Raw genomic sequence first — 42,815 nt, 5'->3', positions numbered from 1 at the left:
CCGAGATTGCATCGATCGCCGGATGGGACTTTATATTAGAGGCATTATCTGTAGCAAACATTTAAGGATTTGATATTATAGTACTTTTTCAATTTGAGGACGCTCAGAGTTCGCTTTGATACGATATTGCAAAATTAGTAGAGTACTGTCGATACCTTCATGAATATCTACAGCCTTAAACTGAGCTTCATCTAAACGCGAGAAATTCCGCAGCGACAGCACAATTTTCTGAATGCGATCGGTCCCAAGTTGCATCGAGTCTAGTATTTTAGGTAAATCTTCCTGGACAAATTCGAGATCGATTTCTTGAGCTTCAGCTTGAATTTCAGCCGACGGATTGGGATAATACTTTTGGTAAAGTTGCATCATGTCGAGCAAATTGTGAGTGTACTCTTGTAGATGTGTGAGATTGCTGTAAATGAAACTTACTGGATTGTTAATTTCGTGCGCGACTCCTGCAACTAATAGCCCCAAACTTGACATTTTTTCAGCTTGAACCAGTTGCGATTGGGTTTTTGTGAGACGATGTAGGGATTCCTGTAATTCTTGGGTACGTTCTTTCACCTTTTCTTCTAGCGTGTCACGGGCAAGTTCCAAATCCTTGATTAAGGTGTTAAACTGTCGATCAATCGGCTGGGAAATTCTCCGGCTTAACATCCACGCTAAGCCATCAATACTGGGCAAATTATTTTCACTTAATTGGTAACTATAGCTATTTAATCGATTGACTGCTAGTACTCCAAGTATGATAGTGAGCAAAGTGATCGAGGTGGGGGTTAGAAAAGCTAAAAACAGCCTGGTTTGTAAATTTATTCTTTTTAAGAAACGAATTCTCTTTAACATTGTACTGCACTCAAGCAAGGGGAACAGAGATAACGATGCGCTCAAGTCAACTTCGCATTAGGGATTTTAGCGGTGAAGCGATAGTCTGTATATAGTCTATGCTCTATATTAAGAATACATTTGCTCTATTTTAATCGGCCAGGCTGCCAAACCGATAACCTTTGCCATAAACGGTATGAATTAAGGAGGGTTCTCCAGGTAATTCGATTTTTCGGCGTAGCAAACGCACTTGAGCGGCTAAAACATTACTATTAGGTGATTCCTCGGTGCTCCAGGTAGCTCGATAAATTTGGTTATGGGTAAGGAGTTGACCGGGATGTTGCATAAAATAGGCGAGCAGATGACATTCTTTTTGGGATAATGGGATTAAGCGTCCCTGGCGATCGCCCATTTGATTATCGAGATCTAATCGTAAGTCTTCCACCTGCAACACTGAAGGGTGAGGAGTCGAAAAACGGCGCAATAATGCCCGTACCCTAGCCAAGAATTCCCGCAACTCAAAGGGCTTAATCATATAATCATCTGCCCCACTATCGAGTCCCATCACGCGATCGTCTAAGGTATCTTTCGCGGTTAGAAATAGAACTGGGGTAGCCAATTTGCCATTTCGCAGCGATCGGCAAATCTCCAACCCCGATCGATGGGGTAACATCCAATCGAGAATGAGCAAATTATAGTCTCCAGTGGTCGCTAACTGTTCTCCCTGCTTTCCATTCGTGGCGATATCGACTTCATATCCTTCTCGCCTAAGGACTTGACTGAGGGACTCGGTTAAGGCAACTTCATCATCAACTAACAGAATTTTCATCTCAATTAAAAATGGGTAATAGGTAATGGGTAATGGGTAATCTCCATTTTCCCATCTTCCCCACTTCCCCATTCCCTTATCTATAAATCCGGCACAAGACCCACTAAACTAGATCCAGCCATCAACTCAGTTTAGGAGGGGAACCCGTGACTGAAGAAACAACAACCTCCCTGCCCTCTCGTCGTGAGTTACGAGAATTGGTGCGCCAACAACTGCAAGCCCTCCTGGAAACAGAAGATTATAAGGGTGCTAAAGCGATTTTAGTGCCTGTGCGGCCGGCTGATATCGCAGAAGCCATTGAAGGGTTACCAGAGGGAATGCAGGCGATCGCTTTTCGGTTACTCTCGAAAGCAGAGGCGATCGATGTTTACGAAAATCTCGACTCTTCAGTGCAACAGTCCCTCTTAGAAAAATTTCAGCGCCAAGAAGTGATCGATATTGTCGATAAAATGTCTCCTGATGACCGAGCGAGGCTGTTTGACGAACTCCCTGCCAAAATTGTCAGACGGGTACTCGATCATATGAGTCCCTCAGAACGGGCGACAACGAATTTACTTCTGGGGTATGAACCGGATACTGCGGGTCGGATCATGACCCCAGAATATATCTCATTGAAGGAAGAGTATACGGTTAGCCAGAGCATTGAACGCATTCGGAATTTATCCCATGTGAGTGAAACGGTCTTTTATTTGTATGTCACCGATAGTGCCCGTCGTCTGACTGGAATTGTCTCCCTACGAGATTTAATCATCACCCAACCCGATCAGAAAATTGGTGAAGTGATGACCAGCGATACCGTTTTTGTACACACCAATACGGATCAGGAAGAAGTCGCTCGACTCATTCAGCGCTATGATTTTTTGGCTGTTCCTGTGGTAGACCGGGAAGAACGATTGGTAGGAATTATCACCGTTGATGATGTAATTGATATTATTGAACGGGAGGCCACGGAAGATATTTATGCCTTTGGGGGGGTTCAGTCAGATGGTGATAATTATTTCCAGATGAGCTTATGGCGGGTAGCTCAACGACGGGTGATGTGGCTGCTGATTTTATTGGGAACTAATGCTGTCACTGGGTTTATTATTCGATCGCAGGAAGAATTAATTGTTCGATATGCTGTCCTTTCGGCCTTTATTCCCCTATTGACGGGAACTGGGGGGAATGTGGGATCGCAGTCCTCAACAGTGGTCATTCGGGGGCTGAATACGGACGAAATTCGGTCTCTAGGTATGCCTCAAGTGGTGATCCGGGAGGGATTAGCCGGATCGATTTTAGGGGTAACCTTGGGCATTTTAGCCACCCTAGGAGCGCTATTTTTGCTCAAGGTCAACTTCGCCATTGCGATCGCTGTGGGAATGTCTCTGTTAGGGATTTCGATTTTAGCGTCTGTAGCCGGTTCCGGATTACCCTTTATCTTCCGCTCTCTAGGTCTTGATCCAGCCCTGATGTCTGCACCGTTTATTACTACGGCGGTTGACGTTTTGGGGGTCTTAATCTATTTCAATATTGCCCGGTTTATCTTAAATTTAGGGTCTTCGGGGGTGCTTTGAGGGGGGCATAGGAAATAGGGAATAGGTAAATTAGGTCTATTACCCATTACCTATTACCAGCGCGTAGCGCTTAAAACTCCCGAACTGAGGGTTGACCGTCCTTAACTTCTCCAACTAGGATCACATCAGCCACACCAACAAACAGCCCATTTTCTAGGACTCCAGGAATATTATTAATCGTTTTTTCCAGTTCAGTCGGGTTATCAATCGAGTCAAACTTGACATCAATGACCATATTACCTTGGTCAGTGATCACTGGCCCTGCTTTTTTCACTCCCATCCGCAGTTGGGGTTTACCGCCGAGTTTGGCTAAGGCTTTCATCACAGTTGTCATAGCCATGGGCATCACTTCAACGGGTAGGAGGAAGGTAGAGCCAAGGCGATCGACGAGCTTACCAGAATCTACTACTACAATAAATTGGTCGGCCAAGGTATCGACAATTTTTTCGCGGGTGTGGGCAGCGCCTCCGCCTTTAATCAAGTTTTTGTTAGGATCAACTTCATCAGCGCCATCAATGGCAAGATCCATGCGATCGATTACATCGAGGGTAGTTAAGGGGATACCATATTGTCTAGCCAGAACTTCCGCTTGAAAGGAGGTGGGAATACCAAGAATATTTTCAATTTCGCCCGATTTTAGGCGATCGCCGATATATTCAATGGCATAAGCAGTGGTTGATCCGGTTCCTAGGCCAACAATCATCCCTGATTTTACCTTGGATGCTGCGGCTTTACCCACCTCTTGTTTCATCAACTTTACTGGATCGGTTGTGGTCATAGGTTCAAGTGTGCTTCTGAATTAGAGTTTTGTACAACGACCTGTGGCTCTACAATGGGGTCAAGCCTAGGTACTGTTTAGTCTACTATCTGGGGGTTACCCTGCGAGCATCAGATTATCGAGAGATGGACAAACCGGAGGCTTTCCTGAAGATATGCCGGAGCCAATCCCCTAAATTGGTCTCTATATCCTAAGACTAGCTTAGTCTACTTACAGGCACTTCTGGCACCGGTTCAATCCTTACACTTTAGTTTATTATTGAACTTCCCTTATTTATTTAAACGTATGAATTCTCAGCCCTTTTCATCTCCTAAAGCCGATATTTTAGTCGTTGATGATACTCCGGAAAATCTCAGACTTCTGGTGAAAATTCTGCGTGAAAACTCCTATAAAGTCCGACCAGTACCCAGTGGGAATTTAGCCCTTTCTGCCATTGAAGCAAGTCCTCCTGATTTAATTCTTCTCGATATCATGATGCCGGAGATCAGTGGTTATGAAGTCTGTCAACGGCTCAAAAATAATCCCAAAACCCAATCGATACCCATCATTTTCATCAGCGCCATGAATGAAGTCTTCGATAAAGTCAAAGGATTTCATTTGGGAGCCGTTGATTATATTACCAAGCCCTTTGAAATTGATGAAGTTTTAGTGCGAGTAAAAACCCATTTAGACAACATCTTTTTGCAAAATCAACTCCAGCAGAAAAATCAAGAACTAGAACTAACCCTAGAACAACTGAAATTAACCCAGTCCCAGTTAATTCAATCCGAGAAAATGGCCGCCCTAGGACAACTCATTGCTGGAGTTGCCCATGAAATCAATACTCCCCTAGGCGCAATTCGGGCATCTGTAGATAACCTAACTCAATTTTTTGATCGCACTCTCGAAGAGTTACCTTATTTTTTTGAAACCATGACAGTTGATCGAAAAAAATTCTTCTATCAACTTAGCAATCAAATAGACCAATCTAACGATCATATATCGAGTAGAGAAAAACGAAAAAATCGAAAGGGATTAGTTCGCCAGCTTGAAGCTTATCACATTCCTGAAGCTGACGCGATCGCTGACACCTTAGTCGATATAGGAATTTATGACAAAATCACCGATATTATTCCTGAACTGGCAAAACCAGAGAACGATAAAGTCCTCAATATGGTCTATCAAATTTCTAGTATTCAGAAAAGCGTAAAAACAGTCTCTACGGCTACCGATCAAGCGGCAAAAGTTGTTTTCGCCCTTAAATGTTATGCCCGACATGACTTACATAATAGTAAAGAACTCGCCCAAATTAATTCAGGAATAGAAACGGTGCTGACTTTATATCAAAATAAGCTTAAAAAAGGAATTGATGTGGTTAAAAATTACAAAGATACTCCACCAATTTGGTGTTATCCAGATGAACTACATCAGGTTTGGACTAACTTGATCCATAATGCTCTGCAAGCCATGAACTATCAAGGAACTCTTTTCATTGATGTTTTCCCAGAGCAACAGTATGTTCATGTCAAAATCACCGATACAGGCCCAGGGATATCATCGGAAAATATGCCCCGAATATTTGATGCTTTTTTTACAACGAAGTCCCCGGGAGAAGGAAGTGGATTAGGATTGGATATCGTCAAAAAAATTATTCATAAGCATCAAGGTAAAATAGAAGTGAACTCAGTTCCTGGGAATACTCAATTTATCGTTTCCTTACCCTTATCCACTCAGGAGGTGAATTCCCATGCCTAAGCCCATTATTTTATGTGTTGATGATGAAAGTGTCGTTCTTAATAGTCTGAAAATTCAACTTAAAAATGCTTTCTTAGATAACTATATTTATGAACTAGCAGAAAGTGCCGATGAAGCGTGGGAGATTATTGAAGAACTCCAAGAAACGGATAATCATTTAATTGTCATTGTCTCCGATTGGCTTATGCCTGGTGTAAAAGGGGATGAATTTTTAATTCATGTTCATCAAAAATTTCCGAAAGTGATTAAGGTGATGTTAACGGGACAAGCCGATCAGTCAGCTATTGAACGAGCGCAAAAACATGCCAACCTTTATCAACATATAGCTAAACCTTGGAAGCAGGATAAACTAATCGAAACCATCAAATCAGGACTCCAGAAAGTTCAGATGTATGGGCAAGATTAAGTTTTATCTTATTCCTAAAAGTAAACTGATTTTACTTGATTTTTTCTGACTCAAATTCGTTATGAATAAACCGGTAATTTTATGTGTCGATGACGAGCATTTTATTTTAGATAGTCTCAAGAGAATGTTGAGACGAGAATTTGGTAAATCTTATCAAGTAGAGTTGGCAGAAAATGGGAGTGGTGCTTTAGAAGTTATCCACAAATGTTTAGCAGAAAATAGTGAAGTAGTTCTGGTCATCTCTGATTATATGATGCCCAGAATGAAAGGGGATGAACTGCTGAAAAAAATTCATGAGATTTGCCCTAAAACAATTAAAATCATGCTGACTGGGCAAGCCGATATTGAAGGGATTCGTAATGTAGTTAATTATGCGAACTTATATCGATATTTGACCAAACCTTGGCAAATTGAAGATTTGCGATTAACCATTCGGGAAGCGCTGAATAGCTATTCCCAAGAACAAATGTTAATTGAGACTAATATTCAGTTACAAAAAGCAAATTCGGATCTAGAAAAACTCAATCAAGAACAAGCTCATTTAATTGAATCTTTAAAGCAAGCAGAAGATAAATATCGTAGAATTTTTGAAAGTGCTTTAGAAGGAGTGTTTCAAGCGACTCCTGATGGAAAGTATATTAGTGCTAATCCAGCTTTAGCCAGAATTTATGGTTATGACTCTCCCGAAGATCTCATTAATGGGATTGTCAATATAGAAGAACAACTCTATGTCGATCGAGGACAGCGACAAAACTTTCTGGAATTAATGGATAAAAATCATGAAGTTTCAGGATTTGAGTCTGAAGTTTATCGAAAAGATGGGACAGTAATTTGGATTTCTGAAAATGCCCGTAGTGTCTACGATCAAGAAGGGAATTTTCTCTATTATCAAGGTTTTATTGAGGAAATTACTGAGCGCAAATCAGCAGAAGCCGAGCGACAACAGTTTATTGAAGATATGTTTGAGGTCAATACTAATTTAGAAATTGCCTTAAGTGACTTAGAAAATGCCTTAAACTTAGAGGTGGAACTCAAAAATTCTTACGGTCGATTTGTTCCTCAAGAATTCATTCAGCTTTTGCATAAAGAGAGTATCTTAGATGTAGATATCGGTAATCATGTTCAGCAGGAAATGTCAATTGTATTTTCTGATATCCGAGACTTCACCAGTTTATCAGAAGCCATGAGTCCTGAAGATAATTTTAAGTTTATTAATGCTTATTTGTCCCGGATGGAGACTCCAATTGTTGAGAATAATGGATTTATTGATAAGTATATTGGAGATGCCATTATGGCCATCTTTCATGGGAGTGCAGATAATGCCCTGCAAGCAGCAATTGCGATGCTCAATGAACTCAATAGCTATAATGAAACACGCGGTCGTCCAGGACGACCTAAACTCAAAATTGGGATTGGCATTAATACAGGTTTAATGATGATTGGAACTGTAGGGGGTAAAAACCGTATGGATAGTACAGTCATTAGTGATGCCGTTAATTTAGCTTCCCGACTAGAAGGACTGACCAAAAATTATCAGGTTCCTTTACTCATTTCTGAACATACTTTTTTACGCCTTCAACATGACTCTAACTATCAAATCAGAATTATTGATAAAGTCAGAGTGAAAGGCAAATCGGAACGGGTTTCTGTGTTTGAAGTCTTTAATGCCGACCCGGTGTCTACCCGAAGGGCAAAAATGCAAACAAAAACGGTATTTGAACAAGGATTAACCTATTACTATTTGCAGCAATTTCATCAATCTGCTGAATATTTTGAAGAATGTTTACGACTTTGTCCAGAAGACAAGGTGGCGGAAATTTACTTTAACCAAGTGATTGAATATCTTTATGGAAAGGAATAAGAATGCGTCTACTGCAATTTAGTACCTCTCATTACTGTCGCAAAGCCCGCTTAATTCTAGGCTATAAGAAAATTACTTATGACGTAGAAAACCTAACTCCTGGGGTTCACATTCTGCGCGTCAAACCCCTAACGGGAGGGCAAACTGTACCAGTACTGTTATCAGAGAACCAAGCCATTGGAGATTCGACTGAAATTTGGCACTATCTGGAGAAAGAGCATCCCGATCGCACTCTAATTTTAGGCGATCGCCGCCAACAGCAGCAAGCCGAACTTCTCGAAGACTGGCTCGACGAAAGTCTAGGCGTTGCCACCCGCTTCATTTACTATCACTATCGCTCTGGAGAGGGAAAATCCATTGATCCCTCCTGGTTTAGCCAAGCCGTCATTCAAATTGTCAAAAAACAATATAACATCGGCCCCCGTGCCGTTGCCCTCGCCAGCCAACGCTTAGAATTAGGCCTGAAAATCCTGGGCGACTCCTGGCAAAATCAACCCTATCTTGTTAGCCAACAGATTAGTATTGCTGATATTGCAGCCGCGGCTCTCCTCAGTCCCCTAGCCCTGATTCCCCACTACAGAACCCAATATCCCTGGTTATTTCAAAGAATAGAGGAAATCCATCAACTTTGTGGGGAAGCCTTACCCCCAGGGTTAGGGAGCTAGGGGAATAGGGGAATGGGAGGAATGGGCGATTAACCCTTACTCATTCCCCCTTCACCTGATTCCCAAAGCCAACCTTTAAAGGTAATGTGATACAGTCCCCAGGGTTATCCCCCAATCCCCAAATTCTTCCCTATTGGTATAGGATTTATGGTCAAATATAAAGAAAATGTAATCATCCCGACCCAGTTGGGGACACCCACCAAACCCAATCAAATTTCTTAAACTTAAGGAAGGATAATTAAATGTCAATGACCATTGCCACCGACCAAATTGATCGCATTGTATGGAACCAACATCATGACCCCTTTGAAGTTCTTGGCCCCCACAAAATAGAAAATAACGGTAAATCAACCTGGGTCGTGCGAGCCTATCAACCCAACGCCGAATCTGTATCCGTGGTACTGCCGGAAAAACGCCAAGAATACCCCATGCAGTCGGTACATAATCCCCACTTCTTCGAGTGCAACATTGACATCCCCGAACTAAGTAACTACCAACTGCGAATCAAAGAAGGCGAACACGAGCGCATCATCTACGACCCCTACGCCTTCAAATCTCCCAAACTCACCGAATTTGATATTCACCTGTTTGCCGAAGGAAACCATCACCGCATCTACGAAAAACTCGGCGCTCACCTCATGACTGTTGATGGTGTAAAAGGAGTTTACTTTGCCGTTTGGGCCCCCAACGCCAGAAACGTCTCCGTTCTTGGAACCTTCAACAACTGGGATGGCCGTCAGCACCAAATGCGACGCACGGGTAACGGAGTCTGGGAACTTTTCATTCCTGACCTGGGTGTAAACACCCTCTACAAATACGAAATCAAAAACCCTCACGGACACATCTACGAAAAATCAGACCCCTATGGGTTCCAACAAGAAGTCCGGCCCAAAACCAGCTCCATCGTTACTGACCTAGATGACTACACCTGGGGGGATAGCGACTGGATGGAAGAGAGACGGAATACTGACCCCTTAAACAAACCGGTTTCTGTCTACGAACTCCATTTAGGGTCATGGCTCCATGCCTCTTCAGAAGAACCCGCTAAACTACCCAATGGTGAAACTGAACCGGTTGTCATCACTTCAGAACTTAATCCTGGTGGTCGCTTCCTCACCTATCGCGAACTGGCTCATACACTAATTCCCTACGTTAAAGAACTGGGTTTTACCCATATTGAACTACTTCCCGTCGCCGAACACCCCTTTGATGGTAGTTGGGGTTACCAAGTCACGGGTTATTATGCCGCTACCTCTCGGTTTGGAACGCCCCAAGATTTCATGTACTTTGTCGATCAATGTCACCAAAATGGCATCGGGGTATTGGTAGACTGGGTTCCCGGACACTTCCCCAAAGATGGTCATGGTCTGGCGTTCTTTGATGGCACCCATCTCTATGAACATGCTGACCCTCGGAAAGGGGAACATAAGGAATGGGGAACCTTAGTGTTTAATTATGGCCGCAATGAAGTCCGCAACTTTTTAGTGGCCAACGCCCTCTTCTGGTTTGATAAATTCCACATTGATGGGATGCGAGTCGATGCAGTTGCGTCCATGCTCTATCTGAATTATCTGCGTAAAGATGGGGAATGGGTTGCGAATCAATATGGCGGTCATGAACATATTGAAGCGGCTGATTTTCTGCGCCAAGTTAACCATTGCGTATTTAGTTATTTCCCTGGAACGATTTCGGTGGCGGAAGAATCGACTTCTTGGCCGATGGTTTCTTGGCCGACCTACGTTGGTGGTTTAGGCTTCAATTTGAAGTGGAACATGGGCTGGATGCATGATATGTTGGACTACTTCAGTCTTGACCCCTGGTTCCGGCAGTTCCATCAAAATAATGTCACCTTTAGCATTATGTATCACTATAGTGAGAACTTTATGCTGGCGCTCTCCCATGATGAGGTGGTGCATTGTAAGAGTAGCATTATTGGTAAGATGCCTGGGCCAACCGATGACCCGAACCATTGGCAAAAATTTGCTAGTGTCCGCGCTCTGTTTAGTTATATGTATGCTCACCCTGGCAAGAAAACGTTGTTTATGGGCATGGAGTTTGGCCAGTGGAATGAGTGGAATGTGTGGAGCGATTTAGAGTGGCAGTTGTTGCAGTATGAAGAGCATCAAAAACTGAAGAAGTTTATGAGTGAGGTTAATGCTCTATATCGTAGCGAGCCAGCTCTTTATACTCAGGATTTTAATCAAGAAGGGTTCTCTTGGATTGATTGTAATGATAATAATCATAGTGTGGTTTCTTTTATCCGTCGGGATAAGGAATCCGATGACTTTTTAGTGATTGTTTGTAACTTTACGCCTCAACCCCATTCCCACTACCGAATTGGAGTTCCTGAGCCAGGATTCTATACGGAGTTGTTTAATAGTGATTCCTATGAGTTTGGCGGTAGCAATATGGGGAATTTGGGGGGTAAATGGACTGATGAGTGGTGGTTCCATAATTATCCCTATTCGGTTGAGTTGTGCTTACCTCCGTTAGGGGTGTTGTATTTGAAGTTAGATCGGGAAAAAACTCAGGCTGCGTTTCAGGTAGATGCGGTTGAGGTCCAAGAGGCTGAAGCGGTGTAAAGGCTCATGTCTTCTATAATCCACGGGTAAAAAATTACCGAGGTTCAAGGCTCGGTTCTCTAAATGACGGGAACTGAGTTTTTTCTTGGGGTTCGGGCACAGACAAGGAGGGGCATTTATTGCGATATCATAAAATCTAGACTATAAGTAACAGTCGGTTCCATGCCTGCTAAGGATCTCTACCATAATCTTGTTGTCCAACTTTTGATCGATGAAGGTTAGACAATTACGGATGATCCACTCTATTTATCTTATGGAGGTCGGGATTTATTCGTCGATCTGGGCGCAGAACGAAGTGCGATCGCCGCACAAAAGGGAAATCGTAAAATAGCTGTTGAAATTAAAAGTTTCCTCAAGTCTTCTCCAGTAACCGATCTGGGAGATGCACTGGGACAGTATGGAATATATCAAAGCATCCTAGCAGAACTGCAACCGGAACGAATGCTCTATCTTGCAGTTCCCAAACGAACGTATGAAACGATTTTGACGGAAAAGTTAGGTCAGCTTATTTTAAGAAATTGGGATATCAAACTGATGATTTTTGATGAAGTCGCAAGGAGATTGATCCAATGGATACCCTAGAGAACTATCGCGAACTGGTTCGTAATCTGATCCTCAAATATGGGCAATACAAACCGTCTAATGGGGAGATTGAACCGGAAGTGATCCTTGATTTGGAGCGAGATCGCTATGAACTGATGAATGTAGGTTGGGATAACCAACGGCGCGTCCATGGTTCGGTGATTCATATTGATATTATTGACGGCAAAATCTGGATTCAACATGACGCAACCAATATTTGTGTAGCTGAAGAGTTGGTAGAGCTAGGGGTTCCCCCACAGGATATCATTTTAGGCTTCCATCCTCCCCATGTGCGTCAATACACAGATTTTGGTGTGGCTTGAACATGCGATCGCTCAACGGAAAAAGCCCCAGGCGATCGCGCTAGGGGCTTTTGAAATTAATTTTTCATCGCGGTTTGAGTTTTAGATGCCATCCAGAGGTGGAAGAGAAAGAATTCCGTACGATCGCCTAATTCAACTAAGAAGATTCCTTCTTCTGCTTCAGGATTAGACGTTAACCACGTGCCTCGCAAGCTGACTTCCCTGTAATCGCAATCTACCCGATCTAACGTAATCCGGTCATCAACCTGACGGCGTACCTGGGTTTCTAATAAGCGCATTTCTGGTAAATCCGCAGGCAGTAGGAAAGAGGCTGTTGTCTTTTCTAGGGAGATTGGCTCACCCACGCGCAACAGAAAGGTTAAGCGAGCGGTGACCCAATCTTCCAGGGATGTGGCAAAGCGCTCTAGATGAAAATCATTATCTAAATAGGTTAACTTCAACATATTTCCTAGCCTCCATACGCATCCAGGTCTCTTTGATGTTCTCTCCAGAACTGTTCCGCAAACGCCACGGCCGGGTGGATTGGTGCTTTCGGTTGAGTTCGTAGTTTAAGGCCGGATTGTTCTGGGGTGCGATCGCCCTTGCGAGAATTACAAGATTGACAGGCAATCACCACATTATCCCAACTGTGTTGACCTCCTTTTGACCGAGGGATCACATGATCGATCGTCAAATTCTTCTTACTGCCACAGTATTGGCACATCTGTTTATCTCGCCGTAACAGTTCTTTTCGGTTAACGGGCGGTGTTTTCCAAATGCCCTCTGTCCCCGCAAAAGTCAATCGGATATGTTCAGGAACCATCAGTACTAAATTAGGAGAGCGAACCATCCATTCTTGTCCTTTGACTAAATCTAAAGGTTCGGCTTTTCCAGTTACCAAAAGGGCGATCGCTCGTTTAAGATCGATCCGACTGACGGGTAAGTAGTTCTTAGAAAATACGACTACCGATTGACTTAAAACATGGGTTGCACTGGTCACGACTAAGTTCCTCATAAAATTACCCCCGCTTCGGGTTAGGAACGAAGCGGGGGTAAACACAACAGGAGAATGCTTTGAGTTTTACCCAGGTACACTCTCTAATTTGTACCTTTGGCTTCGCTGATCAGTTCGGATGTTTGCCTGTAGCACATCCGGGATTATGGTATCCCAGGGTTCAGAATGATTTCTAAAACCGCAAGATATCTCGATGGTTCCTATATTCTTACTTCGATCGCCCATTTCTCCATAGAGACTTAGGCCACATAAGCCGTATTGATCGCGGCTATGGTTAGAGTTGGTCGATCGGGCAAAATCAGGAATCACGGGAATTTTTGGCTCTAAGGTGTAAGGATTGACTTTTAAATACTACACTGATATTACAGAGTTGTCCACCCATTGAGGAAAAAAATCATGTACACCCTCCCAAGAACATCAACAACCGATATGGAAGTTACGAGCATCCGCTTAGAAAAAGAACTCAAACAACAGCTCAAGAAACTGGCTGGCAATCAGGGCTATCAAGCTATGGTGCGAGATATTCTGTGGAATTATGTGCAACAGCGATCGGATGACTATCAGTGTCAATATTATCCGGAAGACATTCGCTCTACTATAGAGGCGATCGCTCATCAAGAAGAACGCTGTGCCATTACTGGCAATCCCATTCACCCCAATCAACCCATGTTACTCGGACTCACTCATCACGGGGAGTTTGTTCCCCTCAGTCCTCGCGCTCTGCCATAGCCCTTCAAACTTAGATCAACTCGTAGTAAACCTCTGAGGTTCTCTTCCTGCTTCGTCCCCTTTATTCCACCGAAGCAGGACGGTGTTTTCATACTCCATTAAGGGGTACAATGGTATCCAGGATAGAGTAGTGTGGAGTAAATCGCTGATGTATTCTGAAGACACAGACGCAACAGAAATTACATTTTTCTACGATACGGGAGAATCAGAGGCTTTTAGTTTACCCATTGCTCCAGAGGAGTTTCAAAAGCAGGTGAGTTTGCTCTTGGAACGTCCCTGGTTAACGTTTCATTTGTTCGATCGCACCATTTGGATCTGTATGGCTAGGGTGGTGAAAGTGGAAGTAAAACCTTCACTACCAGGTATTGTGGGCGTGGGCGTATTCCCCAATGTGGAAGAAATGACCACGATTCAACGGGGATCGAGGGGACGGTTTGTGTGATCGAAATCCCATGGCAAAGGGCGATCGCTCACTCAGATCCCTAGCTCAAGATCAATCAATTCTTTTCGAGAACTCACCCAATTAACTGGCATCAGTCACAGCCATTTGCAGTTAACTCTGAGATGATTAAGGTATAAGAGTGAATTACGGTCTGCATCCGGATTCACCCTTACATTTCACCTATAGAGTTTGTGGATATGACAACTAGAGTGTTGGATTTTGAAGTCCTCTCTTACATTCATCCTAATGGAAGCCTACGCAAGTACGGTAGTTTAGAATGTCAGCGCTATGGCTGTGATTATCGGATTATTTCCCCGATTAATCGCCAGGATGCTTCTGCTGAACAAGAAGCCTATGATGAGTTGATTGCTAAATTAAATCAAACTCGGATCAAGCGCATTAAAACTGAAGAAGATACAACCTTAGATGAAGCGTTTCGGATTGTTTTTCATTTAGCCAATTCTCAGGAAGAACAAGCTTAGGGAATAGGTAATGGATAATAGGGACAACTCAGATGTACCCGTTCCTTGAATAGTCCATAAACAGTGTGGTTTTATCAGCTTCATGTCATTCCATTTAGCCATCAGGGTTGCCTTCCGAGCCATTTCCAGGTGAGGACGTAGGAGGTAGATCAATTTTCTTCAATCCCGAACGTTCAGATTCAAGAAGGTTGATTAGGGTGTCATTCAAAACACTAGGATTCATAAAGAAAACCTTAGAGTTGGGACTAGCAGTAAGCTTTTCATTCGTATCTAGATAGTGTCGGGCGATGATAAATTGGATAAATTCAGGGCTTCTAGAGTCTATTCCTAACGCCTCAGCCAAGATTTTCATCGATTGCGCTCCACCTTGGGCTTCAATAATCGAAGCCAGACGTTGGCTTTCCGCTGCTCGTTCTTTTTCCAAAGATTCAAGAATGGTTTTTGGCGGAGTAATATCTCGCACTTCTACTCGAATTAACTTCACTCCCCAAGAGTCAGTAATCGAGTCGATTTGTTTTAGCAAAGCTTGATTAATTTCTTTAATTCCTGAAAAGGTTTGGCTCATTTCTAGGCGGCCAATTTCCCCCCGCAAATTAGTTAACACTAAGTTTTCTAAGGCATGTTCAATATCGTTAATGGCATAATAGGCACGTCTTAGGTTTACAATTTGCCAGTAAACGATCGCATCAACAGCTAACGATACATTATCTTTGGTGATGGTTTGTTGGGGAGGGACATCCAACAAACGCTCACTCATCAAGGCTCGAATCACCACTTTTTCCAGCAGCGGTATAATAAAATTGACTCCAGGGTCTAGGGTACGGTGATATTTGCCCAAGCGCTCGACTAAGCCTTGATAGGGTTCCGGAATGATCACGAGGGAACCCGATAGACAGGCGATCGCCACTAAAAAGAAAATAATAATACTGGGAATCATGGAACTATCCTGATCGCGGAAAGAAGGGAGAAGGCCAAACCTGAGGAATCCTTTATAGTGAAAAGGAACCCCTAATGATTTAAGTTTACAGGTTTAAGTTTTAATCGATTAACCATGCTCTTACACCCCCAAGACCGCACTAAACTTGATTCTAGCGACGATCTCCAGTTTTATGCTTTTCCTCGGTTCGTCACCCATGTGGATGAGGGGTTTATCCAGCAGTTAACTGACCTTTATCGAGATCGCCTCAAACCCCAGACCCGAATTTTAGATTTAATGAGTAGTTGGGTTTCCCATCTTCCTGAAGAGCTGACATTTGAGCATGTGGAAGGCCATGGTTTAAATGAAGACGAGTTAGCCAAAAACCCCCGCTTAAATCACTATTGGGTGCAAGACCTCAATCAAACTCTGCAACTGCCATTTGAGGATCAAAGCTTTGATGCAGTTCTCAATTGTGTCTCTATACAATATTTGCAATACCCCGATGCCATTTTTAGTGAAATTCACCGTATCCTGAAACCCGGTGGGGTTGTCATTGTCAGCTTTTCTAATCGCATGTTTTATCAAAAAGCGATTCAAATTTGGCGTGATGGTACAGATAAAACTCGCCTCAACCTTCTTAAACAATATATCCAATCGGTATCTGGATTTACAGAACCTGAATTTATTGTGCGTTTACCTAACGTTCCGACCCTCTTGCAACTCATGGGTTGGGGAGGAGGAGATCCCTTTTATTCGGCGATCGCCTACCGCCAAGATCCAACTTGAATCAATTATCATCACCGAACCTTATGCATCATAGCCTCACAGGACTTCTTGTACCCTCTGTTAATGATCCCATGTCTTCCGATCGCCCCCAATTCGATCTAGCGCTACCCAGTTCTAAAGAAGGATTATGGGATTGGAATCTACCCACTGGGCACATATTTTTCAATACAAATTGGCAGAAAATCTTGGGATTTTCGGAATCTGAATTACCCCAAACCTTTAGCGAATTTGAAGCCTTAATTCATTCGGAAGATCTACCCATACATCAAGCCGCTCTCCAATCCCATATTCAAGGAGGGACTGAATTTTATGAAAGTACCTACCGCTTACACTGTCCTAGTGGTGGCTATCGGTGGATTTTAGCCCGTGGACTATGTTATCGCTATAGTGATGGAACCCCTTACCGTTTAGCGGGTTCCCACACAGATGTGACTTCGTTCAAGAAAGCCCAGGAACAAGAATCGGTTCTCCGCTTAATTACCGATCAAATTCGCAGTAGTTTAAACTTAAAAACGATTTGGAAAACTGCCGTCGATCAAATTCAAAAACTTTTGGATGCCGATCGAGTACTCATTTACCAATTTGAACCGAACTGGAAAGGGTCAGTAATTGTCGAAAAAGTAGTAGGAAACTGGGGATCGACTTTGGGAGAAGTTGGAGCAGATGATTGTTTTTCCCAAGACTATGCCAAGCTCTATAAAAATGGCAGAGTTAGGGTAATTCATGATATTTTAACCTCTCACTTGGATGAGTGTCATGTCGATTTCTTACAAAAGTTTGATGTCCGTTCTAATCTGATTGTCCCGATTATTATCAAAGAGGAATTATGGGGTTTATTGATTGCCCATGAATGTAAGCGATCGCGCCGTTGGAAAGAATCAGAAGTTACCCTATTATCCCATGTAGCTAAACAGTTAGCCATTGCCATTTATCAAGCTAATTTGTACGATCAATCTCAGCGGGCAGTTCAAGAATCAGAAGAAAAAGCTCATGAATTAGAGCTGGCTTTGCTCAAACTGCAAACAACTCAGGCTCAATTAATTGAAAGTGAGAAAAAATCGTCTATTGGTCAATTGGTCGCTGGAATTGCCCATGAAATCAATAATCCCGTAAGCTTTATTTATGGAAATATTGATTTTGCCAAAGCCTATCTCAATGATTTGTTAGAATTAGTTCAGTTATACCAAAGTACATTCCCTGAGCAAGGAAATGAGATTGAAAAATTTTCTGAGGATATTGATTTAGAGTTCTTGCAAGATGATTGTATGGATTTATTAGACTCCATGAAGAATGGAGCTTCTCGGATTCGCGAAATTGTTTTATTTCTGAGGACATTTTCCCGGTTAGATGAAGCTCAAATGAAACGAGTGAATCTCCATGATGGCATTGAAAGCACATTGATGATTGTGAATCATCGCTTACAGAAGAGTGGGAATCGCCCAATGATTGAAGTGTTTAAAAACTATGGTGTTTTGCCTCCGGTTGAATGCTATGCTGGGCAACTCAATCAGGTATTTATGAATATATTAGTCAATGCCATTGATGCGATTGATAGCGCCTGGGAACATTACTCGAATCGGGATAGTCCAGAAATTAGGATTACCACTGAAGATTGGCACATGCAATCTGTAAAAATATTGATTACTGATAATGGGGTGGGCATGTCAGATTTAATTCACCAGCGTTTATTTACGCCTTTTTATAGTACCAAACCGGTTGGGAAGGGAAAAGGACTAGGCTTGAGTTTATGTCATGCTATTATTGTGGATCATCATGGGGGAAAGTTATACTGTGACTCTGAACCCGGAAAGGGCACAACATTTATCATTGAATTGCCCTTGCACCAGAGTTAAACTCTTCGCACTAGGGAATAGGCCTATGATATAGTGATTCTCTTCTATTGCTATTCGTACCTATTGCCTCAAACAAGAACCGAAACATCCTAACCCACTCATTCGCGGCTATAGAATGAGGATTCAAAAGTTTATTTTAGAGGCAGCGCCAAGCACTGGAAAACCAATGAAAATAGATTAAGACTGAACAGATAATTGTTCTTGTATTTGCTGAATTTTGCGATCGCGGAATGCCTCTAAAGCCTTTTGCAGGTCTTCCGGTTCTACGCCTTCTGGTAGATCGACTGTAGAGAGCGACTGAATCATACCAGAAACCAATTGACTGAATCCCTCAATCCGATCGTCAGCCGATAACTTCTGTTGAGCAGCTTGCGCTACAGTAGGACGAGTAAGAATCGGCGAAACTTTATAATTTAACATTCCTAAGCACCTCTGATTCAAATAGATGACCCTAAAATCTTACTTCTTATCATAAGAACATGTCTCGGATATGACAACATCCTTGTTACAATTATAGACGTTTATCTATCTTTCTTGTCTATATAAGTACCAAAAATAAGTACAATCACATGCAAATTAATCGATGAAGTGAGAAGGATAGTATAATGAAGAAGTATTCTGTCAAAGAATTTGCTGATTCCCCCATGAATAACCCCAAAGAAGGGGGAATGACTGCCCACGGTCTTGCTTATATCTACCACTATGAAAACCAGCATTGGTTACAATTTAAAGATCCAATTCAAGTCTATTGTTTAAGTGGAAATTCGGGTAACCCGATCGCGACTTTAGAGGAGATTGAAAACCAAGTGGAAACACAGGGCTATTATGCGGTGGGAATGCTCAGTTATGAAGCGTCTCCAGCGTTTGATAATGCCTTAACGGTTCATGAAGACTCTGATTTTCCCCAACTTTGGTTTGCCCTGTACGATCGCCCCTCTCGTATCCTCAGCCCCCAGGAATTCATCAATCTCCACAATGATATTACCGATCCGGGAATAAGCTGGGAAAGTGAACTGACTGAAGCCGACTTTCACAAGGCGATTGCCCGGGTTCAAAATTACATCAGCCAAGGGGATACCTTTCAAGTTAACTACTCCTTCCGCTTGCGATCGCCCTTTAGCGGCGATCCGCGCTGGGCATTCAATCTTCTGAGAAGATCCTCACCCGCTCCCTATTCAGCTTACCTGGACATGGGACGCTATATCATTGCGTCTGCTTCCCCCGAACTCTTTTTCACCCTTAAGGGTTCTACCTTCACCAGCAAACCCATGAAAGGAACTGCCCCACGGGGAAAAACCCTAGCTGAAGATCGTCAACTTGCCGAATGGTTGTACCATTCCCAGAAAAATCGCGCTGAAAACGTGATGATCGTCGATATGGTTCGTAATGATATCGGTCGAGTCGCCACCATTGGCAGCGTCCAAGTCCCACGCTTATTTGAAGTCGAGCGCTACTCTACCGTCTGGCAAATGACTTCAACAGTGACGGCTCAAACACAATCGCCCCTAAGCCAAATTCTCGCCAACATTTTCCCCTGCGCCTCCATCACGGGCGCACCCAAAGCCCGCACGATGGAGATCATTAAAGAACTCGAAGGCTCTCCCCGACGCATCTATACTGGTGCGATCGGTTATTTGAGTCCGGGACGTAAAGCGATATTTAACGTCGCCATCCGTACCCTCCTGATCGACCGACACACCCAACAAGCCGAATACGGCATCGGTAGCGGCATCGTCACCGATTCTAATAGTCAAGAAGAATATCAAGAATGCTATATCAAATCCCGCGTTATCGTTGAGCAACAACCTCCCTTCTCCCTCCTCGAAACCCTCCTCTGGACTCCCCAATCTGGCTATTTCCTGCTCTCTTACCACCTGCAACGGCTCCAAGACTCAGCCGAATACTTTAATATTCCCCTGGATCTCTCCCAACTACTCCAGCAGCTCCAAACCCTAGTTCCTACGCTCAACCACTCTGCGCATAAAATTCGTCTGCTGATCGATTCCCAAGGAGAATTGACCCTAGAACCCTCTCCTATTTCTCCTTCCTCCTCCCTCACCCCCATCACCCTCAAACTTGCCCCCCAACCGATTGACTCCTCAAACATCTGGCTTTATCACAAAACCACCCATCGCCAAGTTTATACTCGAGCTAGTGCTGCGGTTACCGAGTGTGATGAGGTGCTGCTCTGGAACGAACACCATCAAATTACCGAAGCCAGCATTGCCAACGTTGTCCTCCATTGGCAGGGACAATGGATTACCCCTCCCGTCACCTGTGGACTTTTAGCGGGTACATTCCGCGCTTGGCTTTTAGATCGGAATCTGATTCACGAACACCCCATTACTCTAGATATGATCGCTCCCTCTTCTACTGTGTATCTGATTAACTCAGTTAGAGGATGGCAAAGTGCGTGGTTGATCGGCTCGCACTAATCAGGGATTAAAGATCTTGTAACTCCATCACCTGCGAGTGATACGGTCATCTTTAATGAAACCGAACTCGACGCTCATGAAAACTTAAATGGGAGGTATCCCCATTTAACTCCATAATTGAGCGATCGCCATCCTTAATCACCTTGACCACAGCGCACAAAGAAGCATTCACATCTGCTCCGCTCACTCCATCCACTAATCCCATCGCCATTCCTAATACAGACGCACCATGACCGACAAACAACAAATCCTCATGAGGAAACCGGTCAACTAACTCTCGGATCGTTTGTCCTGCACGGGCAAAACATTGGGTCTCAGTTTCCGGATAGCAAGGTTTTCCCTCAATCGGAACCTCTGGATCAATACGAGAAAACTGAGCTGCTAATTCTGATAATGACCGGGTTTTGGGACACTCCGTCATCCATTCTGGATTTAACCACTCTCCCAAACCCCAATGCAAGCGCAGCGGTACATCCAGAACATTCGCCACTCCATGGGCGGTTTGCACCGTTCGCAGAAAGGGGGAGGCAAAAATCCGGCTGATTCCTTCTGATTTTAGGCGATCGGCTAATTCTTGAACTTGAACTAAGCCATTGTCAGACAAAGGCGGATCGTAACGGCGATCGGCCGTATTAAACCACTCCGGATTGACAAAATCCAGGCGGTTGGCATGTCGCGCAATCCAAATTGTTTGAGCCATATATAAATTTTCAATAGTTTTTCTTTTAAATTGATATTAGGTCATTGTAGCAACCCTAGAATCATGGATCGATTTCTGAATTCCCGTAAACCCCTTGTTCTTCTTGTTTTAGGCCTACTGCTGCTCGGTGGCAGAACAGTTGCCCAAACTTTGCCCATTGCTGAACGGTTAATTGAATTTGATTCCTCTCCTGGGGAAGAGCTGTTAGTTGAAAGCCGTGCTAGACAAGATTATGTGCCGTTGAGCATTCAGTTTGAAACCCAAAAAAACCAGGCTTTTTGTGGCGTTGCCAGTATGGTGATGGTGTTAAATGCGTTGGGGATTGAGGCCCCTGATGCACCCGAGTATGGTCGAAAAATGTTTACCCAGGATAATATTTTTAATGCCCAAACCGATCAAGTAATCGCCAGAGAAACGATCGCTAAACAAGGTATGACTCTAGAAGAGTTAGGTGCATTTTTAGCTCGTTATCCCCTAAAAACTCAGGTTTATCACGGGGGCGATCTGAGTTTGCAGGAATTTCGCCAGTTAATGGTAGAAAATTTGCAGCAGCCTGATAATTTTGTGTTGGTCAATTATCTGCGAAAGTCTATTGAACAGGAGCGAGGGGGCCATATTTCTCCAGTAGCCGCCTATCATCGGCAGAGCGATCGCTTCTTGATCCTCGACGTTGCCCGCTATAAGTATCCTCCCGTTTGGGTAACGGCCGAAGATCTCTGGAATTCCACCCGCACCGTAGATTCGGTTTCTGGGAAAACTAGGGGCTTAGTGCTGCTGAATGCCATTAACAATTAACCATTATGGGGTTAGTCTATCTCCGTGTCTGGAGTGTCCCCGCGTCTTCCCATCCCTCATCCCCTAACCTAATTCTACTGAGAATTAGGATCAAAAGGGCCAGAGGTATAGTTATCTAAGTCAGTGCTATTCTCCAACCTTAATCCCTGGGGGGTTTTGACAATAATGTTATCTCCTCCCAGGGCCTGAGCTTCGGCTAAAGCTTCTCCAGCCGTAACAATTAAGGTAACTTCAGAATCATCATTACGAGGGACGACACTACTTACCCCTAAGCTAACAGTGATATAGGGACTAATGGGGGAGTTGGGATGGACTAATTTGAGGCTACTGATTTCTGAATGGATATAGGTGGCCACTTGCATGGCTCCTTCAACGTTAGTTTGGGGTAATAAAATCGCAAACATTTCTCCCCGATAACGAGCAACCATATCTGCTGGTCGTTTCACCACAGAGCGAATGGCATCCGCAATGCTTTTTAAACATTCGTTGCTCGTTTGGGAGCCGTAGCTATAGACATAAGGCTTAAAATAATCAACGCGACAGACAATTAGGGATAGGGGTTTCAAATCTCGTTTCATCCGTCGCCATTCTTGCTCGATAAATTCGTTAAAGCGGCGACGGTTTGGGAGTTGGGTGAGGCGATCGAAAAGAGTAAGATTTTTAACTTTTTTGTTGACAGATTCTAATTCTTTTCGAGTAGTCCATTCTACATAAGAGAGTTGTTCATACTGATAAATAATAAAATAACAGACCAGGAGAATCATGGCCAAAAAGAGAAAAGATTCCACAGTGATGGTCTGGGATAATTCGCTGGGGGGAAAGCCAAAAATCCAGTGATTCACGCAAAAATAAGCAATAACTACCCCTTGAGCAATGATATGAATGGGCCAAGAGACGGGTATGGCAGTCGCTTGCATAACGAACATGACCAACCACAGTTCTGGTTTAAATTCACACACTCCGGCGGCTGTTCCCAGAACTTGAGGTAATAGGGTCACCGACCAGGATAATCCGAGGAATAGTAAGCTAGGATGGCGACGACCAAATTGGGTTTTTTGTAATCCCCAACAACCGACTAGGGCAAATAGGGTAGTAATGCGAGCGCTGAGGAGTTCACTGGCAAATTGCTCACCATAGAGGATCGCTTCAAACAAGGCTATGGCGAAAACTCCACCTAGGGTAATCCAAATAGTTGTCTGAAGACGGGCTAAGATGAGGAACTTGCGCCATTCAGGTTCGATTCGTGCATCTTTTTCCCCAGTTTTTTTTATGTCTTCCGAGGAAGCTGAGTCGTCTTGAGAAGATTGTTTTGGCTTAGATCCCTGATTCATGGTTTATAGGCTATCCGATCGCCTGTGCCGTAATGGACTGTTTAATCGGTTTTGCGATAGTTTACATTAACCGAGGTTCCCAGATATATCATTCATCGACTAAGTGATGCACCCGCGCTCTCTCACTGAATGGGGGGTGGAGTTGGCTGGAGGTGAGGCCGAGCCAATTTCCTCGTTCTGCTATACCTGTGTTTTGAATGTGTCTCTAGAGCAATAGGTCATAGCTTACAATTTTAGCGGAAAGGTTGTTCTCTCTGGCGATTTTGAGAACGGGATGTGTTATGGGTTTCAGTATGGTTAATCTTAATCAGGAATTTCAACAAGCCTATCAGTACCAGCGAGAGGGGAATTGGGAAGCCGCTCGTCTTGGATATGAGCGGGTTTTAGAACTTGATCCTCAACATATGAGTACCCTGGTGAATTTAGGGGTTTTGTATAAGAAACAGGGTGAATATGAGCAGGCATCTCGGTTATATGAGCGGGCGTTGCAACAAAAGCCTAATCATGTGATTGCTCATTACAATTTGGCTTTGGTCTACGAGCAACAAGGACGGTTAGCGGATGCGGTGCGTCATTATAGCCATGGGTTGTTGTTTCAGCCGATGGATGAGAATTTATGCCAACATCTTCAGGCGGCATTGGTTGCTCAGGGAAGTTTTCAGAGCGATCGCCCTTTGTATGAGCAAGCACTGCATCAGGTTTCCCTGAGTGTGCCGGCTTTTATGGAGTTGATTGCTTTTCTGCGTCAGGAAGAATGGCTGGAAGTGGCGATCGCGCTTTTGGAGGCGGCAATCGAACAATATCCTGACCGACCTGCACTCTATGCTTTGTTGGGTGGTATTTATCATCAGATGGGGCATTATGCTGAGGCGATGAAGGGGTTTGAACAGGCGATCGCGCTCTCTCCTCAAGATCCGAATTATATCCAAGATTTAGGCATTACTTCAGCGAAACAAGGAAATTGGGAAGTCGCTCAATCTTATCTGCAAGAGGCTCTAAGTCTTGCCCCTAATCTTCGTAAAGCTACGCGATGGCTCAATTGGGTCAATCTTGTCTGTTCCAAGCCGCCTCAAGTTCAGTTTAAGTCCCACAATCAGGTGATTCAATTTCAGGTTACGGGTAAAAATTTCGATGTAGAATTAACTCAGGTGAACGATCGCCAGTTCTATGAACAGCCGGAACTCGATTTTATCAACGAGACGCTGACACGGCGATCGGTGATTGTTGATGTGGGTGCGAATGTGGGCAACCACTTGGTCTATTTTACCAAAATTTTAGGGGCAGAACGGGTAATTCCGATTGAATTTCAACCGGATAGTATTGCAGCACTGAAAACCAATATTGCCCTGAATCAAGTTACTAATGTAGACTTATCTAAATTAGGTTATGCTGTCGGGAAAAACGCCGGTCATGCCCAACTCGCTAATCATCCTACTGGAGATCTTTGTTTAACAGAACTCAAGGAAGATCCCAAGGGAACGGTAGAATTTTTACCTCTTGATCGGCTGATCGCTACTCCTGTAGATTTCATTAAAATGGATGTGCAAGGATTAGAGCTTGAAGCTTTAGAGGGTGCTGAGGGGCAATTTCGGCAATTTCAACCCGATGCACTGATTGAAGTCACCAGAAGGAATAGACCAGGATTTTTAAACTTCCTGGAGCGAATCAATTACAAGATTATCAAAGAGTTTCGAGAATGGAATTACAGTAACTTCTACATTTCCCAGAGATAGCACTTCGCACGGGCGAGGAAAACGACAATAGGGAATAAGGACATCTGGGTTATTCCTATTCCCTATTCCCTATTCCCTATTCCCTAGCGTGTAGTGCTACAGGTCATCTAAAGTGGCAAGTAACGTCTGAATATCTGCGTTGGGGTGAAGGAAGGAGAAAAGATGCTTGTAGCGCAAAATTCCCCGGTTATCCAGGATAAATTGGGCGGGCAGGGGTGCGCCTAAAGCTTGACCGACGGCGTAGGCGCGGAAGGTGGTACAGTCAGGATCGGAAAGTAGGGGCATTTTTAGGGCCAAATCTTGAACTACGATTTTGCTCTGTTCTGTATCAGTGCTGGTAATTAATAGTACTTCTGCTCCACGCTCCGTAAAGGCTTCATACTGTTCGTTGAGTTGTTTAATGTGAGGAAAGCAAAGGGGGCAGTATTGTTTTTCCGTGAAAATGCGGGTAAAAGCCAGAATCACCGGTTTTTGCTCGCGGTAGTCTGAAAGCCGCACCGTTTCCCCATGGGTGATATTGGGGAGTTGAAAGTCAGGGGGCATCAGTCCCACATCCCAACGACTGGTTGCGGGAATGGGGAAAAAGTTGTGGGCAAAACGTTGATTGAGTAAACCGCGAAAGTCTGTTGAAGTAACCATTTTGGGTAATGGGTGATGCTTCTTAAGGTAGGACTTCTAGTAGTGTAATACTATTTCTGGAAGGAGTATCATAATCTTGTAAGCCAGAATGAATTTCTCCCAATCATTCGTATAATTCTTCATTTCTGGGTTTCTGGTAAAAGGCAGAAATATAATTTGCAATCTGTTCAGGATTTTGTTTGCTTTCTGTGAGAATCTGGGTAAGATATTGGGCAATGGTTTTCGCCATTTCTGGAGTTTTTTTCCTTGATATTATGGATTGAGATTCACCAAGACTTCTCGAAAGGCAGGACCGATGAAACCATCGCGCTCCCTGTTCTGTCACTCTGGTAAAACCCTTGTCTTGATTGAATTCTATAACTCCTACCTAATCGGCGATCGCCACCTCCGAAGGTGACGAAAGAGAGGTAATACTGGCGATCCCCTCCAATTCTACTTCATCCTAGTCATACAAGATATTGCACTTAACAATTAGCTCAAAGCAACTTGCCTTTCAAGGATCGATACTTAATACAGGTGTCCTGAACTATTTAGATTCGGCTTGCTGTTGCCACTGGCTTAACTGTTCTGGAAACTGGGGAGATTGTAAACCATTGAGCCATAAAACTAGGGCATCTTCACCAGTTTCTTGATAATAATTGCGTCTGCGTCCAGCGGTGAGAAAGCCGAGTTTTTGATACAGTCCTAGGGCGCGCTGGTTCGAGGCTTTTACTTCTAGGGTGGCTCTCTCTAAACCCCTTTGTCGAGCAGACTCCAATAAAGCACACAGTAGAAATTGCCCTAAGCCTTGATTTTGATACTGGGGATGAATGGCTAAAATAGTCAAATGAGCTTCTTCGACGATCGCCCAATAGCACCCCAATCCAACCAACTCCTCACCCAAAGAGAGTCCCAATAACTCACTATTTGGACTCTCAAGTTCCCTTTGGTAAGCGTCTAAACTCCATAACTGTCCAAAACAGAGGCGATCGAGGGTAAGCACAGCGTCTAGGTGTTCTGGGGCGATCGCATGGAGAACAACAGGCACAGAAACGGATGGGTTCATAGGGATGGGAAGATAGGGAGATAGGGAGATCTTACAAGGGAATGATTTTAACTCTTGGTGAATTGCAGTTCACCATGGACAATAGAGTATAGAACGAATTAATAATGAATAACGAACCCTCTTCCTGAGATTATGGTATCCACACCCTCCCGCATTACCTCACCCCGTGGCACAGATTATCTTTCCTCTGGAGCAGATCCAGTCAGCGATCGCTCGCCGAATCAACAGTTACTTCCTCTTACCGCTAAAGTCAACAGTGACGATCAATTAACCATTGGTGGTGTCGCTGTTTCTGAATTAGTAAAAATCTATGGCTCTCCCCTCTATATCCTTGATGAAGAGAGCTTACGTGCTGCCTGTCGCCAATACCGAGAAGCCCTTAAGCGCTACTATCCCGGAGAAGCAACGGTTCTGTATGCCTCGAAAGCATGGAATTGTTTAGCTATTTGTGCGATCGCTGGCTCAGAAGGGTTGGGCATTGATGTCGCTTCGGGTGGAGAACTCTACACTGCCCTACAAGCAGGAGTTGCAGCCGATCGGATTTACTTCCATGGCAATAATAAATCCGCTACCGAACTCGCCGAAGCTTTAGAAGTTGGCTCTCATATAGTTGTCGATAACTGGTTAGAATTAGAGTCCTTGGCACAGCTCAGTGGCGCTCAAGAAAAAACCGTTCCGATCCTAATTCGGATTACGCCTGGCATCGAATGTCACACCCATGAATATATTCGCACGGGACATATTGACAGTAAATTTGGCTTCGATCCCAATCAAATTGAAGCGGTTCTCCAAGAGATTGCCCAACAACCGAGCCTAAATTTCCAAGGATTCCACGCCCATATCGGCTCCCAAATTTTTGAACTTGAACCCCATAAAGATCTCCCTGGGGTGATGGTGCAATGGTTCCTAAAAGCTAAAGAAATTGGCTTATCTCCCTCCGTCCTCAATGTAGGCGGCGGTTTAGGAATTCGCTATACCGAAGACGACGATCCCCCCTCCATTGACGCTTGGGTGAAACAAGTTTGTACCGCGATGGTAGCAGCCTGCAAAAACGCCCAAATTACTCCCCCGCACCTCATCTGTGAACCTGGACGTTCCTTAGTCGGTTCATCCTGTATCACTGCCTACACCGTCGGCTCCCGTAAAGCCATTCCTGACATGCGAACCTATATCGCTGTAGATGGAGGCATGTCCGACAATGCTCGCCCGATCACCTATCAAGCCCTCTATCGTCCTGTAGCTGTCGATCGCATGGCCCAACCCTGTACGGAAACTGTAACTGTTGCTGGTAAACATTGCGAATCTGGCGATATTCTAATCCAACAAGCCCAACTTCCCCCCTTGCAATCTGGGGATATCCTCGCCATTTTAGCCACGGGAGCATACAACTATAGTATGGCTTCCAACTATAACCGCGTTACCCGACCAGCCGCTGTCTTAGTCGGAGAGGGTCAAGGTCAAGTGATTATTGAGCGGGAAACCTATCAAGACTTGGTAAGCTGCGATCGTCTTCCCGATCGCCTCAAATCCATTTCTTAGCAATCACAGGAGACTCGAAACTGGGGTCAGATTGAGTCTGTCCCTAGCTTCAGGTAGCGATCGTCACCTGAATACCCTCTGAAGTGTCCAAGGTAGGAAGCGTGCAGTACCTGCTTAGGGATGTTTAAGGGCAGGATAAAACCCAGTTTTGCCACTGCCCACTCCCTCTTGCCTCTTGCCTCTTGCCCACAGCCTATTCCCTATTCCCTATTCCCTAGCTATGGGAGATCTTTTAACACAATGGTTATCCAACTTAACTGATACTCACAAAAACCTGCTGCATACGGTTGACTTCATCTCTGTTTTGATGTTGACCTACATGGTCTTGATGATTATTGGTGAACGTCGAACTTTGTGGATGGTGCGAGGATTCATTATTCTAATGCTGGCCACCGCCATCAGTTCTGTTGTGAACTTAACCTTACTGAGCTTTGTGTTAAACAAATTAGTCATTGGTTCTGCCGTCGCTATGGCTGTAATTTTGCAGTCCGAGTTTCGTCGGTTGCTGGAACAATTGGGCCAAGGACAAGTCATTGGTTTGTTCCTTCCCCCATCTGAGCCTCCCCCCAAAGCAGAGAGTGTGATTGATGAAATTGTCGATGCCGTTAAAGACCTGTCTCAAAACCGGACGGGGGCACTGCTGATTTTAGAAACGACTGGGCCCATTGATGAGCGCGATTTTTCTGTTCCTGGGGTAAGGTTAAATGCAGAAGTTTCCAAGGAGTTGTTACAAACTATTTTCCAAACCAGTACCCTGTTACATGATGGAGCGGTTTGGATTCGCATGTCTCGTATTATTGCGGCTGGAGTCATTTTACCCCTATCCGATCGCACCGCCTCCCGTAAGCTGGGGACTCGTCACCGAGCAGCCATGGGCATTACTGACCGCGTGGAAAACTGTCTGTGTGTTGTCGTTTCTGAAGAAACCGGTTCTATCTCTCTGGCGGAAAAGGGTCTCCTGAATCGTCCCTTAACCAGCAGTAAACTAAAGGAACTCTTAGAAGCCAAATTCTCTCAATCAGTAGAACGGGAGGCCGTTGCCCCCGATTTGCGAAATTTGGGTCGCCAGCTCAATACTCAAGGTGCAGCGATGGTTGCACGCCTACTCCGTTTACCTTCTTCTGATTCTCAAAAGAAAAAATGACTGCAAAGCAAATTATTGACCATACTCTGAAGACTCTCCCTAGTGACCTCGATCCCCAAAAGCTTCCTCGTCATGTTGCAGTAATTATGGATGGTAATGGTCGCTGGGCCCAACAGCGAGGACTCCCTAGAATTATGGGACACACTCGTGGAGTAGATACGGTACGGGAGTTAGTACGCTGTTGTGATGATTGGGGTATCCAAGCCCTAACCGTTTATTCCTTTTCCACTGAAAATTGGAAGCGTCCTCCCCAAGAGGTCAGTGTAATTATGACCTTGCTAGAACAGTTCCTCCAACGGGAATTACCAGAAATGATGGACAGAAAAATTCGCTTAGAGTTGGTGGGAGGTCTACAAGATTTACCCAATTCTGTGCAAAAACAAATTCAAAAATCCATGGGGACAACTTCTCAGAATGAAGGGATGCGGTTTACAGTGGCGACGAACTATGGAGGACGGCAGGAGATTTTACAAGTCTGTCAAGCTCTAGCAGCACAGGTGAAACAGGGAGATTTAAATCCGGAAGATATCGATCAAGCCTTGTTTGAACGTCATTTGTATACGGTGAATGTGGGCGATCCGGATCTGTTGATTCGCACCAGTGGGGAAATGCGAATTAGTAATTTTCTGTTGTGGCAGTTGGCCTATGCGGAAATTTATATTACGGATATCCTGTGGCCGGATTTTGACCGAGCTGAGATGCATCGGGCGCTCTGGGAGTTTCAAAAGCGCGATCGCCGCTTTGGTAAAGTGAAGTCTTAATTTCGATACCATTAAAAATTAGGTATACTTGTCATCCTATTCCTTATGAACAGAGTTCAGTTGACCGATAGAGGGCGGTTACTGCCCTTGAATCTCAAAAAATTAGTAGCTTTTCTCTTGAGTATCCTGGTTGGCGTTTATGTGCTGGGGGTAGAACCGGCGATCGCCTTAATTCAAGATCCGAGCGAGTTTTCGATTCAACCCTATTTAGATAACGTCGAAAAACAAGTTAAAACGTTCAGGCTCGATAACGGTCTCCGGTTTATTGTCCTCGAGCGCCATCAAGCACCCGTGATATCATTCATGCTCTATGCCGATGTTGGGGGAGCCAATGAACCGGTCAGTAAAACCGGTGTTGCCCATTACTTAGAACACCTCGCTTTCAAGGGAACTACGGCGATCGGAACAACAGACTATGCAGCGGAAAAACCCTTGATGGATGAACTCGATCGCCTCTTCGATCAAATTCAAGCCGCTCAAGCCAATGGAAATACAGAAGAAGCTCAAGAACTACAAGCTAAATTCGATCAAATTAATCAACAAGCCTCCGAGTACATCAAACAAAATGAATTTGGTCAAATCGTGGAACAGTTTGGGGGTGTGGGACTAAACGCCACGACTTCCACGGATGCGACCCGCTACTTTTTTAGCTTGCCCTCCAATAAACTAGAATTGTGGATGTCCCTAGAGTCAGAACGATTCCTAGACCCGGTGTTTCGGGAATTTTACCAGGAAAAAGAGGTGATTCTGGAAGAGCGACGGATGCGTAGTGATAATTCTCCAATTGGGAAAATGATTGAAGCCTTTCAAGATACAGCATTCAAAGTCCATCCCTATCGTCAACCCGTGATTGGCTATGAGGAAGACTTACGCAATCTCACCCGGCAAGATGTGAAAGATTTCTTCGAGACCTATTATGTGCCCAATAATCTGATTGTAGCGATCGTAGGTGATGTCAACATCGATGAAATTAAAAAACTAGCCCAAACCTATTTTGGTCGCTTTCCAGCTCGCCCCACTCCCAAAGTCAAGATACCGGTGGAACCCAAACAAACCGAAACCCGCGAAGTGACCCTAGAACTGCCGACCCAACCGATGTATTTAGAGGGCTATCACCGTCCGGCCGGCAACGATCGAGATCATGCAGTGTACGATCTGATGGGAGCCATTCTCAGTAATGGCCGGACGGCTCGCTTGTATAAGTCCTTAGTAGAAGAGAAACAAGTCGCCCTATCTGCGGCGGGCTTTAGTGGATTTCCGGGCGACAAATACCCCAATTTAATGCTGTTTTACAGCCTAACGGCTCCAGGGCATACAGTCGATGAAGTGGCGGAAGCTTTACAAGTCGAAATTGAACGGCTGAAAACCGAACCGGTGAGTGAAACTGAATTAAATCGGGTGAAAACTCAAGCCAAAGCCAGTTTATTAGGCACGCTAGATTCTAATTCGGGTTTAGCGAGTTTATTAGCAAAATATGAAGCAACAACCGGATCGTGGCGCAATTTATTTCAGGAAGTTGAAGCCATTGAAGCGGTGAGGCCTCAAGATATTCAGCGAGTCGCACAAGCGACATTTACCCCAGAAAATCTCACTATTGGGCGATTGTTAACCGCGAGTAATTAACCGTTAGGTAACCGATTACCTATTACCCATTACCCAAAAAAATGATGCAAGTACGACGAGTGATAAAAAAGATGGTTCGGGGACTGTGGCTGGCTTTAATGGTGCTAAGTTTAACTTTAACGGTTCAATGGCATGAATCGGCAGTTGCAGCTCAGGCGAAACCCTACAATGAGTTAACCTTTCCCCCCCTTCCAGAGGTGACCATTCCAGAGTATACACAGTTTACGATGGACAATGGGATTCAGGTCTTTTTGATGGCAGACCGGGATTTACCTTTGGTAACAGGAAGAGCGATGTTTAATACGGGCGATCGCCTGGAACCCAAGGAAAAAGTTGGGTTAGCTGGGTTAGTAGGCGTAGTGATGCGTAGCGGTGGAACCCAAACCTATACCCCAGATGAACTTAACCGATCGCTCGAAGATCGAGCCGCTTCGATTGAAACTTCGATTGGAACTTCAGCCGCTACGGCTCAGTTTAGTGCTTTAACGCCCGATACCGATGAGGTGTTAAGACTCTTTGCCCAAGTATTGCGCCAACCGGCTTTTAATGAGCAGCAATTGCAGTTAGCGAAAACTCAACTTGAAGGCAGTATAGCCCGTCGCAATGATAGCCCCGATGATATCGCCAGTCGAGAATTTCAGAAGCTCATTTATGGAGCCGAAAGTCCCTATGCGCGGACAGTGGAATATGAGACGTTAGAGGCGATCGATCGCCAAGATCTGATTGACTTTTATCAACAGTATTTTGTCCCCAATAATATGATGCTGGGTTTAGTGGGGGATTTTGACCCAGCCCAAATGCGACAAAAATTAGAAGCGACATTTAGAGATTGGCAACCGAATCCGAATTTTAAGCATCCTCCCCTGCCACAAGTTTCCCAGAGCCAAGCCGGGGAGATTTTTCTGGTCAATCAACCGCAACTGACTCAGAGTAATGTGTTGATGGGCCATTTAGGTGGACAGTTGGATAGTCCTGACTTCTTTGCCTTGTCAGTGATGAATGAGGTGTTAAATGGGTTAGGGGGTCGCTTGTTTAATGAGGTGAGATCGCGTCAAGGGTTAGCGTATTCGGTTTATGGGGTTTGGAGTGCCCGCTATGACTATCCAGGGATATTTATTGCTGGGGGTTCAACTCGTTCAGAAGCAACCGTTCCGTTTATTCAAGCGTTGCGTCAAGAGTTCGATCGCATTATCCAAAAGCCCATTACTGCCCAAGAATTAGCCGCAGCTAAAGATGGAGTCCTCAATTCCTTTGTGTTTAATTTCCAACAACCCTCTCAAACCCTTTCCCGCCTGATGCGCTATACCTATTATGGTTATCCTGAAGATTTTATCTTCCAATATCAACGAGGTGTGGAAGCCACCACAATTGAGGATGTGCAGCGGGTAGCACAGGAATACCTGCAACCTGAAGAGATAGTGACGTTGGTGGTGGGAAATCAAGACCAGATCGATCCACCCTTGAGTGCATTAAGTGAGGATGGTGGGGTGACGGCGATCGATGTTACGATTCCTGGACAAAGTTAATAGCCCACATTCCGCACGACAATTTGTGGTATATTACTGTAACATGAATGCTGGGGGTCACGTAGTGACCCCTTAATATATAACCATGAAACTCTCAGACTATACTAAAAAAGCCGGGGTGAGTTATCAAACGGCGTGGAGATGGTGGCAAAAAGGTCATCTAATATCATTTCGCTATAAACATGCACTTAACAAGGGGCTTAAGCCCCTTGCCCCTCAAGGAGAGATTGTAGCAAACATTTAAGGATTTGATATAACGGGCTATCAACTGCCTTCGGGGACAATTATCATTACCGAAGAAGGGAAGAAAAAAACCGAGAGAATTGCCTGTATTTATGCCAGAGTCTCTAGTGCAGAAAATAAAGATAACCTTGAGATCCTGTTAGAAGAGATGGGAAAAACTGTTGAGATTGTCAATCATAGCGAGGATAAACAAGATGAATTGATGGAAGATTTAATTGCTATCATTACTTCATTCTGTTCTCGTCTTTATGGATTAAGACGCTCGAAACGGAAAAGGGAAAAAATCATTGCCGAATTAAAGGAGATCTCGTGAAATTAGCCGAAAGACATATTATCACTCATAGTCATCGGTTTTGGAATGAGATAGATGAGTTATCATGGCATTCCAAAAACCTCTACAATGCGGCTAATTATCTAATCCGTCAAAACTTTATCTATGGTCACGGTTATTTGAACTATAACCGCATGGATAAATTCATGCAAAAGACGGAACAATATCGCGCTTTACCTGCCAAAGTCTCTCAACAGGTGTTACGAGGATTAGACAAAAACTGGCAATCCTTTTTTGCCTCCAATCAAGCCGACAAAGTCAACAAGGAGAAGTTTTTAGGAAAGCCGAAAATTCCCCAATATAAAAACACCCAAAAAGGTCGTAACTTATTGGTATACACTCAACAAGCCCTGAGTCAAGTGGCGTTAAAAAAAGAAAAAATAAAACTCTCAAAAACTCTGACTATATTTTGGTTAAGTATAACCCAATTTTATCGGTAATCTTATCAAAAATTCTGCCCCTTTTCCAGGGGTAGAGTTGCAAAGGAGTTCCCCCTTATGTTTCTCGACAATAATTTGATAGCTAATAGAGAGACCTAACCCGGTTCCTCGGCCCACGGGTTGGGTGGTAAAAAAGGGATCAAAAATAGAAGATATGACCGATTCACTAATTCCTGGGCCGTTATCAGAAATGCGAATTTGCACCCGATCTTCTGAGAGGTCTTGGGTTTCAATCCATAGGGTGGGATCGATAATATCGGGTTCAGATAGGGCATCTATGGCATTTTCTAGGATCTGAAAAAAGACTTGATTGATTTCGCCAGGGTAACAAAAAACATTGGATACTCTGGTATAGTTTTCAATAACTTGAATCGATTGTAAATTCGCTTGCAAAATCATTAAGCTGTTCTCTAATCCATCTTGGATGTTCACCCATTTTTGATCGGATTCATCCAAGCGGGAAAAGCTACGCAATCCTAACACGATTTTCTGAATGCGATCGGCTCCACTCTGCATAGAGATCATTAGGTTTTGAAAATCTTCAACAATAAAATCTAGATCTATTTCTTGTGTTTTTTGATGGATTTCATTGGCGGATTCCGGATGGTGTTTTTGATAGAGTTCAATCAACTCAATCAATCCTTCTAGATATTCTTTGGCATGGGGTAAGTTGCTGTAAATAAAACTGATGGGATTATTGATTTCGTGGGCGACTCCGGCAACAATTTGACCTAAACTGGACATTTTTTCCGTTTGAATGAGTTGGGATTGTGTTTGTTTGAGTTCTTGTAGGGCTTGCTCGGTTTTTTCTTTGGCGAATTTGAGGGCTTCGGTGCGTTTTTCAACCCGTTCTTCTAAGGTTTGGTTGGCGGTTTCTAAGGCTTGGAAAGAATGACGCAGTTGTTGGGACATTTGGTTAAAGGAACGGCGCAAGGTTTCTAATTCGCGCAGATAGAAGTGGGGTAAGTGTTGATTGAGGTTGCCTTTGGCGATCGCTTCAGTGGCTTGAATAAGCTGATGTAAGGATTGGCTAATCCAACGGGATGTTCTTAAGCCGAGTAAAATGGACACGAAGAGGGCGATCGCACACAATTGTATGGTAATCCACGTATTAGCGTTGATTTGCTCCATAAAATCGGCTTCTGGAACCACCACCACAATGATCCAATCGATGCCTTGGGCATTCTGAAAGGGGGTGACTTGTAAAAATTGCCGCTCTCCTTCGAGCAAAAACGCTGAATTTTCCGTGGTTTCCACGTTTTCTAAAGTGTCAAATTCTTCTTGCAGATATTGGGCAGAGGATTGAATGAGGCGATCGCTGGTATTGGTGGCTTGAATTCTGAGGGTTGTGCCATAGGTGACGAGAAAGGGGCGATCTAGGGTGGAACTGGCAACTAATAAGCCGGAACGCTCTAAAATAAAGGCTTCTGCCCCTGGACTAATATCTAAGGTTCCTAAAAAATCACTTACTTCTGAGAGGCGAAATTCCGCACCGAAAACACCTAAGAGTTGGCCGATTTCGGTATAAACGGGTTGATTGACAGTGGTGGCTAAGGTTTCTGAACCGAGGTGGGTGTAAATGCCTCCCCAAGTCGCTTTTCCGGCTTGAATAGCATTCTCGTACCACACTTCTAGGCGGCTATCGTAGTCTGGGGTGGAGGACAAGAGCTGTCCCCGTTCTCGATCGCCATTTAATTGATAGGTTTCTAGGGTTTGCTCTGTGTCTGGATTGGCTAAGGATAGCACATATCCATCCGGCGATCGCTCTAAGCCTAAAAATTCTCCCTGCTCGCTACTAAACTTTATCGCGCTAATTGATTCAAACGCTTGTAATTGCTTACCAAAATAGGCTTGTAGTTGCTGATAATCTTGGAGGTTGAGTAAGTTGAGGTTTACAACATCCTGATTAATTTGATTGACTAAATATAAATCATGAATATAATTAGCAAGTTCCTGCTCAATGCGAGCAGTGATTTCCTGACGGAGTTGGGTTGTGACTTGATTAATTGCTTTTTGTCCATTCCGGAGGGAGAGCCAACCGGTTAAACTAACAGCTAAGGACACTTGCAGCACAAAGGGCACAATTAAAACAACCCTTAAAGACAGTTTACGAGGCAGGAGAGCAGTCCAAGTTTTGAGACGTTTAAGCATGGGAAAAAAAGGATATCAAGTTCCCTCCCAGACGTTGGAATGAGTAATGAGTAATGAGTTTTGAGCCAGAATAGTGCTGTAAAGTGAATGGGGTTGAATTAGCTGAACCATTTCTGGATCAGTTCTTTTATTTTTCCAGTCTCTTTCATTTCGGTTAAAACTTGATTAAAGGATTCGGTATAGGCAGAACCTTTAGGGAGGGCGATCGCCGATCCACTCGATTCGGTGTCAAAGGGTTGGGTAAAATCTAAATCTGGGTTCGCGGAAGCATAACGCTCTGCTACCGTGGACTCGATAATCGCTGCATCTAGGGTTTTTGCTTTCACCTCTTGGATAATTTCGCCAATTTTGTCGAACTCGACTAACTCAATCCCGGTAATCTTTTTAGCTGCATCTGCCTGAATCGATCCCCCTTGTACCCCCACCCGCTTGTCTTTTGCGTCCTCTTTGAAGTTGATATTTGCCCCTCTAGGCATGAGAATAATACTGGAAGCTTGATAATAGAGATCCGTAAACTCCACCTTGGCTTGGCGCTCCCGTGTAGGAGACATCCCTGCCATTACAAAATCTACTTCATTATTTTCTAAGGCAGGAATGAGGCGATCGAAGTTCATATCCTCAATTTTCAGCTCAAAATTAAGAGACTCGGCTAAATATTGGGCAATGTCTACATCAAAACCAATAATCCGTTCTTCTCCTCCTGTACTATCTTTAAATTCATAGGGAGGATAATCGGCAGAAGTTCCCATAATTAAAGTAGTTGAAGTGCGGGTTGGACTACAAGCAGAAAAAATCAGTACACTAAAGAAGGCTGTTATACTGAGAATCAGAAATGTTTGGATTGATTTCATGGAAGGGGTGAGTAATGGGTAATGAGTTTTGAGGATAGGAGAGACCAACCTATTATTATATCAAATATCAGAATTGCTCATTACCCATCCCCGCCAGGACGGTTCTTCAGGACTTATTATACTAAACTGTTAAGGGGTGACGTAAAAAATTGCCAATTCATCTAAAATCCTTAAAAATAGTTTTCCCATTACCGATTACCGATTCCCCTTCTACTGCACCAAGCGCTCTATCCCAAATAGACATTGAGGTCTTCAATCACACGGGTCAGTTCTGCTTCGGTACTCAGGCGCAGGCGATCGCTTTTCAGAGTCACCAAAACCTTTGCTGCAAAAGGACTTGCATAAATATTAGGATTACAAAATATCTCTAGGAAAACGTCCCCATTATGGTGATATTCCATCGGTGCTTGAGGCTGTTTCCGTCCTGGAGTCACTGGCTGTGCCGCTAAAGTTTTGAGCCGATCCATCAATTGATTAATTTCTGCTTTCAGGTTTTGGGCAGCTTCGGGAGTAAAATTAAAAGATACAGAACCTTGGGCAAAGTTGAGAGTTAGTTGGGTCATACGTCTATAAACCGGATTAGACTATTGTCTATCCTAGAAGATAATGGTTACAGATATTCGTTCTAAAGTCCGTCAAGTGTTGTTCATTACGTTAGGACTCAATGTACTGGCGTTATTGATTAAAGTCCTCGTGGGCTGGAAAACTGGCTCACTCAGCTTATTAGCCGATGCCCTTCATAGTGTCACCGATAGTGCCAATAATATCCTAGGATTAGTTGCCAATCACTTCGCCTCACCCAAACCCGATCGCGAACATCCCTATGGACATCAGAAATTTGATGCTATTGGCGCTTTGGGAATTGCCGCGTTTTTAGGGTTTGCTTGTTTTGAAATTGTCTCAAGTTCCCTCGAGCGTCTCACTTCTCAAGGCGATCCTCTGACGATTGAATTTGAAGATTTATGGATATTACTGATTGTTTTGGGGATTAATATTTTTGTCGCCTTTTATGAACGAGCCGTCGGTCAACGGATTGGCAGTGGTATTTTAGTTGCGGATGCCAAACATACCATGAGTGATGTTTGGGTGACGATTATGGTTTTGGGGGGATTATTGGGAGTGGTTTTAGGCTATCCCCTTTTAGATGTGCTATTAGCGTTTCCCGTGGCTCTATTGGTATTTTATAGTGGTTGGGAAGTTCTCAAGGATAATTTACCCTGGTTAGTGGATGAAATGGCGATCGCCCCCGAAGCTATTCATGATACCGTCATGGAAGTTCCAGGTGTGCTAAACTGTCATGATATTGCCTCACGGGGCATTGTCGGCCGGCAAGTCTTTATTGAAATGCATCTGATTGTCGATGCGATCGATGTGGCAACTTCCCACGAAATTACCGAAGCAGTAGAAGCCCATTTACAGGAAAAATATCACCCCGTTCGGGTTCTCATTCATGTAGAACCTCCCGATTATCACTCCAACCAAATTACGTTTCAACCATAAGCGAATCCTTGAGAATTACTTTAGGTTTTCCACAGAATCACCTAGAGCGATACACCCTAGGGAAGAGGAAATAGGGAATAGGGAATAGTTTATGATAACAAGGTTTCAAGATAGATCGGTGTACTAACTTATGTTTTACTCCGATCTATTTTTCCACAGTTGACTCATGTTTTTCCACAGGTTCAGAGCGATAGATCCCCATCATCTGCCCATCGGATTAGAGGTAAAAGAGGGGAGGATCAGCAAGTGTCAAAGGAAGAGGGAAGAGACAATAGGCAATAGGGATAAAAATACAGGATTACTCCATTCCTATTTATTTTTTACTCACTGATGCAAGAGGTCTATTGTATTCCCTCTGACTCGCCAAAGGGCTAGATTTTATTCCCATTCAATCGTTCCAGGAGGTTTGGAGGTAATATCATAAACCACCCGATTTACCCCTTTCACTTCATTCACAATACGATTAGAAATAGCTTCTAAGAGATCGTAGGAAACCCTTGACCAATCCGCAGTCATGCCATCTTCACTGGTAATAAAGCGCAACACTACAGGATGAGCATAGGTGCGTTGGTCTCCCATCACTCCAACACTGCGGATGGGTAAAAGAACGGCAAACGCTTGCCAAAAGTCATGATAAATCCCTCGCTGGCGAATTTCATCCCGGACAACAAAATCTGCATCTCGGAGAATGTTCAGTTTGTCTGCCGTGACTTCCCCTAGAATACGAATGGCTAAACCGGGGCCGGGGAAGGGATGACGTTGAACAATTTCTTCTGGGAGACCGATGGAGCGTCCAAGTTTGCGAACTTCATCTTTAAACAGTTTTCTCAGGGGTTCAATCAGCTTAAATTGTAGGTCTTTGGGTAATCCTCCCACGTTGTGATGGCTTTTAATTTTGACTGCCACCCGTTCGCCGGTTTTCGGGTCCATGTTGGTATCGGCTGATTCAATTACATCGGGGTAGAGGGTTCCCTGAGCTAGATAATCAAAGGGGCCTAAGCGTTTGGATTCTTCTTCAAAGACGCGGATAAATTCATGGCCGATGCGTTTGCGCTTGACTTCGGGATCGGTTACCCCTTCAATGGCTTTGATGAAGCGATCGCGGGCTTCGATATATTTCACATGAATATGGAATTGTCCTTCAAACATTTCTATCAAGGATTCAGGTTCGCCTTTTCGCATAAATCCTTGGTCGATGAACATGCAGGTGAGTTGATCGCCGATCGCTTTATGCAGTAAAAAGGCTAAGGTTGAAGAATCAACTCCTCCGGATAGGGCGAGTAATACCCGTTGATCGCCCACTTTAGCGCGAATTTCCCGGATGGACTCTTCCACAAACGCTTCTGTTGTCCAAGTGGGTTCAGCATCACAGATATGATAGACAAAATTGCGAATCAGGGCGATACCACCAATGGAGTGAACCACTTCGGGATGAAATTGTACGCCATAGAGTTTCCGCTCATGATTGGCGATCGCCGCACAGCGCGTATTATTAGTATGGGCAAGAATTTCAAATCCTTCTGGCAGAGCTAAACAGGAATCCGCATGACTCATCCACATGGTGTTGCCATTATCTACGTTGGTCAATAAATCTGTGGGATCGTCAATAAACAGGGCTGCCTTTCCATATTCACCCCGTTCTGCTTTTTCCACGTTACCGCCTAATTGTTGCACCATCAATTGCATCCCATAGCAAACACCCAGAATAGGGATACCCATGTGGAAAATTTGGGGATCGCACTGGGGCGCTCTCGGATCGTAAACTGAGTTGGGTCCACCAGAAAGAATAATGCCTTTAGGATTAATTCTTTGAATTTGTTCTACAGAGGTTCGATAGGATAGAACTTCTGAGTAAACTTGGGTTTCTCGAATTCGACGGGCAATCAGTTCAGAGTATTGGGAACCGAAATCGAGGATAACGATCATTTGGCGATTCAAGGCGCGAATGGGAGGTGTAGGAAGGGAGGTTTGGGTTTGCACAGTCATAAGCAGTGGTCGATGCGATCAATAACAGGAATACAAGACTTTTAGTTGTGCGTAGGGCGAACTGAAGGCAAGTGCCCACTCGTCGTAGGGGTGAATAATAATTGATCTTTTTAGGGTATCACAAGAGCGAACCTCTGATGTTTATATTTTCGCATGAGTGAAGAATAATCTGGCGATCGCCATCAAAGAGAACGGAGCGAACGGTTACCTGTTGCTGGGTTTGCTTATAGATATAGGTCTGAGATCGGAGATCGATTTGGGTCACGATTTCCCCATAAACTCGCTCGACCCAATTTTCCCCTGATTCCTGTTCCCACTGACGCAGTTGCTCTAAGCCTTCTTGTACGGTTTTAGCACTCAATAGAGCGTGTAATTTGTCTCCTGGCAGACCCACCTTTGCCCCATAAGCCGTTAAAATTTCTAAGCGGCCATCAGCTAGATCGTGGTGCGTATGGAAAATGCCCCCCGCTAACTTAATGAGTTTGCCATGATAGCCCCATAAAATAATCTCCTTAACCTGTTGCGCTCCCGCTTCTGCTAACATGGGGCCTAACCAATTGGCTGTTTTGACGATTTGTTGAGGATCGATACCCTTTTGTTGAGCTAAGGCTAAACCATTTTCACCTAAGCAGAAAAATAGGCGATCGTGTTGCTGCGCTTTTTCCTGTAAAATTCGTCGAAATTGGCTTAACTGTTCCGGAGAACTCAAAGGTTGAGAAATACCTGTCGTTCCCAATAAAGATAATCCTTCCACTATTCCAAAGGCTTCTAGAGAGGTACGTTTGGCTAAATTCCGTCCTTCCGGAAGCACTAAAGTAACGCGAATGCTTTGATTGGGGGATAATTGCGATTTAAGATTGCGATTGAGTAGTTGCCGAGCATAACCATAAATGGCTGCTTTTCCTTCATGATCCACCTGTTTCCCAATTCCTTCTCCCCCTTCAATTTCAATCCGATTCTCAGATTCTGATGCTGTCGTGGATAAAGTTTCGACTAACGCCCAAACGGGAGTATAACGGGTCAAATCCAGATTATCACCCGGGTCACTATGACTGATCCCCAAGGCCATTCCAGGTCGAATTCTGGAGACTTCGGCGATCGCGACATTGACCCTTTCGGCAGGATCGATTAAATCTAGAGATACACTTTCGATCTCTTGTGTCCCATTTAAACAATTCAATGCCGCCACCGCTGAAGCGGCCGCAAAGACAGGTAAGGTATATCCAGGGCGAGGTGAACTCAAATCTTTACATTATCTATGGGGCCAAACTAACAAGCAGGGAGGGATTTGAACTCCGGTCTACCATTAGCAGGTGCTAGTTTAGCATTTGTACGCTTCTCAATGGGGATCGGAAAAACTTAGAACTAAACAGCCCGGCAAACCCCATGGTCAGTGTTATAGTCGTTTTAAGTTAATTTGAAGTAGGGAAGCGAGCGCTGGTTTGACGACTTGCAGTGGCTCACCGAGAAAAATTCAAATTTTTAAGAGGGCGAAGACGGGATTTGAACCACCGTCCGTTCTATGCTTAACGCTAACTGAACAGCTAGAACCCTTACCTCGCACACATTCAGCGTCTTGAAATCAAAAATGTGTTGAATGTGTGTTGATGAATACAGCGCGAAGCGCTGTATTGAGGTACAATGGTTGAGGAAGAGATTTGATGGGTATGAAGAGACAATCAAAGCATATTCAGTAGATTTA

General features: G+C 44.1%; 39 protein-coding genes and 2 pseudogenes. 24 read left to right on the top strand and 17 right to left on the bottom strand.

The window, feature by feature from the left end; genetic code table 11:
- Nucleotides 1-81 precede the first annotated feature (81 nt).
- Nucleotides 82-576: pseudogene (locus J7529_RS17445) on the bottom strand (sensor histidine kinase); the annotation flags it as partial.
- A gap of 397 nt (nt 577-973) precedes the next feature.
- Nucleotides 974-1,651, bottom strand: a complete 678-nt coding sequence (rppA, locus tag J7529_RS17440) for a two-component system response regulator RppA (RefSeq protein ID WP_318730027.1) — start codon at nt 1,649-1,651, stop codon at nt 974-976.
- A 146-nt stretch (nt 1,652-1,797) separates the two neighbouring features.
- Here rppA and mgtE point away from each other — a divergent pair, with 146 nt between their 5' ends.
- Nucleotides 1,798-3,204: a magnesium transporter gene (mgtE, locus tag J7529_RS17435; RefSeq protein ID WP_271944921.1), complete on the top strand. Its 1,407-nt coding sequence runs from the start codon at nt 1,798-1,800 to the stop codon at nt 3,202-3,204.
- Between the two features lie 70 nt (nt 3,205-3,274).
- On the opposite strand, the gene rpiA is transcribed toward mgtE, so the two are convergent.
- Entirely contained in the window at nt 3,275-3,982 is a 708-nt protein-coding gene (gene rpiA, locus J7529_RS17430; RefSeq protein ID WP_271944919.1) for a ribose-5-phosphate isomerase RpiA, read from the bottom strand.
- A 285-nt stretch (nt 3,983-4,267) separates the two neighbouring features.
- On the opposite strand from rpiA, the gene J7529_RS17425 reads away from it, so the two are divergent.
- From J7529_RS17425 to J7529_RS17400, 7 genes are all read left to right on the top strand, one after another.
- The gene (locus tag J7529_RS17425) at nt 4,268-5,716 is read left to right on the top strand and encodes a response regulator (protein WP_318730026.1); all 1,449 of its coding nucleotides are present in this window, start codon (nt 4,268-4,270) and stop codon (nt 5,714-5,716) included.
- The gene (locus J7529_RS17420) at nt 5,709-6,122 is read left to right on the top strand and encodes a response regulator (protein ID WP_271944913.1); all 414 of its coding nucleotides are present in this window, start codon (nt 5,709-5,711) and stop codon (nt 6,120-6,122) included. Before J7529_RS17425 ends, J7529_RS17420 begins: the two co-directional genes overlap by 8 nt.
- Nucleotides 6,123-6,183: 61 nt before the next feature.
- The gene (locus tag J7529_RS17415) at nt 6,184-7,983 is read left to right on the top strand and encodes an adenylate/guanylate cyclase domain-containing protein (protein WP_318730025.1); all 1,800 of its coding nucleotides are present in this window, start codon (nt 6,184-6,186) and stop codon (nt 7,981-7,983) included.
- Between the two features lie 2 nt (nt 7,984-7,985).
- Nucleotides 7,986-8,648 (top strand): glutathione S-transferase, encoded by a 663-nt coding sequence (locus tag J7529_RS17410; protein ID WP_318730024.1) that lies wholly within the window; start codon nt 7,986-7,988, stop codon nt 8,646-8,648.
- Nucleotides 8,649-8,890: 242 nt separating this feature from the next.
- Nucleotides 8,891-11,230 (top strand): 1,4-alpha-glucan branching enzyme, encoded by a 2,340-nt coding sequence (gene glgB / locus J7529_RS17405; RefSeq protein WP_271944907.1) that lies wholly within the window; start codon nt 8,891-8,893, stop codon nt 11,228-11,230.
- Nucleotides 11,231-11,455: 225 nt separating this feature from the next.
- Nucleotides 11,456-11,812 (top strand): element excision factor XisH family protein, encoded by a 357-nt coding sequence (locus J7529_RS24790; protein ID WP_271944992.1) that lies wholly within the window; start codon nt 11,456-11,458, stop codon nt 11,810-11,812.
- Nucleotides 11,800-12,135, top strand: a complete 336-nt coding sequence (locus J7529_RS17400; RefSeq protein WP_271944904.1) for a XisI protein — start codon at nt 11,800-11,802, stop codon at nt 12,133-12,135. Before J7529_RS24790 ends, J7529_RS17400 begins: the two co-directional genes overlap by 13 nt.
- A gap of 56 nt (nt 12,136-12,191) precedes the next feature.
- Here the strand turns inward: J7529_RS17400 and J7529_RS17395 are convergent, their stop codons facing one another.
- Nucleotides 12,192-12,578: an alr0857 family protein gene (locus J7529_RS17395; protein ID WP_318699451.1), complete on the bottom strand. Its 387-nt coding sequence runs from the start codon at nt 12,576-12,578 to the stop codon at nt 12,192-12,194.
- A 5-nt stretch (nt 12,579-12,583) separates the two neighbouring features.
- Complete coding sequence (locus tag J7529_RS17390; protein WP_278003212.1) at nt 12,584-13,129, bottom strand: HNH endonuclease; 546 nt, start codon at nt 13,127-13,129, stop codon at nt 12,584-12,586.
- Nucleotides 13,130-13,525: 396 nt separating this feature from the next.
- On the opposite strand from J7529_RS17390, the gene J7529_RS17385 reads away from it, so the two are divergent.
- The 3 genes from J7529_RS17385 to J7529_RS17375 all read left to right on the top strand — a co-directional run bounded on the left by J7529_RS17385 (nt 13,526) and on the right by J7529_RS17375 (nt 14,782).
- Nucleotides 13,526-13,858 carry a hypothetical protein gene (locus J7529_RS17385; protein WP_271944900.1) on the top strand — a complete coding sequence of 111 codons (333 nt, stop codon included), beginning with the start codon at nt 13,526-13,528 and terminating at the stop codon, nt 13,856-13,858.
- Nucleotides 13,859-14,006: 148 nt separating this feature from the next.
- On the top strand, nt 14,007-14,300 hold the full coding sequence (locus J7529_RS17380) for a hypothetical protein (RefSeq protein ID WP_271944898.1): 294 nt from the start codon (nt 14,007-14,009) through the stop codon (nt 14,298-14,300).
- Between the two features lie 197 nt (nt 14,301-14,497).
- On the top strand, nt 14,498-14,782 hold the full coding sequence (locus tag J7529_RS17375; RefSeq protein ID WP_271944895.1) for a hypothetical protein: 285 nt from the start codon (nt 14,498-14,500) through the stop codon (nt 14,780-14,782).
- A gap of 94 nt (nt 14,783-14,876) precedes the next feature.
- Here J7529_RS17375 and J7529_RS17370 read toward each other — a convergent pair whose 3' ends face one another.
- Complete coding sequence (locus tag J7529_RS17370; RefSeq protein ID WP_271944892.1) at nt 14,877-15,719, bottom strand: SPFH domain-containing protein; 843 nt, start codon at nt 15,717-15,719, stop codon at nt 14,877-14,879.
- A gap of 114 nt (nt 15,720-15,833) precedes the next feature.
- On the opposite strand from J7529_RS17370, the gene J7529_RS17365 reads away from it, so the two are divergent.
- Together J7529_RS17365 and J7529_RS17360 are read left to right on the top strand one after the other, a co-directional pair.
- Nucleotides 15,834-16,487 carry a class I SAM-dependent methyltransferase gene (locus J7529_RS17365; RefSeq protein WP_318730023.1) on the top strand — a complete coding sequence of 218 codons (654 nt, stop codon included), beginning with the start codon at nt 15,834-15,836 and terminating at the stop codon, nt 16,485-16,487.
- Nucleotides 16,488-16,510: 23 nt separating this feature from the next.
- The gene (locus J7529_RS17360) at nt 16,511-18,340 is read left to right on the top strand and encodes an ATP-binding protein (RefSeq protein ID WP_318730022.1); all 1,830 of its coding nucleotides are present in this window, start codon (nt 16,511-16,513) and stop codon (nt 18,338-18,340) included.
- Nucleotides 18,341-18,517: 177 nt separating this feature from the next.
- Here the strand turns inward: J7529_RS17360 and J7529_RS17355 are convergent, their stop codons facing one another.
- On the bottom strand, nt 18,518-18,760 hold the full coding sequence (locus J7529_RS17355; protein WP_318730021.1) for a hypothetical protein: 243 nt from the start codon (nt 18,758-18,760) through the stop codon (nt 18,518-18,520).
- Nucleotides 18,761-18,945: 185 nt separating this feature from the next.
- Here J7529_RS17355 and pabB point away from each other — a divergent pair, with 185 nt between their 5' ends.
- Nucleotides 18,946-20,775, top strand: coding sequence for an aminodeoxychorismate synthase component I (gene pabB / locus J7529_RS17350; protein ID WP_318730020.1), 1,830 nt, complete (start codon nt 18,946-18,948; stop codon nt 20,773-20,775).
- Nucleotides 20,776-20,827: 52 nt separating this feature from the next.
- Here the strand turns inward: pabB and J7529_RS17345 are convergent, their stop codons facing one another.
- Complete coding sequence (locus J7529_RS17345; protein WP_318730019.1) at nt 20,828-21,475, bottom strand: histidine phosphatase family protein; 648 nt, start codon at nt 21,473-21,475, stop codon at nt 20,828-20,830.
- Between the two features lie 63 nt (nt 21,476-21,538).
- Here J7529_RS17345 and J7529_RS17340 point away from each other — a divergent pair, with 63 nt between their 5' ends.
- Complete coding sequence (locus J7529_RS17340) at nt 21,539-22,270, top strand: phytochelatin synthase family protein (protein ID WP_318730018.1); 732 nt, start codon at nt 21,539-21,541, stop codon at nt 22,268-22,270.
- Between the two features lie 74 nt (nt 22,271-22,344).
- On the opposite strand, the gene J7529_RS17335 is transcribed toward J7529_RS17340, so the two are convergent.
- On the bottom strand, nt 22,345-23,601 hold the full coding sequence (locus tag J7529_RS17335) for a diguanylate cyclase (protein ID WP_318730017.1): 1,257 nt from the start codon (nt 23,599-23,601) through the stop codon (nt 22,345-22,347).
- 293 nt (nt 23,602-23,894) lie between these two features.
- Between J7529_RS17335 and J7529_RS17330 the strand changes: the two genes are divergently transcribed.
- Nucleotides 23,895-25,334: an FkbM family methyltransferase gene (locus J7529_RS17330; RefSeq protein ID WP_318730016.1), complete on the top strand. Its 1,440-nt coding sequence runs from the start codon at nt 23,895-23,897 to the stop codon at nt 25,332-25,334.
- A 96-nt stretch (nt 25,335-25,430) separates the two neighbouring features.
- On the opposite strand, the gene J7529_RS17325 is transcribed toward J7529_RS17330, so the two are convergent.
- The 3 genes from J7529_RS17325 to rimI form a co-directional block, all read right to left on the bottom strand.
- Nucleotides 25,431-25,973 carry a peroxiredoxin family protein gene (locus J7529_RS17325; RefSeq protein ID WP_318730015.1) on the bottom strand — a complete coding sequence of 181 codons (543 nt, stop codon included), beginning with the start codon at nt 25,971-25,973 and terminating at the stop codon, nt 25,431-25,433.
- 103 nt (nt 25,974-26,076) lie between these two features.
- Nucleotides 26,077-26,202: a hypothetical protein gene (locus J7529_RS17320; RefSeq protein WP_318730014.1), complete on the bottom strand. Its 126-nt coding sequence runs from the start codon at nt 26,200-26,202 to the stop codon at nt 26,077-26,079.
- Nucleotides 26,203-26,499: 297 nt separating this feature from the next.
- Nucleotides 26,500-27,018 carry a ribosomal protein S18-alanine N-acetyltransferase gene (rimI, locus tag J7529_RS17315; RefSeq protein WP_318730012.1) on the bottom strand — a complete coding sequence of 173 codons (519 nt, stop codon included), beginning with the start codon at nt 27,016-27,018 and terminating at the stop codon, nt 26,500-26,502.
- A 132-nt stretch (nt 27,019-27,150) separates the two neighbouring features.
- Here rimI and lysA point away from each other — a divergent pair, with 132 nt between their 5' ends.
- The 7 genes and pseudogenes from lysA to J7529_RS17280 all read left to right on the top strand — a co-directional run.
- The gene (gene lysA, locus J7529_RS17310; protein WP_318730011.1) at nt 27,151-28,557 is read left to right on the top strand and encodes a diaminopimelate decarboxylase; all 1,407 of its coding nucleotides are present in this window, start codon (nt 27,151-27,153) and stop codon (nt 28,555-28,557) included.
- A gap of 220 nt (nt 28,558-28,777) precedes the next feature.
- On the top strand, nt 28,778-29,701 hold the full coding sequence (gene cdaA, locus J7529_RS17305) for a diadenylate cyclase CdaA (RefSeq protein ID WP_271944859.1): 924 nt from the start codon (nt 28,778-28,780) through the stop codon (nt 29,699-29,701).
- Nucleotides 29,698-30,462: an isoprenyl transferase gene (locus tag J7529_RS17300; protein WP_271944855.1), complete on the top strand. Its 765-nt coding sequence runs from the start codon at nt 29,698-29,700 to the stop codon at nt 30,460-30,462. The genes cdaA and J7529_RS17300 overlap by 4 nt, the downstream gene beginning before the upstream one ends.
- 45 nt (nt 30,463-30,507) lie before the next feature.
- Nucleotides 30,508-32,085: a pitrilysin family protein gene (locus J7529_RS17295; RefSeq protein ID WP_318730010.1), complete on the top strand. Its 1,578-nt coding sequence runs from the start codon at nt 30,508-30,510 to the stop codon at nt 32,083-32,085.
- A gap of 44 nt (nt 32,086-32,129) precedes the next feature.
- Nucleotides 32,130-33,611, top strand: coding sequence for a M16 family metallopeptidase (locus tag J7529_RS17290; protein ID WP_413038913.1), 1,482 nt, complete (start codon nt 32,130-32,132; stop codon nt 33,609-33,611).
- 391 nt (nt 33,612-34,002) lie between these two features.
- Entirely contained in the window at nt 34,003-34,167 is a 165-nt protein-coding gene (locus tag J7529_RS17285; RefSeq protein WP_318730008.1) for a hypothetical protein, read from the top strand.
- A pseudogene (locus J7529_RS17280) lies at nt 34,164-34,583 on the top strand (RNA-guided endonuclease TnpB family protein); the annotation flags it as partial. The gene J7529_RS17285 and the pseudogene J7529_RS17280, both read left to right, overlap by 4 nt.
- A 15-nt stretch (nt 34,584-34,598) precedes the next feature.
- Here the strand turns inward: J7529_RS17280 and J7529_RS17275 are convergent.
- The 3 genes from J7529_RS17275 to J7529_RS17265 form a co-directional block, all read right to left on the bottom strand.
- A complete protein-coding gene (locus J7529_RS17275; protein ID WP_318730006.1) occupies nt 34,599-36,776 on the bottom strand; it encodes a sensor histidine kinase in 2,178 nt (725 codons plus the stop codon).
- Between the two features lie 98 nt (nt 36,777-36,874).
- Nucleotides 36,875-37,627, bottom strand: a complete 753-nt coding sequence (locus J7529_RS17270) for a transporter substrate-binding domain-containing protein (protein WP_318730005.1) — start codon at nt 37,625-37,627, stop codon at nt 36,875-36,877.
- Nucleotides 37,628-37,854: 227 nt separating this feature from the next.
- Nucleotides 37,855-38,190 carry a hypothetical protein gene (locus tag J7529_RS17265; protein ID WP_318730004.1) on the bottom strand — a complete coding sequence of 112 codons (336 nt, stop codon included), beginning with the start codon at nt 38,188-38,190 and terminating at the stop codon, nt 37,855-37,857.
- A 43-nt stretch (nt 38,191-38,233) separates the two neighbouring features.
- Here J7529_RS17265 and J7529_RS17260 point away from each other — a divergent pair, with 43 nt between their 5' ends.
- A complete protein-coding gene (locus tag J7529_RS17260) occupies nt 38,234-39,127 on the top strand; it encodes a cation diffusion facilitator family transporter (protein ID WP_271939455.1) in 894 nt (297 codons plus the stop codon).
- 378 nt (nt 39,128-39,505) lie between these two features.
- Here J7529_RS17260 and guaA read toward each other — a convergent pair whose 3' ends face one another.
- Nucleotides 39,506-41,113: a glutamine-hydrolyzing GMP synthase gene (gene guaA, locus J7529_RS17255; protein ID WP_318730003.1), complete on the bottom strand. Its 1,608-nt coding sequence runs from the start codon at nt 41,111-41,113 to the stop codon at nt 39,506-39,508.
- 118 nt (nt 41,114-41,231) lie between these two features.
- On the bottom strand, nt 41,232-42,356 hold the full coding sequence (cbiD, locus tag J7529_RS17250) for a cobalt-precorrin-5B (C(1))-methyltransferase CbiD (RefSeq protein ID WP_318730002.1): 1,125 nt from the start codon (nt 42,354-42,356) through the stop codon (nt 41,232-41,234).
- Between the last annotated feature and the right edge of the window lie 459 nt (nt 42,357-42,815).

Source organism: Roseofilum sp. Guam (assembly GCF_017746735.1).
Lineage (GTDB): Bacteria > Cyanobacteriota > Cyanobacteriia > Cyanobacteriales > Desertifilaceae > Roseofilum > Roseofilum reptotaenium.
This window is presented reverse-complemented; position numbering and strand designations above follow the sequence as displayed.

What these genes read in the sequence shown, in the direction of transcription:
- rppA (WP_318730027.1), bottom strand. Translation starts at nt 1,651, where the DNA reads ATGAAAATTCTGTTAGTTGATGATGAAGTTGCCTTAACCGAGTCCCTC.
- rpiA (WP_271944919.1), bottom strand. Translation starts at nt 3,982, where the DNA reads ATGACCACAACCGATCCAGTAAAGTTGATGAAACAAGAGGTGGGTAAA.
- J7529_RS17425 (WP_318730026.1), top strand. Translation starts at nt 4,268, where the DNA reads ATGAATTCTCAGCCCTTTTCATCTCCTAAAGCCGATATTTTAGTCGTT.
- J7529_RS17420 (WP_271944913.1), top strand. Translation starts at nt 5,709, where the DNA reads ATGCCTAAGCCCATTATTTTATGTGTTGATGATGAAAGTGTCGTTCTT.
- J7529_RS17415 (WP_318730025.1), top strand. Translation starts at nt 6,184, where the DNA reads ATGAATAAACCGGTAATTTTATGTGTCGATGACGAGCATTTTATTTTA.
- J7529_RS17410 (WP_318730024.1), top strand. Translation starts at nt 7,986, where the DNA reads ATGCGTCTACTGCAATTTAGTACCTCTCATTACTGTCGCAAAGCCCGC.
- glgB (WP_271944907.1), top strand. Translation starts at nt 8,891, where the DNA reads ATGTCAATGACCATTGCCACCGACCAAATTGATCGCATTGTATGGAAC.
- J7529_RS17400 (WP_271944904.1), top strand. Translation starts at nt 11,800, where the DNA reads ATGGATACCCTAGAGAACTATCGCGAACTGGTTCGTAATCTGATCCTC.
- J7529_RS17395 (WP_318699451.1), bottom strand. Translation starts at nt 12,578, where the DNA reads ATGTTGAAGTTAACCTATTTAGATAATGATTTTCATCTAGAGCGCTTT.
- J7529_RS17390 (WP_278003212.1), bottom strand. Translation starts at nt 13,129, where the DNA reads ATGAGGAACTTAGTCGTGACCAGTGCAACCCATGTTTTAAGTCAATCG.
- J7529_RS17385 (WP_271944900.1), top strand. Translation starts at nt 13,526, where the DNA reads ATGTACACCCTCCCAAGAACATCAACAACCGATATGGAAGTTACGAGC.
- J7529_RS17380 (WP_271944898.1), top strand. Translation starts at nt 14,007, where the DNA reads ATGTATTCTGAAGACACAGACGCAACAGAAATTACATTTTTCTACGAT.
- J7529_RS17375 (WP_271944895.1), top strand. Translation starts at nt 14,498, where the DNA reads ATGACAACTAGAGTGTTGGATTTTGAAGTCCTCTCTTACATTCATCCT.
- J7529_RS17370 (WP_271944892.1), bottom strand. Translation starts at nt 15,719, where the DNA reads ATGATTCCCAGTATTATTATTTTCTTTTTAGTGGCGATCGCCTGTCTA.
- J7529_RS17365 (WP_318730023.1), top strand. Translation starts at nt 15,834, where the DNA reads ATGCTCTTACACCCCCAAGACCGCACTAAACTTGATTCTAGCGACGAT.
- J7529_RS17360 (WP_318730022.1), top strand. Translation starts at nt 16,511, where the DNA reads ATGCATCATAGCCTCACAGGACTTCTTGTACCCTCTGTTAATGATCCC.
- J7529_RS17355 (WP_318730021.1), bottom strand. Translation starts at nt 18,760, where the DNA reads ATGTTAAATTATAAAGTTTCGCCGATTCTTACTCGTCCTACTGTAGCG.
- pabB (WP_318730020.1), top strand. Translation starts at nt 18,946, where the DNA reads ATGAAGAAGTATTCTGTCAAAGAATTTGCTGATTCCCCCATGAATAAC.
- J7529_RS17345 (WP_318730019.1), bottom strand. Translation starts at nt 21,475, where the DNA reads ATGGCTCAAACAATTTGGATTGCGCGACATGCCAACCGCCTGGATTTT.
- J7529_RS17340 (WP_318730018.1), top strand. Translation starts at nt 21,539, where the DNA reads ATGGATCGATTTCTGAATTCCCGTAAACCCCTTGTTCTTCTTGTTTTA.
- J7529_RS17335 (WP_318730017.1), bottom strand. Translation starts at nt 23,601, where the DNA reads ATGAATCAGGGATCTAAGCCAAAACAATCTTCTCAAGACGACTCAGCT.
- J7529_RS17330 (WP_318730016.1), top strand. Translation starts at nt 23,895, where the DNA reads ATGGTTAATCTTAATCAGGAATTTCAACAAGCCTATCAGTACCAGCGA.
- J7529_RS17325 (WP_318730015.1), bottom strand. Translation starts at nt 25,973, where the DNA reads ATGGTTACTTCAACAGACTTTCGCGGTTTACTCAATCAACGTTTTGCC.
- J7529_RS17320 (WP_318730014.1), bottom strand. Translation starts at nt 26,202, where the DNA reads ATGGCGAAAACCATTGCCCAATATCTTACCCAGATTCTCACAGAAAGC.
- rimI (WP_318730012.1), bottom strand. Translation starts at nt 27,018, where the DNA reads ATGAACCCATCCGTTTCTGTGCCTGTTGTTCTCCATGCGATCGCCCCA.
- lysA (WP_318730011.1), top strand. Translation starts at nt 27,151, where the DNA reads ATGGTATCCACACCCTCCCGCATTACCTCACCCCGTGGCACAGATTAT.
- cdaA (WP_271944859.1), top strand. Translation starts at nt 28,778, where the DNA reads ATGGGAGATCTTTTAACACAATGGTTATCCAACTTAACTGATACTCAC.
- J7529_RS17300 (WP_271944855.1), top strand. Translation starts at nt 29,698, where the DNA reads ATGACTGCAAAGCAAATTATTGACCATACTCTGAAGACTCTCCCTAGT.
- J7529_RS17295 (WP_318730010.1), top strand. Translation starts at nt 30,508, where the DNA reads ATGAACAGAGTTCAGTTGACCGATAGAGGGCGGTTACTGCCCTTGAAT.
- J7529_RS17290 (WP_413038913.1), top strand. Translation starts at nt 32,130, where the DNA reads ATGCAAGTACGACGAGTGATAAAAAAGATGGTTCGGGGACTGTGGCTG.
- J7529_RS17285 (WP_318730008.1), top strand. Translation starts at nt 34,003, where the DNA reads ATGGGAAAAACTGTTGAGATTGTCAATCATAGCGAGGATAAACAAGAT.
- J7529_RS17275 (WP_318730006.1), bottom strand. Translation starts at nt 36,776, where the DNA reads ATGCTTAAACGTCTCAAAACTTGGACTGCTCTCCTGCCTCGTAAACTG.
- J7529_RS17270 (WP_318730005.1), bottom strand. Translation starts at nt 37,627, where the DNA reads ATGAAATCAATCCAAACATTTCTGATTCTCAGTATAACAGCCTTCTTT.
- J7529_RS17265 (WP_318730004.1), bottom strand. Translation starts at nt 38,190, where the DNA reads ATGACCCAACTAACTCTCAACTTTGCCCAAGGTTCTGTATCTTTTAAT.
- J7529_RS17260 (WP_271939455.1), top strand. Translation starts at nt 38,234, where the DNA reads ATGGTTACAGATATTCGTTCTAAAGTCCGTCAAGTGTTGTTCATTACG.
- guaA (WP_318730003.1), bottom strand. Translation starts at nt 41,113, where the DNA reads ATGACTGTGCAAACCCAAACCTCCCTTCCTACACCTCCCATTCGCGCC.